56 protein-coding genes (2 of these 56 running past the window's edge) are annotated in these 55205 nt (G+C 70.5%); 22 read left to right on the top strand and 34 right to left on the bottom strand.

Annotated elements, in window-relative coordinates:
- Window positions 1-12, bottom strand: partial view of a hypothetical protein gene (locus tag AC0IY1_RS03160; protein WP_471767685.1) — the 5' end (the start) only. Its footprint begins 1173 nt before the window's first position; 12 of the gene's 1185 nt are visible here — the first part of the coding sequence; its start codon is at window positions 10-12; the stop codon falls past the left edge of the window.
- A gap of 119 nt (window positions 13-131) precedes the next feature.
- Here AC0IY1_RS03160 and AC0IY1_RS03155 point away from each other — a divergent pair, with 119 nt between their 5' ends.
- The 3 genes from AC0IY1_RS03155 to der all read left to right on the top strand — a co-directional run bounded on the left by AC0IY1_RS03155 (window position 132) and on the right by der (window position 3039).
- Window positions 132-740, top strand: coding sequence for an NnrU family protein (locus tag AC0IY1_RS03155; RefSeq protein WP_055956218.1), 609 nt, complete (start codon window positions 132-134; stop codon window positions 738-740).
- 180 nt (window positions 741-920) lie between these two features.
- Window positions 921-1634 carry a tetratricopeptide repeat protein gene (locus AC0IY1_RS03150; protein WP_471767682.1) on the top strand — a complete coding sequence of 238 codons (714 nt, stop codon included), beginning with the start codon at window positions 921-923 and terminating at the stop codon, window positions 1632-1634.
- 46 nt (window positions 1635-1680) lie between these two features.
- Window positions 1681-3039, top strand: a complete 1359-nt coding sequence (der, locus tag AC0IY1_RS03145; RefSeq protein WP_055956212.1) for a ribosome biogenesis GTPase Der — start codon at window positions 1681-1683, stop codon at window positions 3037-3039.
- A gap of 9 nt (window positions 3040-3048) precedes the next feature.
- Here der and AC0IY1_RS03140 read toward each other — a convergent pair whose 3' ends face one another.
- From AC0IY1_RS03140 to AC0IY1_RS03040, 21 genes are all read right to left on the bottom strand, one after another.
- On the bottom strand, window positions 3049-4176 hold the full coding sequence (locus AC0IY1_RS03140; protein WP_471767679.1) for a carboxylate-amine ligase: 1128 nt from the start codon (window positions 4174-4176) through the stop codon (window positions 3049-3051).
- Window positions 4177-4232: 56 nt separating this feature from the next.
- A complete protein-coding gene (locus AC0IY1_RS03135; RefSeq protein ID WP_471767677.1) occupies window positions 4233-4640 on the bottom strand; it encodes a dihydrofolate reductase in 408 nt (135 codons plus the stop codon).
- 42 nt (window positions 4641-4682) lie between these two features.
- Entirely contained in the window at window positions 4683-5432 is a 750-nt protein-coding gene (locus tag AC0IY1_RS03130) for an SDR family NAD(P)-dependent oxidoreductase (RefSeq protein ID WP_471767675.1), read from the bottom strand.
- A gap of 7 nt (window positions 5433-5439) precedes the next feature.
- Complete coding sequence (gene purF, locus AC0IY1_RS03125) at window positions 5440-6930, bottom strand: amidophosphoribosyltransferase (protein ID WP_471767672.1); 1491 nt, start codon at window positions 6928-6930, stop codon at window positions 5440-5442.
- Window positions 6931-7037: 107 nt separating this feature from the next.
- Complete coding sequence (locus tag AC0IY1_RS03120; protein ID WP_055956198.1) at window positions 7038-7643, bottom strand: CvpA family protein; 606 nt, start codon at window positions 7641-7643, stop codon at window positions 7038-7040.
- A gap of 395 nt (window positions 7644-8038) precedes the next feature.
- A complete protein-coding gene (gene radA / locus AC0IY1_RS03115) occupies window positions 8039-9475 on the bottom strand; it encodes a DNA repair protein RadA (protein ID WP_471767670.1) in 1437 nt (478 codons plus the stop codon).
- 49 nt (window positions 9476-9524) lie between these two features.
- Window positions 9525-10622, bottom strand: coding sequence for an alanine racemase (gene alr, locus AC0IY1_RS03110; RefSeq protein WP_471767669.1), 1098 nt, complete (start codon window positions 10620-10622; stop codon window positions 9525-9527).
- 26 nt (window positions 10623-10648) lie between these two features.
- A complete protein-coding gene (locus tag AC0IY1_RS03105; RefSeq protein ID WP_471767667.1) occupies window positions 10649-11149 on the bottom strand; it encodes a DUF29 family protein in 501 nt (166 codons plus the stop codon).
- Between the two features lie 117 nt (window positions 11150-11266).
- A complete protein-coding gene (locus tag AC0IY1_RS03100) occupies window positions 11267-12754 on the bottom strand; it encodes a replicative DNA helicase (RefSeq protein WP_055956187.1) in 1488 nt (495 codons plus the stop codon).
- Window positions 12755-13045: 291 nt separating this feature from the next.
- The gene (gene rplI, locus AC0IY1_RS03095) at window positions 13046-13609 is read right to left on the bottom strand and encodes a 50S ribosomal protein L9 (protein WP_055956184.1); all 564 of its coding nucleotides are present in this window, start codon (window positions 13607-13609) and stop codon (window positions 13046-13048) included.
- Between the two features lie 28 nt (window positions 13610-13637).
- Window positions 13638-14684 (bottom strand): DUF2232 domain-containing protein, encoded by a 1047-nt coding sequence (locus AC0IY1_RS03090; protein ID WP_471767665.1) that lies wholly within the window; start codon window positions 14682-14684, stop codon window positions 13638-13640.
- Between the two features lie 164 nt (window positions 14685-14848).
- Window positions 14849-15139, bottom strand: coding sequence for a 30S ribosomal protein S18 (gene rpsR, locus AC0IY1_RS03085; protein ID WP_471767662.1), 291 nt, complete (start codon window positions 15137-15139; stop codon window positions 14849-14851).
- A 3-nt stretch (window positions 15140-15142) separates the two neighbouring features.
- Window positions 15143-15619 (bottom strand): 30S ribosomal protein S6, encoded by a 477-nt coding sequence (gene rpsF, locus AC0IY1_RS03080; protein WP_055956175.1) that lies wholly within the window; start codon window positions 15617-15619, stop codon window positions 15143-15145.
- 71 nt (window positions 15620-15690) lie between these two features.
- Window positions 15691-16305 (bottom strand): PepSY domain-containing protein, encoded by a 615-nt coding sequence (locus tag AC0IY1_RS03075; protein WP_471767661.1) that lies wholly within the window; start codon window positions 16303-16305, stop codon window positions 15691-15693.
- Window positions 16306-16362: 57 nt separating this feature from the next.
- Complete coding sequence (locus AC0IY1_RS03070) at window positions 16363-17100, bottom strand: pseudouridine synthase (RefSeq protein ID WP_471767950.1); 738 nt, start codon at window positions 17098-17100, stop codon at window positions 16363-16365.
- Between the two features lie 14 nt (window positions 17101-17114).
- Window positions 17115-18035 carry a class I SAM-dependent methyltransferase gene (locus AC0IY1_RS03065; RefSeq protein ID WP_471767659.1) on the bottom strand — a complete coding sequence of 307 codons (921 nt, stop codon included), beginning with the start codon at window positions 18033-18035 and terminating at the stop codon, window positions 17115-17117.
- A gap of 127 nt (window positions 18036-18162) precedes the next feature.
- Window positions 18163-19152: a GTPase Era gene (gene era / locus AC0IY1_RS03060; protein WP_103709800.1), complete on the bottom strand. Its 990-nt coding sequence runs from the start codon at window positions 19150-19152 to the stop codon at window positions 18163-18165.
- On the bottom strand, window positions 19145-19957 hold the full coding sequence (gene rnc / locus AC0IY1_RS03055) for a ribonuclease III (RefSeq protein WP_471767658.1): 813 nt from the start codon (window positions 19955-19957) through the stop codon (window positions 19145-19147). The genes era and rnc overlap by 8 nt, the downstream gene beginning before the upstream one ends.
- A gap of 13 nt (window positions 19958-19970) precedes the next feature.
- Window positions 19971-20771, bottom strand: a complete 801-nt coding sequence (gene lepB, locus AC0IY1_RS03050; RefSeq protein WP_055956165.1) for a signal peptidase I — start codon at window positions 20769-20771, stop codon at window positions 19971-19973.
- 117 nt (window positions 20772-20888) lie between these two features.
- Window positions 20889-21302, bottom strand: coding sequence for a holo-ACP synthase (acpS, locus tag AC0IY1_RS03045; protein ID WP_471767656.1), 414 nt, complete (start codon window positions 21300-21302; stop codon window positions 20889-20891).
- A complete protein-coding gene (locus AC0IY1_RS03040) occupies window positions 21299-22060 on the bottom strand; it encodes a pyridoxine 5'-phosphate synthase (protein ID WP_471767654.1) in 762 nt (253 codons plus the stop codon). The genes acpS and AC0IY1_RS03040 overlap by 4 nt, the downstream gene beginning before the upstream one ends.
- 108 nt (window positions 22061-22168) lie before the next feature.
- Between AC0IY1_RS03040 and AC0IY1_RS03035 the strand changes: the two genes are divergently transcribed.
- From AC0IY1_RS03035 to pyrH, 4 genes are all read left to right on the top strand, one after another.
- Window positions 22169-22543, top strand: a complete 375-nt coding sequence (locus AC0IY1_RS03035; protein WP_055956155.1) for a PH domain-containing protein — start codon at window positions 22169-22171, stop codon at window positions 22541-22543.
- A 167-nt stretch (window positions 22544-22710) separates the two neighbouring features.
- Window positions 22711-23778 (top strand): 30S ribosomal protein S2, encoded by a 1068-nt coding sequence (locus AC0IY1_RS03030; protein WP_055956152.1) that lies wholly within the window; start codon window positions 22711-22713, stop codon window positions 23776-23778.
- Window positions 23779-23963: 185 nt separating this feature from the next.
- The gene (gene tsf / locus AC0IY1_RS03025; RefSeq protein ID WP_471767652.1) at window positions 23964-24884 is read left to right on the top strand and encodes a translation elongation factor Ts; all 921 of its coding nucleotides are present in this window, start codon (window positions 23964-23966) and stop codon (window positions 24882-24884) included.
- Between the two features lie 172 nt (window positions 24885-25056).
- Window positions 25057-25779: a UMP kinase gene (pyrH, locus tag AC0IY1_RS03020; protein ID WP_055956146.1), complete on the top strand. Its 723-nt coding sequence runs from the start codon at window positions 25057-25059 to the stop codon at window positions 25777-25779.
- On the opposite strand, the gene AC0IY1_RS03015 is transcribed toward pyrH, so the two are convergent.
- On the bottom strand, window positions 25776-25946 hold the full coding sequence (locus AC0IY1_RS03015; RefSeq protein ID WP_471767650.1) for a hypothetical protein: 171 nt from the start codon (window positions 25944-25946) through the stop codon (window positions 25776-25778). The two genes, pyrH and AC0IY1_RS03015, sit on opposite strands and share 4 nt — an antisense overlap.
- Here AC0IY1_RS03015 and AC0IY1_RS03010 point away from each other — a divergent pair.
- From AC0IY1_RS03010 to dxr, 5 genes are all read left to right on the top strand, one after another.
- On the top strand, window positions 25945-26421 hold the full coding sequence (locus AC0IY1_RS03010) for a BLUF domain-containing protein (RefSeq protein WP_471767649.1): 477 nt from the start codon (window positions 25945-25947) through the stop codon (window positions 26419-26421). The two genes, AC0IY1_RS03015 and AC0IY1_RS03010, sit on opposite strands and share 2 nt — an antisense overlap.
- Window positions 26422-26570: 149 nt before the next feature.
- Window positions 26571-27137, top strand: coding sequence for a ribosome recycling factor (gene frr, locus AC0IY1_RS03005; protein ID WP_055956140.1), 567 nt, complete (start codon window positions 26571-26573; stop codon window positions 27135-27137).
- 63 nt (window positions 27138-27200) lie between these two features.
- Window positions 27201-28034 carry an isoprenyl transferase gene (locus AC0IY1_RS03000; RefSeq protein WP_082513183.1) on the top strand — a complete coding sequence of 278 codons (834 nt, stop codon included), beginning with the start codon at window positions 27201-27203 and terminating at the stop codon, window positions 28032-28034.
- Window positions 28035-28036: 2 nt separating this feature from the next.
- Window positions 28037-28900 carry a phosphatidate cytidylyltransferase gene (locus AC0IY1_RS02995; RefSeq protein ID WP_471767647.1) on the top strand — a complete coding sequence of 288 codons (864 nt, stop codon included), beginning with the start codon at window positions 28037-28039 and terminating at the stop codon, window positions 28898-28900.
- 12 nt (window positions 28901-28912) lie between these two features.
- Window positions 28913-30076: a 1-deoxy-D-xylulose-5-phosphate reductoisomerase gene (gene dxr / locus AC0IY1_RS02990; RefSeq protein WP_471767646.1), complete on the top strand. Its 1164-nt coding sequence runs from the start codon at window positions 28913-28915 to the stop codon at window positions 30074-30076.
- Between the two features lie 8 nt (window positions 30077-30084).
- On the opposite strand, the gene AC0IY1_RS02985 is transcribed toward dxr, so the two are convergent.
- Window positions 30085-30729, bottom strand: a complete 645-nt coding sequence (locus tag AC0IY1_RS02985) for a TetR/AcrR family transcriptional regulator (protein WP_471767644.1) — start codon at window positions 30727-30729, stop codon at window positions 30085-30087.
- Between the two features lie 186 nt (window positions 30730-30915).
- Here AC0IY1_RS02985 and AC0IY1_RS02980 point away from each other — a divergent pair, with 186 nt between their 5' ends.
- From AC0IY1_RS02980 to lpxD, 5 genes are all read left to right on the top strand, one after another.
- Complete coding sequence (locus AC0IY1_RS02980; protein ID WP_471767643.1) at window positions 30916-32151, top strand: HlyD family secretion protein; 1236 nt, start codon at window positions 30916-30918, stop codon at window positions 32149-32151.
- A gap of 9 nt (window positions 32152-32160) precedes the next feature.
- The gene (locus tag AC0IY1_RS02975) at window positions 32161-33741 is read left to right on the top strand and encodes a DHA2 family efflux MFS transporter permease subunit (RefSeq protein WP_471767641.1); all 1581 of its coding nucleotides are present in this window, start codon (window positions 32161-32163) and stop codon (window positions 33739-33741) included.
- A 185-nt stretch (window positions 33742-33926) separates the two neighbouring features.
- A complete protein-coding gene (rseP, locus tag AC0IY1_RS02970; protein ID WP_055956121.1) occupies window positions 33927-35087 on the top strand; it encodes an RIP metalloprotease RseP in 1161 nt (386 codons plus the stop codon).
- Between the two features lie 335 nt (window positions 35088-35422).
- Window positions 35423-37984, top strand: a complete 2562-nt coding sequence (gene bamA / locus AC0IY1_RS02965) for an outer membrane protein assembly factor BamA (protein WP_055956118.1) — start codon at window positions 35423-35425, stop codon at window positions 37982-37984.
- 45 nt (window positions 37985-38029) lie between these two features.
- Window positions 38030-39088 carry a UDP-3-O-(3-hydroxymyristoyl)glucosamine N-acyltransferase gene (lpxD, locus tag AC0IY1_RS02960; RefSeq protein WP_471767638.1) on the top strand — a complete coding sequence of 353 codons (1059 nt, stop codon included), beginning with the start codon at window positions 38030-38032 and terminating at the stop codon, window positions 39086-39088.
- 3 nt (window positions 39089-39091) lie between these two features.
- Here lpxD and AC0IY1_RS02955 read toward each other — a convergent pair whose 3' ends face one another.
- Window positions 39092-40378 (bottom strand): helix-turn-helix domain-containing protein, encoded by a 1287-nt coding sequence (locus tag AC0IY1_RS02955; protein ID WP_471767635.1) that lies wholly within the window; start codon window positions 40376-40378, stop codon window positions 39092-39094.
- A 447-nt stretch (window positions 40379-40825) separates the two neighbouring features.
- Between AC0IY1_RS02955 and fabZ the strand changes: the two genes are divergently transcribed.
- The 4 genes from fabZ to lpxB are packed head-to-tail and all read left to right on the top strand — an operon-like array spanning window position 40826 to window position 44170.
- Entirely contained in the window at window positions 40826-41281 is a 456-nt protein-coding gene (gene fabZ, locus AC0IY1_RS02950; protein WP_471767948.1) for a 3-hydroxyacyl-ACP dehydratase FabZ, read from the top strand.
- Complete coding sequence (lpxA, locus tag AC0IY1_RS02945) at window positions 41278-42090, top strand: acyl-ACP--UDP-N-acetylglucosamine O-acyltransferase (RefSeq protein WP_471767632.1); 813 nt, start codon at window positions 41278-41280, stop codon at window positions 42088-42090. Before fabZ ends, lpxA begins: the two co-directional genes overlap by 4 nt.
- Window positions 42087-43001, top strand: coding sequence for an LpxI family protein (locus AC0IY1_RS02940; protein WP_471767629.1), 915 nt, complete (start codon window positions 42087-42089; stop codon window positions 42999-43001). The genes lpxA and AC0IY1_RS02940 overlap by 4 nt, the downstream gene beginning before the upstream one ends.
- Entirely contained in the window at window positions 42998-44170 is a 1173-nt protein-coding gene (gene lpxB, locus AC0IY1_RS02935) for a lipid-A-disaccharide synthase (protein WP_055956107.1), read from the top strand. The genes AC0IY1_RS02940 and lpxB overlap by 4 nt, the downstream gene beginning before the upstream one ends.
- Window positions 44171-44174: 4 nt before the next feature.
- On the opposite strand, the gene AC0IY1_RS02930 is transcribed toward lpxB, so the two are convergent.
- Entirely contained in the window at window positions 44175-44618 is a 444-nt protein-coding gene (locus AC0IY1_RS02930; protein WP_471767626.1) for a DUF805 domain-containing protein, read from the bottom strand.
- Window positions 44615-47119 carry an ATP-dependent helicase HrpB gene (gene hrpB, locus AC0IY1_RS02925; protein ID WP_471767946.1) on the bottom strand — a complete coding sequence of 835 codons (2505 nt, stop codon included), beginning with the start codon at window positions 47117-47119 and terminating at the stop codon, window positions 44615-44617. The genes AC0IY1_RS02930 and hrpB overlap by 4 nt, the downstream gene beginning before the upstream one ends.
- A gap of 177 nt (window positions 47120-47296) precedes the next feature.
- Here hrpB and map point away from each other — a divergent pair, with 177 nt between their 5' ends.
- Window positions 47297-48046 (top strand): type I methionyl aminopeptidase, encoded by a 750-nt coding sequence (gene map, locus AC0IY1_RS02920; protein WP_471767623.1) that lies wholly within the window; start codon window positions 47297-47299, stop codon window positions 48044-48046.
- Between the two features lie 104 nt (window positions 48047-48150).
- Here the strand turns inward: map and AC0IY1_RS02915 are convergent, their stop codons facing one another.
- The 7 genes from AC0IY1_RS02915 to ppsR form a co-directional block, all read right to left on the bottom strand.
- The gene (locus tag AC0IY1_RS02915; protein WP_471767620.1) at window positions 48151-49716 is read right to left on the bottom strand and encodes a c-type cytochrome; all 1566 of its coding nucleotides are present in this window, start codon (window positions 49714-49716) and stop codon (window positions 48151-48153) included.
- Between the two features lie 34 nt (window positions 49717-49750).
- Entirely contained in the window at window positions 49751-50059 is a 309-nt protein-coding gene (locus AC0IY1_RS02910) for a hypothetical protein (protein WP_471767616.1), read from the bottom strand.
- Window positions 50060-50062: 3 nt separating this feature from the next.
- Window positions 50063-50584, bottom strand: coding sequence for a TspO/MBR family protein (locus tag AC0IY1_RS02905; protein ID WP_471767614.1), 522 nt, complete (start codon window positions 50582-50584; stop codon window positions 50063-50065).
- Window positions 50581-51777 carry a geranylgeranyl diphosphate reductase gene (locus AC0IY1_RS02900; RefSeq protein ID WP_471767611.1) on the bottom strand — a complete coding sequence of 399 codons (1197 nt, stop codon included), beginning with the start codon at window positions 51775-51777 and terminating at the stop codon, window positions 50581-50583. The genes AC0IY1_RS02905 and AC0IY1_RS02900 overlap by 4 nt, the downstream gene beginning before the upstream one ends.
- Before the next feature lie 4 nt (window positions 51778-51781).
- Window positions 51782-53125 (bottom strand): BCD family MFS transporter, encoded by a 1344-nt coding sequence (locus AC0IY1_RS02895; RefSeq protein WP_471767608.1) that lies wholly within the window; start codon window positions 53123-53125, stop codon window positions 51782-51784.
- Window positions 53125-54009: a chlorophyll synthase ChlG gene (gene chlG, locus AC0IY1_RS02890; RefSeq protein ID WP_055956091.1), complete on the bottom strand. Its 885-nt coding sequence runs from the start codon at window positions 54007-54009 to the stop codon at window positions 53125-53127. The genes AC0IY1_RS02895 and chlG overlap by 1 nt, the downstream gene beginning before the upstream one ends.
- A 132-nt stretch (window positions 54010-54141) precedes the next feature.
- A protein-coding gene (gene ppsR / locus AC0IY1_RS02885) for a transcriptional regulator PpsR (protein ID WP_471767605.1) crosses the window boundary here: on the bottom strand, window positions 54142-55205 show its 3' portion. 382 nt of this gene lie beyond the right edge of the window; only the last 1064 of its 1446 coding nucleotides appear in the window; the start codon falls outside the window, past its right edge; it ends in the stop codon at window positions 54142-54144.

Raw genomic sequence — 55205 nt, 5'->3', positions numbered from 1 at the left:
GGGGCGCGTCATCGGGTGTGCCTGGACATCGGCCGCAGTTTGCGTTTTGAACCGTTACAGTTGGATTGTGCGCACGCGTCCGATTCCGGCCTTGTCCACATGTCCCCGTCGACCGTCCGCGAAGGCCTTTCATGCTCCTCCTCATCCTCGGGCTCGTGCTCTTCCTCGGCACGCATGCCTTCTCCATGGCACGGGCGCGGCGGGCGCGGATGATCGACCAGGTCGGGGAGGGCCGCTACAAGCTCGCCTACACCCTGTCCTCCCTCCTGGGCCTCGTGCTCATCGCCTACGGTTTCCACCTCTATCGACAGTCCGGCTACATCGCCGTGTGGGACCCGCCGGTCTGGACCCGCCACCTGGCCCTGCTCCTGACCGCCCTGGCCTTCGTCGCCCTGGCCTCCGCCTACCTGCCGGGGCACATCCGCGCCCGGGCCAAGCACCCGATGCTGCTGGCCGTGAAGATCTGGGCCACCGCGCACCTGCTGGCCAACGGCGACCTCGGCTCCATCCTGCTGTTCGGCAGCTTCCTGGCCTGGGCGGTCATGGCCCGGATCAGCGCGAAGCGCCGGGCACTCGCCCCCGGGGCTGTGGTCGCGCAGCATGCCGGCCCGGCCGCCGCGCCGGCCGGCTGGCGCAACGACGCCCTGGCGGTGGTGATCGGGCTCGCGGTCTGGTTCACGTTCGCCCGCTACCTGCATCCGCTCCTGATCGGCGTCGCCGCCTGGCCGGGCCAGGCCTGAGGCGCATCCGCACCGGAGGCTCCGCGTCGAGGCGGGGCGCACCGCGTCGCAAGCCGGTCGCGCCGCGTCGAAGCCGGTCGCGCCGCGTCGAAGCCGGTCGCCAACGGCCCGCGCCTGTGATAGGCGCAGGCCTTCCTCTTCACGCAGCGGCCGCTCGGTTCCCGATCGGCGTGAGACGACATGGCCGAAAACAACGAGTTCATCCGCGAGGTCAACGAGGACTATCGCCGCGATCAGGTCGCCGAGATCTGGCGCCGCTACAGCGGCGTGATCATCGCCCTGGCGATCCTCGTGGTGGCCGCCGTCGGTGGCTGGCGCTACTGGCAGCATGACCAGCAGGTGCGCGCCGAGGCCGCCTCCGAGCGCTTCGAGGTCGCCAGCCGCCTGGCCCGCGAGGGCAAGTCGGCGGAGGCCGACAAGGCCTTCGAGGCGATCGAGAGCGACGCGCCGTCCGGCTACGCCCTCCTGGCCCGCTTCCGGTCCGCCACCGAGACCGCCAAGCGCGATCCGAAGGCGGGCGCCGCCGAGTACGACGCGCTGGCCAACGACACCAAGGTGAGCACAGGCCTGCGCGACCTCGCCCGCCTGCGCTCGGCCCTGCTGCGCGTCGACGGCACGGAGCCCGACGCCGCCCTGGCGACGCTCCAGGGCCTCGCCGCGCCGAACGGCCCCTTCCGCCACACCGCCCGCGAGATGCTCGGCCTCGTCGCCCTGAAGCGCGGCGACTACGACGGCGCCGGCCGCTGGTTCGACCAGATCAACGCCGATGCGCAGACGCCGCAGAACCTGCGCCAGCGCATCGAGGTCTACGCGGCCCTGGTGGCCGGCGGACCCATCACCGTGACCGCTGCGGCCCCCGCCGCCCCGGCCGCTCCCCCACCCGTCACGCGCTGAGCCCTCGACCCGCTTCTCACGGACGCCTGATCGAAACGAGCACACCATGGATATGCCGACCGTCGCGATCGTCGGACGGCCGAACGTCGGCAAGTCGACCCTGTTCAACCGCCTCGTGGGCAAGAAGCTCGCCCTGGTGGATGACCGCCCCGGCGTGACCCGCGATCGGCGCGAGGGCGACGTCAATTTCGGTGGTCTCGTCTTCCGCATCATCGACACCGCCGGTCTCGAGGAGGCCGATCCCGGCTCCCTCCTCGGCCGCATGCGGGCCCAGACCGAGGCCGCGATCCTCGAGGCCGACGTGGTGCTGTTCGTCATCGACGCCCGTGCGGGCGTACTGCCGGCCGACCAGCCCTTCGCCGAGATGGTGCGGCGCGCCGGCTGCCCGGTGATCCTCATCGCCAACAAGGCGGAGGGGGGCGCCGGCATGTCGGGTGCCTACGAGGCGTTCTCCCTCGGCCTCGGCGATCCCATCCCGTTCTCGGCCGAGCACGGCGAGGGCATCGGCGAGTTGCACGATGCGCTGATCGAGTCGCTGCCGAAGCCGGACGACGAGGACGAAGACTATGACGACGATCCGTCGAATCGCTCGCTGAAGGTCGCCATTGTCGGCCGCCCCAATGCGGGCAAGTCCACGCTGATCAACCGGATGCTCGGGGAGGAGCGCCTTCTCGTCGGCCCCGAGGCGGGCATCACCCGGGACTCGATCTCCCTCGACTGGGAATGGCGCGGCCGCCGGATCAAGCTGCACGACACCGCCGGCATGCGCCGCAAGGCGCGCATCGACGACAAGCTCGAGAAGCTCGCGGTCTCGGACGGCCTGCGCGCCGTGCGCTTCGCCGAGGTGGTGGTGGTGCTCCTCGACGCCACGATTCCGTTCGAGAAGCAGGACCTGACCATCGTCGACCTGATCGAGAGCGAGGGCCGCGCCCTCGTCATCGGCCTCAACAAGTGGGATCTGGTCGCCGACCAGAACGGTCTCCTGAAGAAGCTGCGCGAGGATTGCACCCGCCTGCTGCCCCAGGTCCGCGGCGTCGCCGTGGTGCCGCTCTCCGGCCTCGCCGGCGAGGGCATCGACAAGCTCATGCAGGCGGTGACCAACGCCGAGTCGATCTGGAGCACCCGCGTCTCGACCTCGCGGATCAACGACTGGCTCAGCGAGGCGACCCAGCGCAACCCGCCGCCGGCGGTTTCCGGCCGGCGCATCAAGATCCGCTACGCCACCCAGGTGAAGAGCCGACCGCCGCACTTCGCCCTGTTCGGCAACCAGCTCGACGCCCTGCCGAAATCCTACACCCGCTACCTCGTCAACGGCCTGCGCGAGTCGTTCGAGCTGCCCGGCACGCCGATCCGGCTGTCGCTGCGGACCTCGAAGAACCCGTTCGACCGCGAGAACAAGGGCTGAGGCCTGGGATCAGGCCGCGCCGCAGGTCGTCTGCGCCAGCCAGTCCACCACCGCGTCCAGGGCCTGGCGGTTCGAGGTGTCGCCGTCGCGGGCGCCCTCGAACGTCGCGGCCTGGCGCTCGGCGCTGGTGCCGTTCGCGAGGATGCTGCGGGCCCGGGCGACCTCCGCTTCGCAGCCCAGGGCGGCGGCGTCCTCGGCGATGAGCGCGAGGACGTTGTCGAGAGCCTGGGCAAAGGGCAGGGCCTCCTCGCTCGCCTCGTCGATCAGCTCCGCCTCGGTGCCGCTGCGCTGGGCGCGCCAGAGATTCTCCTGGGCGAGCGCCCGCGAGACGCCGTCGAGGTCGGCGTTGAGGTCCGGCCGGCGCACTGCGAGGCGGACGAGGCAGCGGTAGAGGGCCGCGATGGTGAGCGCGTCCTCCAGCCGGGTGCAGGAATCGGCGATCCGCAATTCGAGGGTCGGGAACTTGATCGACGGCCGGAGCGACCACCACAGAAAGCTCGCATCCTGGATCGAGCCCGCCCGGGTCATGATGCGGACGTAGCGTTCGTAGGCGGCATTGTCGGCGAAGAGGTCGGGCAGGCCGGTGCGGGGCAGCTCGCCGAAGGCGCTGAGGCGATAGGCGCTGAGGCCCGTCGGCTTGCCCTGCCAGAACGGCGACGAGGCCGAGAGGGCGAGCAGCAGCGGCTGGTAGGGCAGGAGCCGGTTCATCAGGTCAACGCGCCTGTCGGGCTCCGGCACCTCCACGTGGACGTGCATGCCGCAGATCAGGCTGCGCCGCCCGGCGAGGCCGACATCGCGCAGGATGCCGCGGTAGCGGTCGCCCTTGGTGGGGAGCTGGCGGGCCCAGTCCGCCACGGGATGAGTGCCGGCCGCGAAGACCAGCAGACCGTGCTCGCCACCGAGTTTGCCCAGGGCCGAGCGCTGTCGGGTCAGGACGTCGCGCGCCTGGGCGAAGTGCGTGGAGGGCGGGGTGCAGACCTCGACCTGGCACTGGAGCAATTCGCGCCCGATCTCGGGCAGTTCCTCGCCGGCCTGGACATGGAAGGGCTTCACCGAGCGACGCGGCGTACCGCGCGTCTCGGCATCCGCCAGGAAATACTCTTCCTCGATGCCGAAGCGGAAGGGGGCGGACGTCATCGGGAGCCTTGTCGTTGGGTTGCTCCCCTCAACCCCCCAGCGGAGGGTTTGTGCCCTCAGGCGCGCAGGGCGCCGCCCACCAGCCAGGCCGGGTCGAACCAGCGATCGGCCTCGCCGTCATAGGGCAGGCGGGTGATGTCCCAGTGCTGGATATACCGGGCGTAGACGTTCCAGACCGCGATGCCGCCGCCCACGAAGATGCGTCGCCCGGGATAGCGCGCCAGCACGGCCTTCGGGTCCTCGTGGCTGCGGATGACGTCGATGGTCCGGTCCTTGAAGGCGAATTCGGGCACCGACGCGATGGTCTTCGGGCCGGCGATCAGGACGTGGCCCATGGTGATGGCGAAGAACCGCGTCACGTCCTCGACGAAGAGCGGATCGGTGTTGCCCTCCCAGGGCAGGTGCCCGTTCAGGCCGAGCTGTCCGCGAAGGCCGATGGCGCAGATGCAGCGAACGTCGATCATGGGCGTCTCGGGAAACGGGAGGAGGGAGGGCGGCGTCCGGCGTCAGCGCGCCATCTGCGGCGTCAGGATCCGGTCGCTCGGAAAGTCGTAGATCTTGCCGGATTCGTCGAAGTCCGGATGCGCGAGGCGCACGAAGTGCGGCGCGAGGTCGTCCGGGGTCTTCAGGGTCATCTCGTCCTCGCCCGGCATCGCGGCCCTGCGCATCGCGGTCCGCAGCGGGCCGGGATTGAGCAGCATCGCCCGCACCGGGGTGGTCGCGGTCTCGGCCGCGTAGGTGCGCACCAGGGCGTCGAGGGCGGCCTTGGAGACCGAGTAGGGTCCCCAATAGGCCCGGCACTTCTGCGCGGCGCCCGAGGTCACGAAGATGGCCCGGCCCGCATCGGAGGCCCGCAGCAGCGGATCGAGCGAGCGGATCAGGCGGTAATTCGCCGTGACGTTGATATCCATCACCTGCGCCCAGGTCTTCGGCGTCACGTGCCCGATCGGCGTGAGGTTGCCGAGGATGCCGGCATTGCCCACCAGGATGTCGAGGCGCTGCCAGCGTTCGTGGATGCCGGCGCCGAGGCGGTCGAGGGCGTCGTAGTCGGTGAGGTCGAGGGGCACCAGGGTGGCGCTGCCGCCGACGCCCCGGATGGCGTCGTCGAGCTCCTCGAGGCCCCCCTGCGTGCGCGCGACGGCGATGATGTGGGCGCCGGCCTGCGCCAACGCGAGGGCGGCGGCGCGGCCGATTCCCCGCGAGGCGCCGGTGACGACGGCGAGGCGGCCGGCGAGCGGCTGGGTCGGGCTGCTCATCGTGCGCTCAATCGGCTTCGGCGAGCATGGCGAGGCGGCGCGGTCCGGCGATGGCGAGGTCGGTCAGGCCGGTCGGATAGTCGCCGGTGAAGCAATGGTCGGTGTATTGCGGGCAGGCCTCGTTGCGCCGCTCCTCGCCCATGGCCTTGTAGAGGCCGTCGATGGACAGGAAGGCCAGCGAATCGGCGCCGATGTAGCGGCGCATGCCCTCGAGGTCGTGGGTGGCGGCGAGCAGCTTCTCCCGCTCCGGCGTGTCGATGCCGTAGAAGTCCGGGTAGGTGATCGGCGGCGAGGCGATCCGGAAATGCACCTCGCGGGCGCCGGCCTCGCGCATCATGCGCACGATCTTCACCGAGGTGGTGCCGCGCACGAGGCTGTCGTCGACGAGGACGATGCGCTTGCCCTCCACCACCGCGCGGTTGGCCGAGTGCTTCATGCGCACGCCGAGCTCGCGCACCGACTGGGTCGGCTGGATGAAGGTGCGCCCGACGTAGTGGTTGCGGATGATGCCCATCTCGAAGGGCAGGCCGGTCTCCTGGGCGAAGCCCAGGGCGGCCGGAACGCCGGAATCCGGCACCGGGATGACCACGTCGGCCGCCGTCGCGGATTCGCGGGCGAGCTCGTGGCCGATGTTCTTGCGCACGGCGTAGACGCTCTTGCCGTTCACCACCGAATCCGGCCGGGCGAAGTAGATGTACTCGAAGATGCACGGCCGCATGGGCTGCGCCGGGGCGAAGCGGATCGACTCGATGCCTTCTTCCGAGATCACCACGATCTCGCCGTTGTCGATGTCGCGGATGAACTTGGCGCCGATGATGTCGAGGGCGCAGGTCTCGGAGGCCAGGATGTAGCGGCCGTCGAGCTCGCCCAGCACCAGGGGGCGGATGCCCATGGGATCGCGGGCGCCGATGAGCTTCTTGTTGGTCAGGGCCACGATGGCGTAGGCGCCCTCGATCTGGCGCAGGGCCTCGGTGAAGCGCTCGACGATGCGCGGCGCCCGGGAGCGCGCGGCCAGGTGCAGGATCACCTCGGTGTCGGAGGTCGACTGGGTGATGGCGCCGTCGCGCACGAGGTCGCGGCGGATCGACAGGGCGTTGGTCAGGTTGCCGTTATGGGCGACGGCGAGGCCGCCGCTGGCGAGCTCGGCGAAGAGCGGCTGCACGTTGCGCAGGATGGTGCCGCCGGTGGTGGAGTAGCGGACGTGGCCGATGGCGGCCGGGCCTTCGAGATGCTCGATGGTCGAGCGGTCCGAGAAGGAATCGCCGACGAGGCCGGGCCGGCGCTCGGAGTGGAAGACCGCCCCGTCGAAGGAGACGATGCCGGCCGCCTCCTGGCCGCGATGCTGCAGGGCGTGCAGGCCGAGGGCGACGATGGCGGAGGCATCCGGATGGCCGAAGATGCCGAAGACGCCGCATTCCTCGCGCAGCGTGTCGCCGTCGCGGTCGAGCCCGTCCACGACCTCGACAGGGGGGCGGGCGCTCGACTTGGCTAAAGACATGATGATGTCGATCCCTGCTTGGTCCCGCGCGAATCCCGAGCGGGCACCGTCAAGAAGCCGTCATGTAGTCGGCCTTCGCGCTGCAACCAAGCGCGCAGAGACGCAGATCAGCGTCGCGGAGCGGGCGTGGCTGGTGCTTCGGTCCGGCGCTGGGCCGGGATTTCTCCTTCCGGCGGCTCGACGGGATCGGCCGGCGCGTCGGTCTTGGGCTTCTTGAACTGCTTCAACAAGCCTTCCGGATTCTCGGGCAGCTGGGCCACCAGGGCCTCGCCGGACTTCTCGAGCATCGGGCGGCTGCGCGCCTCGGACGCCCAGGGGGGCATCTTGCCCTGGACGAGCCAGGCCAGGAACACCCAGCCGATGACGCAGATCAGGAAGCCGCGGCCGGCGCCGAACAGGAAACCCAGCGACCGATCGATCGCGCCGATGCGCGAATCGAGGATCATATCCGACACCTTCACGGTGATGATCGACACGACGATCAGCGTCACCAGGAAGATCGCCGCGATCGAGGCCACCAGGGCGACGGTGGCGTTCGACACGTGCTGGCTGACCGTGGGCAGCAGGTAAGGATGGAATTTCCACGCAATGGCGGCGGCGGCGACCCAGGCGATGATGGCGAGCACTTCGCGAGTCGCGCCGCGCACGGCCGCCAACAGCGCCGAGACGACAACGATACCCAGCACAACGAGATCGAGAACGGAGAACGGCATCTCTGACGATTGTCACTTCATGGGGCGGAGCGGCGACGATGACCGGATCGTGCGGCTTCCCCCGGCCGCGGCCCTGTATATCGCGCGGAAACTCGGCCGTCACCCTGGCGTGGAGGCCCATTCCCGCCCGGTGCTCGCGCGGGTCCGGCGTGACGCGGGCGCGGCCTCACGCCGTCGTCCGCCCGTTTCGGACGGCCATCCGGCCTCTCACCCGTCGGACTGTTCAGCGGCGTGCCGGCCGACGACTTGTTTCGTGCCGTAATAGTCGTCCCGGGGGCGGGCCAGACCTTCGACGCGGGCGGGATCGACTGTCGATCCTCCACCATGGCCGGCCCTGTTTCCAGAGGGGGACCACGCCGGGCCCGGGGCGGGCTCCACCGGTCCGGGCCGACGCCCTAATCGTCGTCGCTGTAATCGGGTGGATTGTGCCCGCGGCGCTGGGCGACCCGGCGGGGCCCGTTGCTGGCGATGCCCGCCACCATGTCGGCGATGTGGCGCAGGGCCTCCGTCGAGAGGGCGCTGTCGCCGCCCTCGCCGCGCCCCTGCGGCGTCACGGCCTTGGCGAAGCCGAGCTTCAGCGCTTCCTTGAGCCGCGCCGGCGCCTGCGCCACCGGGCGGACCGCACCGGAGAGGCCGATCTCGCCGAAATACACCGTCTCGGGCGGCAGCGTCGCCCCGGACAGGGACGAGACCAGGGCGGCGGCCACGGCGAGATCGGCGGCGGGCTCCGAGATGCGCAGGCCCCCCGCCACGTTCAGGTAGACGTCGTGCGTGCCCAGGCGGATGCCGCCATGGGCCTCCAGCACCGCCAGCACCATCGACAGGCGGTTCGGGTCCCAGCCGACCACCGCCCGCCGGGGCATCCCGAGGGAGGAGGGCGCCACGAGGGCCTGGATCTCGACGAGGAGCGGGCGCGTGCCCTCCATGCCGGCGAACACCGCGGTGCCGGGCGCCGCGTGGTCGCGGCCGGCGAGGAACAGCGCGGAGGGGTTCGGCACCTCGGCGAGGCCGCCATCGGTCATCTCGAACACGCCGATCTCGTCGGTGGGTCCGAAGCGGTTCTTCACCGCCCGCAGGATGCGGAAATGGTGGCCCTGGTCGCCCTCGAAGGAGGCGACGGCATCGACCATGTGCTCGACCACCCGGGGTCCGGCGATCTGCCCGTCCTTGGTGACGTGCCCGACGAGGATCACCGCCGTGCCGGTGGTCTTGGCGAAGCGGATCAGGGTCTGGGCCGAACCGCGGACCTGCGTGACGGTGCCGGGGGCCGATTCCACGGTCTCGGTCCACATGGTCTGGATCGAGTCGATGATCGCCAGGGCCGGGGGGCGCCCCTGCGACAGGGTCTCGACGATGTCCTCCACGTTGGTCTCGGCCGCGAGCTCCACCGCGGCCGAGGACAGGCCGAGGCGCTCGGCGCGCAGGCGCACCTGCGCCACCGCCTCCTCGCCCGAGATGTAGACGACGCGCTCGCCCGTGCGGGCCATGGCGGCGGAGGCCTGCATCAGCAGGGTCGACTTGCCGATGCCGGGATCGCCGCCGAGGAGGATCACCGAGCCGCGCACGAAGCCGCCGCCGGTGACGCGATCGAGCTCGTTGATCCCGGACGGGATGCGCGGCGCCTCCTTCACCTCGCCGGTGAGGCCCTCCAGGGCGAAGACCCGGCCGCGGGCCCGGCTCGGCCGTGTCTTGACCGGGCCGGATTGCGGGCCGGTGGCGCCGGTCTCCTCGACGATGGTGTTCCAGCCGTTGCAGGCCTCGCAGCGCCCGCGCCAGCGATTGTAGACCGCCCCGCAGGACTGGCAGACGAAGGTCTGTTGGATCTTGGCCATCGCAATTCCGCTGGGAGGGGCGCCCGGGCGCCCATTCGTCCGGCGGGCTTCAGGCCTCGTGTCCTGTCACATAATGGCGAACATAGCGAGAACCTAGCCCCGTCAGGATCTCGTACCCGATGGTGCCGGCGGCGCGTCCGACCGCGTCGACGTCGAGCCCGTCGCCGATCAGGGTCGCGGTCGCGCCGCGCCGGGTCGCGGGTGCCTCGGTCACGTCGAGGATGATGAGGTCCATCGAGATCAGCCCGAGGATGGGGCAGCGCACGCCATCGACCAGGGCGATGCCGCGGCCGCTCGCGGACCGCGGATAGCCGTCGGCATAGCCCATCGAGAGGGTCGCGAGGCGCCGCGGCTCGGTGGCCCGCCAGCGTCCGTTGTAGCCGCAGGTCTCGCCGGGAGAGACGTCGCGGATCTGCGCGACCTGCGCCTCCAGGCGCACCACCGGCCGCATCGGGTTGGGCTTCCACGGGGTCGGGTTGCCGCCGAACAGGGCATAGCCGGGCCGCAGCAGGTCGTGATGGGCTTCGGCTCCGAGGAAGATCCCGGAGGAGTTGGCGAAGGAGCCCGGCAGTCCGGGATGCGCGGCCCGGACCCGCGCGAAATCCGCCATCTGGCGCGCATTGATCGGGTCGCTCGCCAGTTCGGCGCTGACGAGGTGGGTCATCAGCAGCGCGATGCCGGCGCGCGCGATCAGGGGATCGCCCGAGAGCCCCAGGGCCTCGGGCACGGAGAGGCCGAGCCGGTTCATGCCGGTATCGACATGCAGGGCGGCCGGGCGGGGACGACCGGCGGTCTCTGCCAGGGCGGCCCATTCGGCGAGTTCCTCCCGGCTGCCGAGCACCGGGCGGAGATCGTGCGCGACGAGGGTCGGGCCGAGGCCGGGCAGGAGACCGTTCAGGACGTAGATCGTCGCCTCGGGCAGGACGGCCCGGGCCTCCACCGCCTCGCTCAGATGCGCGACGAAGAACGTCCGGCACCCGGCCGCCCACAGCGCGGGCGCCACCTGGGACAGGCCGCAGCCATAGGCATCCGCCTTGACCACGGCCGCACAGCCCGCCTCCGGCGCCTGGGCATCGAGCCGCCGCCAGTTCTCCGCGAGGGCCGCGAGGTCGATGGTGAGGTGGGCGCCGTGGGTCGCTTCGCGCATCGGGCGCCGTTCCGGATCAGTCAGGCCTAGGATGGGTCGCGCGCCTTCTCAACGGCCGCCGGGGGCCAGGAAACCTCGCGGTTCAGAACCGCGTCGATGCCGCAGGGAGATGCTTCCGGGACGGTCGCCTCCGCAAGGTTGGTTTCGGCCGCCGCCTCGATACGGGCACGACGATCGGCGCGTTCGCAAAGCGCTTCCATCCGGCTCCCGAGGCTCGGGCTGTCCTCGACCCGCTCCCGGACGGCGAGACGCTGCACGCGGATGGATGGTGCCCCGTTCCGGGTCCGCAGGTCGGGCTGATGATCCCGTTTCAGCACCTGGAACAGGCTGATTCGCAGCGCGCTGGTCACGGCATTCCGTTCCGCGCGCGCCGCCGCTTCCACCGCGTCGATCGGATGGGGAAGGTCGAGCTTCGCCCGGGCCCGCCGGCGCAGGTGTGCGGCCTGCTCGGTGAACCGGGCTGCGCGGCCGGCGTCAGAGGCAGTGCCGGGGCGCGGACCGGCCTCGACGCGCTGGGGATGTGCCACGGTCGCTCCTTCTCGCGTCCGGGTGCGACGGTTCGCGGATCCCGTCGACCATACGGGATTTCGCACTCGTTCGCGAGGCGCGTCCGCGCCAAGCGAGCCTGTCCAGGGGCGGCCCGCCTACATCTGCTCCGGCAGGCGGTCGGACTGCGCGAGGTTCGAGAAGCGCGTGATGTTGGCGTCGAACTGCAGCTCGACCGTGCCGGTGGGGCCGTGGCGCTGCTTGCCCAGGATGACCTCGGCCTTGCCGTGAACGCGGTTCATCTCGGCTTCCCAGGCGAAGAATTCCTCGGTGCCTTCGCGGGGCTTCTTGTTGTTGACGTAGTATTCCTCGCGGAAGACGAACATCACCACGTCGGCGTCCTGCTCGATCGAGCCCGATTCGCGGAGATCTGCCAGCTGCGGACGCTTGTCGTCGCGGTTCTCGACCTGACGGGAGAGCTGCGACAGGGCGATGATCGGCACCGCCAGTTCCTTGGCGAGCGCCTTCATGCCGGTGGTGATCTCGGTCATTTCCTGCACGCGGTTGTCGCTGCGCTTGCCCGAACCGGAGAGCAGCTGCAGGTAGTCGACGATCAGGAGATCGAGGCCCTTCTGACGCTTGAGGCGGCGGGCGCGGGCGGCGAGCTGCGCGATGGAGATGCCGCCGGTCTGGTCGATGTAGAACGGGATCGTCTGCATGTCCCGGGCGGCATCGGTGATCTTGTAGAACTCCGCCGGCTGAATGTCGCCGCGACGGATCTTGTAGGACGGCACGCCCGACTGCTCGGCGATGATACGGGTCGCCAGCTGCTCGGCCGACATTTCGAGCGAGAAGAAGCCGACGATGCCGCCGTTCTTCGTTTCGGTCCGGCCATCCGGCAGCTTCTCGGCCTGGTAGGCCTTGGCGACGTTGAAGGCGATGTTGGTGACGAGCGAGGTCTTGCCCATGGCCGGGCGGCCCGCGAGGATGATCAGATCCGAGCGCTGCAGGCCACCCATCTTGGCGTCGAGGTCCGACAGGCCGGTGGCGATGCCCGAGAGCTTGCCCTCGCGCTGGTAGGCCTTGGCCGCCATGTCCACCGCGGCCGTGAGGGCGTCGGAGAACTTCTGGAAGCCGCCGTCGTACTTGCCCGATTCGGCGAGCTCGTAGAGCCGCCGCTCCGTGCCCTCGATCTGGTCGCGGGGGGAGGATTCCACCGGGGCCTCGTAGGCGCCGTTCACCAGGTCCTCGCCGATGGTGATGAGCCGGCGGCGGATGGCGAGGTCGTAGATGGTGCGGCCGTAATCGCCCGCATTGATGACGGTGGTGGCCTCGGCCGCGAGGCGGGCGAGGTACTGCATCACCGTCTGGCCGCCGAGATCGGCATCGCCCAGGTAGGTCTTCAGGGTGATCGGCGTGGCGAGCTTGCCGGCCTTGATCAGCTGGGAGGCCACCTCGAAGATCTTGCGGTGGACGTCCTCCATGAAGTGCTCGGGCAGGAGGAAGTCCGAGATCCGGTAGAAGGCGTCGTTGTTCACCAGAACCGCGCCGAGCAGCGCCTGCTCGGCATCGATGTTGTGGGGCGCGACGCGGAATTCCTGCGCGACGGGCTGAAGGTTGGCCGTCAGGGCGTTGGGCAGGGCCATGGGCTGATTCGAGGCTCCGACTCGTCGATTCAATCGTCCGCGCGGGGGTCCGCCGCCGCACGTCGCTATCGCCCGACCATGGCGCCGGCATGGTTAGCCGAACCTTAGCCGATTCGCGCTTTGCGGCCTTCCGTCCCGTCCGGTCCGCACTTCGGGGAAGAGCGGGCGAGGGGACCGGTCGCAGAAACGCCCGCCATCCGGGGGGATGACGGGCGTCCATGCTGGAACAAATGCGGAACTAGTCAACCGTTAAGGCCGGTCATCCCCATTGTTCACCGTCCTGTGGCGCGATTACTCGCGGTCGTCGCCGGCCTCGGCGAGGGCGGCACCGACCTCGAGGCCGAGGTCGTCGAGGTTGAACGCCTCACGCTCGGTGGTCGACTCGCCGCGGGCCTGACGCTCGGCCTCTTCCGGCGAACGGGCGACGTTCACCGTGATGCTGACCTCGACCTCGGGGTGCAGCACGATCGGAACGGTGTGCAGGCCGAGGGTCTTGATCGGCTGGTTGAGGGCGAACTGGTCGCGGCCCACGGTGAAGCCGTCCGCGGTGACGACCTCGGCCAGGTCGCGGGTCGAGACCGAGCCGTAGAGCACGCCGGTCTCACCCGACTGGCGGATGAGCACGAAGCTCTTGCCCTCGAGGGTCTCGGCGACGGCCTGCGCCTCGGACTTGCGCTCGAGGTTGCGGGCCTCGAGCTGGGCGCGCTGGGTCTCGAAGTGCTTCTTGTTGCCCTCGGTGGCGCGCAGGGCCTTGCCGCGGGCGAGGAGGAAGTTGCGGGCGTAGCCCGGCTTCACGTTCACGGTCTCGCCCATCTGGCCGAGCTTGGCGACGCGCTCGAGGAGAATGACTTCCATGGTGTTGGTCCTTCGGTTGGGGGGAGGATCAGGGTCGTCCGGCCGCGTCGCGGGGACGGCGGCGGTCGAGGGCGGTATCGGCCATGCCGAACAGGGTCAGGGCGAGGAGCGCGACGCCCTGGGTGAAGAAGAGGATCAGGTAGAGGCCGAGCAGGAGGGCGAGGCGCCCGGGCCGGCCGCGGCTGCGGTCGTGGAAGGCGGCGAGGCCCTGGATCGCGAAGGCGGCGCTGAGCGCCCCCGCCACGGCGACGCCTAGCGTGCCCGGATAGCCCGGCACCAGGGCGAGCACCACGGCGCCCACGAGCACGGCCAGCACGCGGCGCGGCATCATCGTGGCCGCGAGGTCCGGCCAGGGACGCAGCAGGCGCCCGGAGATCCGTACGATGCGGGCGGCGGCCCAGAGATAGAAGGTCAGCAGGACCGTGAGGCCGTGGGTGGCGAGCCCCGGCGCGATGGCCGCGAGGGCGTTGGCGACCTCGGTCCGCGTCGCCTCAGCGGGATCCTGCGACCCGGACTCGGCCGCAGACCCGGCCGGAGCTTCGGCGCCGGCCTCGGGGGCGTCCGGCTTCGGCGCGGGCGCCGCAGGGCCGGGAACGGGAGCCGCCGGGTTGACGGCGCGGTCGGCCCGGACCTGGATCAGCGTCCGGGTCATGCCCCGGAGCTGGGACTGGAAGGTCTCGTAGTTCGGGGCGGCGATCACCGCGATGGCCACGAAGGCGAGGCCGGCCGTGCCGGCGGTCCAGGCGAGGAGGCGCCCGGTCGGATACCACTCCATCGTGCCGTCGGCGCCCGGTCGTCCGAGCAGGGCCAGGTAGGCGAGCCACCAGGCCGGCAGGGCGAGATAGGCGAAGAAGCCGAGGCCGAGGAAGGGCTGGACCACGAGGGCGAGGGCAAGCGCGCCGGTGACGGCCGCGACCAGGGCGGCCCGGTGGCTCCAGCCGAGCCCCACGATCAGGATCGGGAGCGGGGCGAGCAGGTAGAGCAGGATCGCGAGCGCCGTCGCCTTCAGCAGGACGCCGAAGAGGAGGGCGGAGACGAGACCCGCGCCGATACCGATGCCGAGAAACTGTGTCATCAATCCCGCTGTCCCACTGTCCCGTCCTGGGCAGGGTTAGAGGCGCCTGGTGCCCCAACGACTCCCGGCCCTCCTGTCGGATCGGCCGGTACGAACCCGTGTGCCGCGCGAGCGGCGTGGTGCCCCGGCCCGTGGAGGACGGGCCGGGGCGCGCGCCGGGGCGCTTACTTGATCACGTAGGGGAGGAAGCCCAGGAAGCGGGCGCGCTTGATCGCCTGGGCGAGCTCGCGCTGCTTCTTGGCGGAGACCGCCGTGATGCGCGACGGCACGATCTTGCCGCGCTCGGAGACGTAGCGCGACAGGAGCTTGACGTCCTTGTAGTCGATCTTGGGCGCGTTCGCGCCCGAGAAGGGGCAGGTCTTCCGACGACGGAAGAAGGGGCGGCGTCCGCCACCTGCACCACCACCACCACCGCCGCCAGCGGCGGGTGCACCGGGTCCAGCACCAAATGCCATGACTTAAGCCTCCCCGCCGAAGCTGCGCTCGGGGCGGTCGCCCCGGTCGCCGCGATCACCACGGTCGCCGCGATCGCGGTCGCCGCCGAATCCACCACCGCCGAAGCCTTCGTCGTCACGACGACGGCCGCGCTCACGATCCTTGCGGTCGTCGCGGTCGCGCTTCTGCATCATCGCCGACGGCTCGGACTCGAGCTCCTCGACGCGGACGGTCATGAAGCGGAGGACGTCCTCGGAGATCTGCATCTGACGCTCCATCTCGGCGAGGGCCGCCGGGGGGGCGTCGACGTTGAGGAGCGTGAAATGCGCCTTGCGGTTCTTCTTGATGCGGTAGGCGAGGGACTTCACGCCCCACATCTCGATCTTCTCGACCTTGCCGCCATTGGCTTCGATGACGCCCTTGTAGGTCTCGACCATGGTCTCGACCTGCTGGGCCGTCACGTCCTGGCGCGCCAGGAAGACGTGTTCGTAGAGAGGCATTAACGGGCCCTTCATATTCAAAGGGACCCGACGGCACGAAGAACGTGCGGGAAAGGAAGCGTCGGGCCGGTTCATACGCAGTCGCCCGGCGCCAAGCCCTTCGAGCCGTTTGAAGGCCCGAGCGGTTGATCGAAGGCGGAGACACGGGACGACGGGATCGGCCCTTCGCAAGGCTTGACCCTGTGCCGAACGAATCGACACCGTCCGTTCAGCCCCCAGCCGGAGCGAACGCGAGGGGTGGCGCATAAACGAGTCGGCCGGGATTGGCAAGGCAGCTGGGGCGCGAGGACCCTGTGCAAGACGTCGTCCGCAGCCTCGTCGGCGCCGGACGGACGGGGTTCGCCGCTGCGATCGTCGACGCGGTCCGCCGCAGGGCACAGGGACGCGTCCCGGACGCGGCGGGGAGGGCCGACTGACTTGTCGGGCTTCTCCGTGAGGATCGCGCCGGTCTTCGGGTCGGCATGGAACGGCATCTTGACGCCGTTCTTCAGGCCCTCGCCCTCCCAGTGGCCGTCATCGGCCTCGAACGCGGTGATGCGGGTGTATCCGGCGGCCATCAGCTTCTGCTTGACCTGATCGGCCGGCATCCAGTCGGCGCCCGGAATGTCCGCCAGGGCGAGGCTGGCCGGGCCCGTGCCGAGGGCCAGCGCCAGGAGCCGCGTCGGGAGTCGGTTCAGGGGAATCACCGGTCGGGCTGGCGTTTGCCGATCCAACCGGTTGCGCAGGGTCCGGTTCCGGACCGATCAGGGCGCGTCGCCGGCGAAGATTGCGGCGATTTCCGCTTCGCCGAGAACGCGATGATCGCCGGGCGCCAGGTCGTCCGGCAGATCGAGACCCCCGACGCGGTCGCGGTGCAGGGCGGTGACGTGGTTGCCCAGGGCGGCGAACATGCGGCGGACCTGATGGTAGCGCCCCTCGTGCAGGGTCACCACCGCGCCGGTCTCGCCCTCGGCCTCGAACCCGACCGGCAGCAGCGGCTTCTCCTCGCCGTCCAGCATCAGCGTGCCGGAGGCGAGGGCCGAGCCCTCGGTGCCGGTCAGCGGACGATCCAGGGTGACGCGGTAGCGCTTGGCCACGTTCGCCTTCGGGGCGATGATCCGATGCAGGAGGGCGCCGTCATCGGTGAGGAGCAGGAGGCCGGAGGTCTCCTTGTCGAGGCGCCCGACCGTGGAGAGGGCAGGGTCGCGCCGGCGCCAGCGCTCGGGCAGGAGAGCGTAGACGAGAGGGCCGGCTTCCTTGTGCGAGCAGGTGACGCCGAGCGGCTTGTGCAGCATCAGGGTCAGGCCCGGCGGCGGGTCGAGGGGGTCGCCGTCGACGGTCATCCGCTGGGCGAGGTCCGGCGTGACCGGGATGCGCTGATCCGCGTCCCGCAGGGGCGCGCCGTCGAGGACCACGAGGCCGGCGCGGGTGAGGAGCGCGATCTCGCGCCGCGAGCCGTAGCCCATATTGGCGAGGAGCCGGTCGAGGCGCAGCTGCGCGATCTTGGCCGGCCGCGTCATCGGCGCGCCTCGTAGATCTTGTAGCCCCCGGCCGAGGCCTTCAGCGCCACGCTCTTGAAGGCGGCCTTGAGAGGCGCCTCGTAGGGCAGGTGGGTGTTGGCGGTGAGCCAGAGGCTGCCCCCTGGGCGCAGGGCTTCGGCCGCCCGGGCGATGAAGGCCTGGCCGAGGGCCTGGTCCTCGGTGCCGCCGTCGTGGAAGGGCGGGTTCATCACCACGAAGTCGAGGCGCGTCAGGCCGAGGCCGCCGGCGCGGATATCGGCCCAGCGCAGGGTGGTGCGCGGATCGCTGACGTTGCGCGTCGCCATCTCGATGGCGCGCCGGTCCAGGTCGATGAGGGTCAGGGCCGTGACCTTGGCCGAGCCGAGCACGGCGCGGGCGAGGATCCCGAGGCCGCAGCCGAAATCGGCGCCCGTCCCGGCGAGCGTCGGCAGGTTGGCCAGGAGCAGGGCACTGCCGGGGTCGAGGCGGTCGTAGGAGAAGATCCCGGCCTGCGTGCAGAGGGCGAGATTGTCGATGTGGCGCGGACCGCCCTCGTGGATCGCCTCCTCGAGATCGCCGACCGCCTCCGGGCGCGTGCCGACGCAGATCCGGTGGTGGCGCCGCGCCTCCTCATGCACCGGGCAGCCGAACCCGGTGAGTTCCTTGGCGAGGCGGCTTCCGCCGCGATCCTTGGGCGCCAGTGCGGTGAGGCGCCCGCCGGGCCGCAGGGCCTTCAGGCCCAGCGCCAGCACGTAGCGCCGCTCGATCGTCCCGGCCGGCGCCAGGATGTCGAGCCGCTCCAGGCTCCCGGGCTCGAGATCCTCGAGGCGGGCCGCCCCGGGGCTCAGGGGCGAGACCTGGACCGCGTGCGGGGGCACCTCCACCAGTTCCAGGGGCGGCGCGCCGTAGACGGCTTCCGAGACAGGCATGGTGGACATCGTAACGGGATCCGGCGCGACGACGCGCGCGCCTCGACGGCTCAGGGCGTGACAGGAAATCGGGAGGCTCGGCCAGCACGCGACAAGAATCGCCGCGGCGTCGATCTCCCGTTCTCATAGCCCATGCTCAGCCGCGCGGGAACTCCAGACCCATCTCCCGGTAGCGCGCCGGATCGTCCGCCCAGTTCTCGCGGACCTTGACGTGCAGGAAGAGATGCACCGTCTGCTCGGCCGCTTCCGCGATCTCGTGGCGGGCCGCCTGGCCGATGGCCTTGATGGTCTGGCCGCCCTTGCCGAGCACGATGGAGCGCTGGCTCTCGCGCTCCACGAAGATGGTCTGCTCGATGCGGACCGAACCATCCGGACGCACCTGCCACTGGTCCGTCTCGACGGTGGAGCGGTAGGGCAATTCCTCGTGCAGGCGGTCGTAGAGCTTCTCGCGGGTGATCTCGGCGGCCAGCATCCGGATCGGTGCGTCCGAGACCTGGTCCTCCGGGTAGAGCCACGGGCTCTTCGGCATCATGCCGGCCAGCGTCGTCTTCAGCGTCTCGATCCCGTCGCCGTTCAGGGCCGAGACCATGAAGGTGTGCACGAACGCGATGCGCTCGTTCAACGCGGCCGCGAGCGCCAGCAGGCGGTCGCGCGGGATCAGGTCGATCTTGTTGAGGATCAGCACCTTGGGGCGCTTCACGTCCGGCAGCTTGGCCAGGATCGCCTCGACCTCCTCGGTCACGCCCTTGCGGGCATCGATCAGCAGACAGACGGCATCGGCATCCGAGGCGCCGCTCCAGGCCGAATGCACCATCGCCCGGTCGAGGCGGCGCTTCGGGGCGAAGATCCCCGGCGTGTCGACGAGGATGATCTGCGCGGTCTCGTGCATGACGATTCCGCGCACCAGGGCGCGGGTGGTCTGCACCTTGCGGGAGACGATCGAAACCTTGGTGCCCACGAGGCTGTTCAGCAGCGTCGACTTGCCGGCATTGGGGATGCCGATCAGCGCGACGAACCCCGCAGTGGTGTTTTCCGGCATCCGCACCGCGGGCAGCGGCTGCAGCGGCGGTGGCGCGAAGTCGTCGTCGCCGTCGAAATCGTCGTCCGGCACATCGTCGTCAGGCATCTGGGGTATGTCCTTCAGCGACGTCCGCCGACGTCTCCTTGGTTTGCGAGGGATCTTGGATTCGCGCGGGATCGGGGCCGGTGATCTCGCGCTCCAGCACGAGGCGGGCGGCCTCCTGCTCGGCGAGGCGCTTCGAGGGGCCGACGCCGATACCGGCCTCCAGTCCCTCGACGCGGACCGCGATGTGGAACACCGGCGCATGGTCGGGCCCCGAGCGGTCGACCACTTCGTAGAACGGGATCGGCAGGGCACGGGCCATGGCCCATTCCTGCAGGGCCGACTTGGCGTCGCGGCCGCGGGGGGCCGCCGTGTCGGTGTCGGGGGTGAAGGCCGCGTTGACGATGCCCTTGGCGACGTCGTAGCCGGCATCGAGGAAGACCGCCCCGAGGATCGACTCGCACACGTCCGCCAGGATTGTCTGGTTGCGCCGACCGCCGCTCTGGACCTCGCCGGGGCCGAGGGCGAGGTGCGGGCCGACGTCCCAGGTGGTCGCGACGGCGGCGCAGGTCTCGCGCCGGACGAGCCCGGCCAGACGCCGCGACAGCTCACCCTCGTCGGCCTGCGGAAAGGCCTCGTAGAGCAGGTCGCCGATGGCGAGGCCGAGGACCCGATCGCCCAGGAATTCCAGGCGCTGGTAGCTGCCGAGCCGGCCGTTCCCGCCGGCCTTGCTCACGTGGGTGAGCGCCTGGACCAGCAGCTTCGGGTCGGCGAAGACGTGGCCGATTCGCGCCTCGAGCACCGCGAGGTTGGGCTTCGGACGGGTCGCACGCCGCGCCCGGTTCGAGGGACGCGCCTCTTCGGTCACGATGGATAACGTCCTAGTGGATGGTCGTGAACAGCCGGTTCCAGCGTACCTTCGCCGGCCAGTTCCAGATCTGCCATGCCGGCGTGCCTTCGTCGATGGAGAAGAAGATCATCTCCGCGCGGCCGACGAAGTTCTCGAACGGCACGAAGCCGACATTGGCGAGATCGCGCGAATCCGTCGAGTTGTCGCGGTTGTCGCCCATCATGAAGAAACGGCCCTGCGGCACGGTGTAGGGCTCGGTGTTGTCCCAGTAGCCGTTGTCGCCGTCGCGCTCGATCACCCGGTGGGTGACGCCGTTGGGCAGGGTCTCGAGGTACTGCTCGGCCTTGGCCTGCTCGCCGTACGGCCCGGTGGTCTCGAAGGGCGCGATCTTCTCGCGCTTCACCGGCACGTCGTTGATGTAGAGCAGCCCGGCCTTCATCTGGATCTTGTCGCCGGGCAGGCCGATGACGCGCTTGATGTAGTCGGTGGAATTGTCCTTGGGCAGCTTGAACACGGCGATGTCGCCGCGCTTGGGCTCGGCGCCCCAGACCCGGCCGTCGGCCGTGAAGGGCAGGTACTCGCTCAGCGGCAGGGAGTACTTCGAGTAGCCGTAGGAATATTTCGAGACGAACAGGTAATCGCCGATCAGGAGCGTGGGAACGAGCGAGCCCGAGGGGATGTTGAACGGCTGGAACAGCAGCGTGCGCACCACCAGCGCGATCAGCAGCGCCTGGCCGCCGACCTTGAGCGTCTCCTTGATGCTCGCCCAGGTGCCGGTGTCAGCAGCCTTCAGGTCACGCTTCGTCTGCTGGTCCACGCGGGCACGTTCCATCTGGCTGCCATCTCCGGTCCGACGCTCGCACCCGGAATCCGGGCGGCTTCCGTCGTTGACGGTCGACCGGCGGCATAGACCATGCGGAAAGGCGCCGCAACGCAGGGGGGCTGTCGGCTAAGTCCCGGGCGTGCTGTCCGGCACCGCTTCGATGATCACGAAGGCCTGCGCCATGGGCGGGTCGTCCGTGAGGGTGATGTGCAGCTTCGGCACGTGGCCGGCCGGCACCATCGCGGCGAGGTGTTCCGCCGCCGCCCCGGTGAGGCGGAGGGTCGGGCGGCCGCCGGGCAGGTTCACCACCTCCATGTCGCGCCAGAAGACGCCCCGGGCGATGCCGGTGCCGAGGGCCTTGGCGCAGGCCTCCTTGGCGGCGAAGCGGCGGGCATAGGAGGGCGCCCGCGCCGCGCGGGCCTCGCACTTGGCGCGCTCGCCGTCGGTGAAGACCCGATGGGTGAAGCGCTCGCCGTAGCGCTCCAGCGATTTCGCGATCCGGCGGATGTCGCAGAGGTCGGAGCCGATGCCGAGAATCATTCCCGGGCCGCGTCCATGGCGGCGCGCATGTCGCGGATCGCCTGGGGCAGGCCGACGAAGATCGCCTCGCCGATCAGCGCGTGGCCGATGTTCAGCTCGGCGATCTCCGGCAGGGCCGCCACCGGACCGACGCTGTCGAGGGCCAGGCCGTGCCCGGCATGGACCTCGAGGCCGAGACCCGCCCCGTACGCCGCCGCCCGGGTGATCCGGTCGAGCTCGTGGGCCGTCCGTCCCGCATCGCCCTCGGCCACCGCCTCGCAGTAGCTGCCGGTGTGAAGCTCGACCACCGGTGCCCCGAGGCGCCGGGCCGCGTCCATCACGGCCTCGTCCGGCTCGACGAAGAGCGAGACCCGGATGCCGGCCTCGGACAGGCGGGCGATGCGGGGCAAGAGCGAATCGTGCCCCCCGACGATGTCGAGGCCGCCCTCGGTGGTGCGCTCCTCGCGCTTCTCCGGCACCAAGCAGGCGGCGTGCGGCTTCAGCCGGATCGCCATCCCGATCATCATGTCGGTGGCGGCCATCTCGAAATTGAGCGGCACCGTCAGGATGCGGGCCAGCGTCTCCATGTCGGCGTCGCGGATGTGCCGGCGATCCTCCCGCAGATGCGCCGTGATGCCGTCCGCCCCGGCCGCGACCGCCTCGCGGGCGGCGCGAATCGGGTCGGGCGCGGCGCCGCCGCGGGCGTTCCGCACGGTCGCGACGTGATCGATGTTGACGCCGAGCCGGAGGCGGCGCGATCGAGAGGCGGGGGAAGACATCGAGGCGGACTCCGGGCGCGGGCATCAGGCGCCGGCATGGCGCCCTGACGGAACGGCGGACGCGCCCCTACATAGGTGATGCGGGGCTTCAGGGGGATACGGCGCGCGATGGGTTTTCTCGATGGACTGCTCGGCCACGGCAGCGATCTCTCGCCGGCGGAGGTCAACGAGCAGATGGCCGGCATCCTCACCGAGGGCGAACCGGTCCAAGTCGCCTTCCGGATCCTGCGCGACCTCATCGTGTTCACGGACCGGCGCCTGATCCTGGTGGACAAGCAGGGTATCACCGGCCGGAAGGTCTCCTACCTGACCGTGCCCTACCGCGCGATCACGTCGTTCTCGGTGGAGACGGCGGGCAGCTTCGACCTCGATTCCGAGCTCGCGATCTGGGTTTCGGGCCGGGCCGAGCCGATCCGCAAGACCTTGAAGCGCGGCGCCAACATCCTGGCGATCCAGCAGGCGATCGCGGCCTCGATCCGCTGAAGGCGACAGCGCCGGCAAACCTTGCCTCGGCGGCCGGGCTCTGTTAAGGCCCCGCCCATTCCACACGCGGAGCCGGCCTCATGCCTGAATGAGGCGTTTCCGGTGGTCGTCGTCCCTCGGACGCGATCGCTTCCTCCGCGGCGGTACCAACCGGAGAGTACAAAGACATGGCCGTCGATTTCACCATGCGTCAGCTTCTCGAGGCCGGCGCCCACTTCGGACACCAGGCCCACCGCTGGAACCCGAAGATGCAGTCCTACATCTTCGGGACGCGCAACAACATCCACATCATCGACCTCGCCCAGACCGTGCCGGCGCTCCACCAGGCCCTGCAGGCGGTGAGCGACACCGTCGCCAAGGGCGGCCGCGTGCTGTTCGTCGGCACCAAGCGTCAGGCTGCCGACACCATCGCGGAAGCCGCCAAGCGCTCGGCCCAGTACTACGTCAACTCCCGCTGGCTCGGCGGCATGCTGACCAACTGGAAGACCATCTCGGGCTCGATCCAGCGCCTGCGCAAGGTCGACGAGACCCTCGACGGCGGGGCCCAGGGCCTCACCAAGAAGGAGCGCCTGATGCTGGGCCGCGAGAAGGACAAGCTCGAGAAGGCCCTCGGCGGCATCAAGGACATGGGCGGCGTGCCGGACCTACTGTTCGTGATCGACACCAACAAGGAGCAGCTGGCGATCAAGGAGGCCCAGCGCCTCGGGATCCCGGTGGCGGCCATCGTCGACACCAACTGCAACCCGGACGGCATCACCTACGTCGTCCCCGCCAACGATGACGCCGGCCGCGCCATCGCCCTGTACTGCGACCTGATCGCCCGCGCCGCCATCGACGGCATCTCGCGCGGCCAGGGCTCGATGGGCGTCGATCTCGGCGCCTCCGAGGAGCCGGTCGCCGAGGAGCTGCCGGCCAACGACGATGCGGCGACCTCCGTCGAGTCGGGCTCGGTCAACCAGGCCGACGTCGCCGCCCTCGTCGAGTCCACCGAGCACTTCGAGCTGCTCTCGGCTCCCCGCGGCGCACCCGACGACCTGTCGAAGCTCCACGGCGCCGGCCCGCAGATCGTGCAGAAGCTCAACGAAGCCGGCATCTACCACTACTGGCAGCTGGCCTCCATGAGCGCCGACGACATCGCCAAGGTCGATGCCGACCTGAAGCTGAACGGCCGCATCGGTCGCGACGGCTGGGTCGACCAGGCCCGCGGCTTCGTCGAGGCTGCCGCTGCCGCCTGATCCCGCTTCGGCGGCCCGTCATCGGGCCGCCATCGCCAGATCGGACACTGCTTCCTGAAGCCCGGTGCTTTCCATGAGCGCCGGGCTCAGTCGCTTCAAAAGACTTCGCTTCACTCGAAACGTCCGCTTCAGAAGACTTCCCCCGGGAAGGCTTCGCATCTGACAAGACACGGAAAGGACCCGCCATGGCCAACATCACCGCCGCACTGGTGAAAGAGCTCCGCGAGAAGACCGGCGCGGGCATGATGGACTGCAAGGGCGCGCTCAACGAGACCGATGGTGACATCGAAGCCGCCGTCGACTGGCTGCGCAAGAAGGGTCTTGCCAAGGCCGCCAAGAAGGCCGGCCGCGTGGCCGCCGAGGGTCTGGTCGCCGTCGAGTCCGCCGGCCATCATGCCGCGATCGTCGAGGTGAACTCCGAGACCGACTTCGTCGCCCGCAACGACAGCTTCCAGGCCTTCGTCCGCGAGGCCGCCAAGCTCGCGCTCAACACCGACGGCACGCTGGACGGCCTCGAGGCCACCACGTTCCCCGGTGCCTCGACCACGGTCAAGGAAAGCCTCGCCAACCTCATCGCCACCATCGGCGAGAACATGACCCTGCGCCGCGTCGCCAAGCTCGACGTGACCAAGGGCGTGATCGCCTCCTACGTCCACGGCCAGGTGGTCGAGGGCCTCGGCAAGATCGGCGTGCTCGTGGCGCTGGAATCCGAGGGCGACGTCGAGGTGCTCTCCACCCTCGGCCGCCAGATCGCCATGCACGTCGCCGCCACCAACCCGGTGGCCCTCGACGCGGCCGGCGTCGACCAGGTGACCCTCGACCGCGAGATCAACATCCTGCGCGAGAAGAACGCCGGCAAGCCCGAGAACGTGCTCGCCAAGATCGTCGAGAGCGGCCTGAAGAGCTACTACAAGGAGGTCACCCTCCTCGAGCAGCCCTTCGTGCATGACGGCTCCAAGACCATCAGCCAGGTGCTGAAGGAGGCCGAGGGCAAGGCCGGCGCGCCGGTCAAGCTCAGCGCCTTCGTGCGCTACGCCCTCGGCGAGGGCATCGAGAAGGACGAGGCGCCGGACTTCGCGGCCGAAGTCGCGAGCCTTTCGCGCTGACACGTCACCGGCGCCGATCGTCGAATCGGCGTCGATCCCTACGAAAACACCGGGGGGCGGTGCCAGGGATGGCGCCGCCCCTCGACGTTCCGGCCTCCCTTGGGCTAGACACCCCTCCGCTTCCGATTGGCTCCCCGACCTGATCCAGGCCGGGTTAGAGGGGACTGGCTCGATGCCGGAGACCACACCGTTTCGCCGCGTCCTCGTGAAACTCTCCGGCGAGGCGCTGGCCGCTCCCGACGGGTACTGGCTGCATCCCCCGACCCTGGCGGGCATCGCCGACGACATCGCCCGCACCCGCGAGGCCGGCGTGCAGATCGCGCTGGTGGTCGGCGGCGGCAACATGATCCGCGGCGCCCGCATCTCGGCGGCCGGCTGGATCGACCGGGCCACCGGCGATTCCCTCGGGATGATGGCGACGGTCATGAACTCCCTGGCCCTGGAAACCGCCCTGAACGCCGCGGGCGTCCCGGCGCGCACGATGTCGGCGGTCTCGATGCCGACGATCTGCGAGACCTATGCGCGCCAGCCCGCGCTGCATCATCTCGACAAGGGCCAGGTGGTCGTCCTCGCCGGCGGCACCGGAAACCCGTTCTTCACGACGGACACCGCCGCCGTCCTGCGGGCGGCCGAGCTGCGCTGCGACGCCGTGCTGAAGGCCACGCAGGTCGACGGGGTCTACTCCGCCGATCCGAACCGCGACCCCACCGCCACGCGCTACGACCGGCTGACCCATGACGAGGCCATCTCACGCGATCTCAAGGTGATGGACACCGCCGCCTTCGCGCTCGCCCGCGAGAGCCGCCTGTCGATCGTCGTCGGGTCCGTTCACGCGCCGAGTTCGATCCTGGCGATCCTGACGGGTGGGGCGCCGGCGACCCAGGTCGTCCCCTAGGCGATGTCGCGGGCCCCGTCCCGGACGGCGCCTGCGCCACCGGTCACGACGGCGGATGTCGCGCCTGGACGTCCGCCGATCGCCCTCAATGTTTGTTGAGAGTTTTCGGATCTGTTGCCGTAACGAGCCGCCAGCAACTGGGTCGAGCGGTCGTCGAGCGCGGCCATGTCCCTTTCGCAGATTGTTTTCTACAGTCACAACCTCCTGACGTTGCACGGCGGGACCATGCGCGAGCTGGTCAGGGACATCCTGGCTTCCTGCAATCGCTACGATCGGGCATCCGGATTCACGGGTGCGTTGGTCTTCAACGAAAAGTTTTTCCTGCAGGCCATGGAGGGGTACCCGGTCGCCCTGTCCGATCAGCTCTGGACTCTTGCGGCGGATAGCCGCCACAGCGGCATGGTGTTGGTCGCGGCGCGCGCGATCGAGCAGCGCGACTTTCGCGGCTGGACGGTGGGGTATGCCGGTCACACCGAACCCCTCGAGACGCTCTATCTGCGGTACGGCCCGAAGCCGCGGCTCGATCCGACGCAGATGACCGCCGCCGGCGCGGTCGCGCTCCTCCGGGCCTTCACCGAGGTCGAGGGAAACCACTGCGTGCAGCGCTCCGGGCCCGCCGCGGCGAGTGCCGCGAAGGCCTAGGCGCGCAGCGCGCGCGCCCGGCTCGGGGGTTTCCTGCCGAAACGACGCGAACGCCATTTGCGACCCACTGGATTTTGGTTCATTGAGGCCCACGAACGGGCCCCGGCGGCCCGACCCACTCCCTCAAGTTCGCGTCGGGATAGTCCAGCATGGCAGCCATTCCAGAATTCGACCTGAACGACATCAAGCGTCGCATGCAGGGCGCCGTGGCGTCGTTGAAGGGTGATCTCGGATCGCTCCGGACCGGCCGCGCGACCCCGAGCATCCTCGATCCGATCCAGGTCGATGCCTACGGAGCGATGATGCCCATGGCCCAGGTGGCGACGGTGAGCGTGCCCGAGCCCCGTCTGCTCAGCATCTCGGTCTGGGACCGCGGCATGATCGCCGCCGTCGAGAAGGCGATCCGCGAATCCGACCTCGGCATGAACCCGCAGACCGAGGGCCAGACCATCCGCCTGCGCGTGCCCGAGATGAACGAGCAGCGCCGCAAGGAGATGGTCAAGGTCGCCCACAAGTACACCGAGGAAGCGCGCGTCGCCGTTCGCCACGTCCGCCGTGACGGTCTGGACCATCTCAAGAAGCTGGAGAAGGACGGCGCGATCAGCGAAGATGACGAGAAGCGTCAGGCCGGCGATGTCCAGAAGGCCACCGACCAGTTCATTGCCGAGATCGACGGCGTGCTCGCCGCCAAGGAGAAGGAGATCATGCAGGTCTAGGATCCAGGATCGGGATCGGGACCACGTGTGATCGGCACGAGAGACGGTTGGGGGAGAAGCGCGTTGGGTCGCTCAGAAGGCGCGCGTCAGATCGAGACGGCGAGGGTGCACGGCACGGACGTCGCGCTGGGCGCGGCGGAGAACGCTGCGGCGGTCTATCCGGGCTCCCCCGTGCCCGCCCTCGCGGCGCCCCCGACGCACGTCGCCATCATCATGGATGGGAACGGCCGCTGGGCCTCCGATCGCGGGCTCCCGCGGGTCGAGGGGCATCGGCGTGGCGTCGAGGCGGTCCGGCGCGCCGTGCGCTCCGCCATCGAACTCGGTGTGCGCTACCTGACGATCTACAGCTTCTCGTCCGAGAACTGGCGTCGGCCGCCGGCCGAAGTCGCGGACCTCATGGGCCTGATGAAGCTCTTCGTCCGCCGCGACCTGGCGGATCTCCACGGCAACAACGTCCGCATCCGCATCATCGGTGAGCGCGAGGGATTGCCGGCGGACATTGCCGGATTGCTCGACGAGGCCGAGCAGCGCACCCGGGCCAATACCGGCCTGACCCTGATCGTGGCCTTCAACTACGGCGGCCGGCAGGAGATCCTGCGGGCGGTCCGCAGCCTCGCCCGGGACGTGGCGGCGGGACGGCTGTCGCCCGAAGCCATCGATCTCGACGTGCTCACGGGCGCCCTCGACACCACCGGCATCCCGGACCCGGATCTCGTGATCCGCACCTCCGGCGAGCAGCGCCTGTCGAACTTCCTCACCTGGCAGACCGCCTACGCGGAATACGTGATCGTGCCGGAGTTCTGGCCGGATTTCGACCACGCCGCCTTCCGCGCCGCCGTCGACGAGTACCACCGCCGCGACCGTCGCTTCGGCGGCCTCAGTGGCAAGGCCGGCTGACCATGGCACCCGGAGAGGCGGCACCCGCCTCGCAGCGCGGCCTCCTCGCCAGCCGTGAGTTCCAGACCCGCCTGGTCTCGGCCGTCCTGCTCGGCGCGATCGTGCTGTCCGCCCTGGTCCTCGGCGGCTGGCCCTTCGCGGCGATCTGGCTCGCCGCCGGGATCGTCTTCGCCGCCGAGTGGATCGGCATGAGCGCGGTCGTCCCCCGGCGCCTCGTCCTGGCGCTCACGGCCGCCACCCTGTTCGGCCTCGTCCTCTGCCTGCACGGGGACGCGGCGCCCGGGATGACCCTCGGGGTCGGTGCCCTCGGGGCCGTGCTCGTGACGGCCGTGGCCCGTGGCGGGGCGGGACGGGGGCGGGCCCTCGCGGGCCTCCTGAGCTCGGCGGTGATCGCCCTGGTCCCGACCGCCCTGCGCGACGATCCCGCCATCGGCATCCTGGGACCGGCCTGGATGTTCGCCGTGGTCTGGTCCACCGACATCATCGCCTACTTCACCGGCCGGACCTTCGGCGGTCCGAAGTTGATGCCGAAGGTCAGCCCGAAGAAGACCTGGTCCGGAGCGCTCGGCGGCCTCGCGGCCGGCACCCTGGCCGGCGTCGCCCTGGTGGTGGTCGCGCGTGACCATGGCTGGAGCGATCTCGCGACCACCTCGCTCGCCCTCGTCGCCCTCATCAGCGCCACCGCCTCCGTCCTGAGCCAGGCCGGGGATCTCGTCGAATCCGCCCTCAAGCGCCGCTACGGCGTGAAGGATTCGGGCCGCGCCATTCCCGGCCATGGCGGGGTCATGGATCGCCTCGACGGCTTCTTCGCCGTGGCCGTCCTGGCCGGCTTCTATCTCATCGCCCGCCGCTTCGTGGCGGCCTGAAGGACCCTTCCGTTGCTGACCGTCACCATTCTCGGCGCCACCGGCTCCATCGGCCAATCGACCATCGACCTGCTGCTGCAGCATCCCGATCGCTTCCGCATCGGCGGTCTGGTGGCGGGGCGCGATGTCGAGGCCATCACCCGGCTGGCCGGCAATCTGCAGCCCGATTTCGTGGCCCTGGCCGACGAGTCCACCGGTCCGGCCCTGCGCGACGCCCTGGCCCATACCGGTATCCGGAACGGGGCCGGGGAGGGCGCCGTCCTCGAGGCGGTCGCCCGAGATGCCGACATCGTGGTGGCGGCGGTCAGCGGCGCCGCCGGCCTGCGCCCGACCCACGCGGCGCTGAAGCTCGGCCGCACCGTCGCGCTCGCCAACAAGGAGAGCCTGGTCTGCGCCGGCGACGCCTTCATGCGCGACGCCAAGCGCTACGGCGCCACCCTTCTGCCGGTCGATTCCGAGCACAACGCCCTCGCGCAGGCCCTCGGGGACGGCCGCCTCGACGACGTCGCGAAGATGACCATCACCGCCTCGGGCGGTCCGTTCCGCACCTGGACCCGCGAGCGCATCGCCGCCGCTTCGCCCACGGAAGCGGCCGCCCACCCGACCTGGTCGATGGGCATGAAGATCAACATCGATTCGGCCTCCCTGATGAACAAGGGGCTGGAGCTGATCGAGGCGCACCACCTGTTCGCCCTCGAACCCGAGCGCCTCGACGTCATCGTCCATCCGCAATCGATCGTGCACGGCCTCGTCTACTGGCGTGACGGCGCGGTGACGGCGGGCCTCGCCATGCCGGACATGCGGGTGCCGATCGCGCATTGCCTGGGTCTCGGCGAGCGCCTGACGATCGCCCGTGGCCGCCACCTCGACCTCGCCGCTGCCGGAAGCCTGACCTTCGAGGCCGCCGACGAGGCGCGCTTCCCCTGCCTGCGCATCGCCCGGGCGGCGCTCGCCGCCGGAGGCGCCGCGCCCACGGTGATGAACGCGGCCAACGAGATCGCGGTCGCGGCCTTCATCAAGGGGGCGATCGGCTTCTACGGCATCGCCGACCTGGTCGAGCGCGCCTGTGCGTACTTCGCCGGCCCGTACCGGACCGCGCCCGCGGATGTCGACGAGGCCCTGGCCATCGATGCCGAGGTTCGTCGCTGGAGCAGCCAGGCCCTCACGGCGGCCTGACCCGAGCCTCAAGCGTCGGGGCTGTAGCCGGCCAGAAACACGCGCACGGCCTCGCTGACGTTGTGCTCGATCTCCGCCTGGGAGACGCCGTCGCCGGCGTTGAAGAGCAGGCGCGTCAGCAATCCGGCCTGGCAGATCTGCAGGAACTGGCGCGCGGCGAGATTCGTATCGGCCGAGCGCAGGCGCGACGCCGCCACCTGCGCGTCGAGATAGGCGGCCAGCCGCGTCGTGCCCTGCACCGGCCCGGCCTCGAAGAAGGCTTGGCCCAGGCGCGGGAACTTCTCGCAGGCGCCGATGACCATGCGAATCACCGTGACGTGCTCCGGCCGGATCATCTCGGCGAGGTAGCTCCGCCCGAGCCGGGTGAGGACACTGCGCACGTCGGGATCGTCGGCGTCGAGGCGGAACAGCACCTCGGCGAGACCCCGCTTCTCGGACAGCGCCAGATCCTCGAACAAGGCTTCCTTGCTGTCGAAGTAGACGTAGAGCGTCCCCTTCGAGACGCCTGCCGCCTTGGCGATCTCGCCCATGCTCGCGCCGTCGAAGCCGGAGGCCATGAAGACCGCGCGCGCGCCGTCGAGGATCTGGCGACGCTTGTCGGTCTCGCCCGATGTGCGTTCCCGCGCATCGAGCGCGGCATCTGCGGTCGCCATGGTGTGGATCCTCATTGACCGAACGGTTCGGTCATAATATCTGAATGCCCCGGGCCGCGCCAGCGCACACGGCCCTGAAAATGACCGAACGGTTCGGTCAACTCCTTCGAAGAACCGGATCGATGCCATGAGATCGAAGTCCATGAGATCGAAGTCCGTGAGAACGTCGTCCATGAGATCGAAATCATGAGCTTGCGCGAGGACGACGGGGTTCGAGCCGAGCCGGTTCCGGTCGACGCTGGCGAGACACGGACGGTGGCGGCGCCTCCGGCGGCCGTCCCGGCCCAGGCGATGGCGCCGGCGGTCATCGTGCCGCCGCTGGGCGAGGCGCGCGTCAAACCCCGGCGGACGCGCAAGTTCGTCCTGGCGACGCTGCTGCTCGCCGCCCTCGGCGGCGGCGCCTACAAGGCGCATGCCTGGTGGACCGTCGGACGCTTCTTCGTCAGCACCGACGACGCCTATGTCCAGGCCGACATCTCGGTCCTGGCCGCCAAGATCCCCGGCTATCTCGCGGCGGTTCCGGTCGTGAATGGGCAGACGATGCACAGGGGCGACGTGATCGCCCGGATTGACGACGGCGATTATCGCCTCGCCGCGCAGGCCGCCCACGACAAGCTGGAGACGCAGCAGGCGGCCATCGCCCGCATCGCCCGGCAGGTCGAGGCCGCGCAGGCGCAGATGCTGCAGGCCTCGGCCCAGATCGACGCCAGCCGGGCCGATGCGGTCCGCGCCGCGGCCGATTATGCCCGCCAGCAGCAACTCGAGAAGGTCGATTTCGTCGCCAAGGCGCGCATCGAGCAGGCGCGGGCGGACCGCGACCGGACGGAGGCCGCGGTGAAGGGGGCCGAGGCCTCCCTCGTGGCCATGCGGGCCAATGTCGAGGTGCTGCGGGCGCAGGGCAAGGAGGCGGAGGGCCTCGCCGCCGAACTGCGCACCGCCGAGGCCAGGGCCGCGCGCGACCTGGACTTCACCACGATCCGGGCGCCCTTCGACGGCGTGATCGGCAACAAGGCCGCGGAGGCCGGCGCCTATGTCTCCCCGGGTTCGCGCATCGCCGCCCTGGTCCCCCTGGAGAGCGTCCGCATCGACGCGAACTTCAAGGAGACCCAGGTCGAGCGCATGCATCCGGGCCAGCGCGTGCATATCGCGGTGGACGCCTACCCGGACCGCGACATCGTCGGCGAGGTCGAGTCGCTCTCCCCCGCGTCCGGCTCGGTCTTCAGCCTGCTGCCGCCCGACAACGCCACCGGCAACTTCACCAAGATCGTCCAGCGCCTGCCGGTGCGGGTCCACGTGCCGGCCGATGTCGCCCGCGAGGGCATCCTGCGGCCCGGCCTTTCGGTGACCGTCCGGGTGGACACGCGCGATAGCGCCGAGACTGCGGCCGGGGACGACCGCCTCCGCACGGCCTCCCGGCACTAGGCGCCGCCGATGGCCGCGACAGCCACCCTGGCACCGGCCCCACCGGCCGCCGAGCCGCCGCTCGACCGCCGCCGCATGGTGGCGTTCGTCTGCATGGTGTTCGGGATGTTCATGGCGATCCTGGACATCCAGATCGTCTCGGCCTCGTTGGCCGAGATCCAGGCCGGCCTCTCGGCCTCGGGCGACGAGATCCCCTGGGTGCAGACCAGCTACCTCATCGCCGAGGTGATCTCGATCCCGCTGTCCGGCTTCCTGTCGCGGGTCGTCTCGACGCGCTGGATGTTCGTGATCTCGGCCGGCGGCTTCACGCTGATGAGCCTGATGTGCGCCACCTCCACCTCGATCAACGAGATGATCCTCTGGCGGGCGGCGCAGGGCTTCATCGGCGGCGGCATGATCCCGACGGTCTTCGCCTCCGCCTTCACGATCTTCCCGCCCTCGAAGCGCTCCATCGTCTCGCCGATGATCGGCCTCGTGGCGACGCTCGCGCCCACCATCGGGCCCACCGTCGGCGGATACCTCACCGACCTGTTCGACTGGCACTGGCTGTTCCTCGTCAACGTCGTGCCGGGCATCTTCGTGACGGTGTCTACCTACCTGCTGGTCGATTTCGACGAGCCGAACCTGGCCCTGTTCAAGCGCTTCGACTGGTTCGGCCTCGTGTTCATGGCCCTGATGCTTGGCTGCCTCGAATACGTGCTGGAGGAAGGGCCGAACCACGATTGGCTCGCCGACGAGGCCGTCTTCGCCTGCGCGATCGTCTGCCTAACCGCCGGACCCGCCTTCTTCTGGCGGGCCTTCACGGCCGCCGAGCCCATCGTCGACCTGCGCGCCTTCTCCGACCGCAACTTCACGGCCGGCTGCATCTTCAGTTTCGTCCTCGGCATCGGCCTCTACGGTCTGACCTACCTCTACCCGGTCTATCTCGGGCGCGTGCGCGGCTACTCGGCGCTCCAGATCGGCGAGACGATGTTCGTTTCCGGCCTCTGCATGTTCGCCACCGCGCCGATCGCCGGGCGCTTCTCGGGCAGGGTCGATCCGCGCCTGATGATGGGGCTCGGCTTCCTCGGGTTCGCCACCGGCACCTGGATGGTCACCGGTCTGACCAAGGACTGGGACTTCTGGGAACTCCTGGTGCCGCAGATCCTGCGTGGCTGTTCGCTGATGCTGTGCATGATCCCGATCAACAACATCGCCCTCGGCACCTTGCCGCCGGCGCGCATGAAGAACGCCTCCGGCCTCTACAACCTCACCCGCAACCTCGGCGGTGCCGTCGGGCTCGCGCTGATCAACACCGTCCTGAACGACCGCTGGGACCTGCACCTCGCCCGCCTGCACGAGCGCTTCACCTGGACCAACACCGCCGTCCTCGAGCGCCTGGAGATGACCCGCCGGCAGTTCGAGCTGCTCGGCGGCAACGCCGACGCGATGGCGCTGAAGGCCCTGATGAACACCGTGCGCCTCCAGGGCTTGGTGATGGGTTTCACCGACGTGTTCCTGGTCCTGACCTTTTTGTTCGTGGCCATGGCCTGCGCCGTGCCCTTCATCCGGCGGCCCCGGGCCGCGGCCGGCGCCGGTGGCGGTCACTGAGGACTTTGCTGGCTGCTTCGAAGCCGCCGTGGTTCTTTACCGTGACCTCGGGAATGCGGGGATAGTCCGGCCCGCCGACCCCCCTGCGACCGCAAAACCCGGTCGAAAGGTTTGCGTTCGCGTTCAACACATCCGATCTGCTACAGCGGAGCGACGGCCCCGGGGGAGGCCGAGAGGATCGACCAATGGACTTCCTGAACGCCATGGGCGGTACGGCGAGCGGATTCTTCGGCGCCGTGATCCCCTTCCTGATCGTGCTGAGCATCGTCGTGTTCGTGCACGAGATGGGGCACTTCCTGGTGGGGCGTTGGTGCGGCGTCGGCGTGCACGCCTTCTCCCTCGGTTTCGGACCGGAACTCTTCGGCTTCAACGACCGGCACGGAACGCGCTGGAAGCTCTCGGCGATCCCCCTCGGCGGCTACGTGAAGTTCCACGGCGACGCCAACGGCGCCAGCGTTCCGGACCCCGAGGCCGTCGCCCGGATGTCCCCGCAGGAGCGGGCCACGAGCTTCCCGACGCAGTCCCTCCCGAAGCGCGCCGCCATCGTGGCCGCCGGGCCGATCGCCAACTTCATCCTCGCCATCGCGCTGTTCTCAGGCGCCATCTATGTCGGCGGCCGTTACGAGACGCCGGCCCGCGTCGAGGCCGTGATGCCCGACAGCGCCGCGGCCCGCGCCGGCTTCGAGCCCGGCGACGTGATCCGCGCCATCGGCGGGTCGCGGGTCAACAGCTTTACCGACATGCAGCGGACGGTGTCGGGGGCGGCCGGCTCCAGCCTCACCTTCACGGTCGAGCGCGGCGGCGAGACCCGCGAGCTCGTGGCCGTGCCGGAGCGCAAGGAGGATGTGACCCCCTTCGGGCGTCACCGCTTCGGCCGTTTGGGAATCCAGGGTCCGAAGGCGAGCGAGGCCAAGCTCGTGCATTACGGCCCGCTCCAGTCCCTCGGCCTGGGGACTTACGAGACCTACTTCGTGGTCGACCGGACGATCGACTACATCGGCAAGCTGGCCACCGGCCGGGAATCCCCCGATCAGCTGTCTGGACCGATCGGCATCGCCCGCGTCTCCGGTGCCGTGGCCCAGAGCGGCGGCCTTGCCGGCCTGGTCGGGCTGATCGCGTTGCTTTCGGTCTCGATCGGCCTCCTCAACCTCTTCCCCGTGCCCCTGCTGGATGGGGGCCACCTGTTGTTCTACGCCTTCGAGGCCGTTCGCGGCCGGCCCCTGAGCGAGCGGGCACAGGAGATCGGCTTCCGCATCGGGCTCGCCCTGGTCTTGTTCCTCATGCTGTTCGCCGCCTGGAACGATATTCTCAATCTCGGCGCCTCCTGGGGCGCCCGCGGAACCTGACCGGGCGTGAGCGGGGCCGGTCGGCACGCACCGTCCGGTCCCGTTCCGAGACATGCAAACGCCTCGATCTTAACCACAATCCCCCTCGCGCGCGGAACCTCCGGGTTTCGCGCGCAACCGTTTGTTGACCCTGTTCGACGATCGGCCCGGGGCGTTAAGTGACCGGAAGGCCACGTCTCCCCAAAATCCCCAGTGAGCGGGACCCCCCGGCGTTTGCTTAACGCCGGAATCCCGATAGAAGCTGAGCTTGGGACCAGGTGTCAGGACGCCCGGAAAACGGGCGCCTGATTGCGGGTGCAAACTCGCGCTGAAGATATAAAGAGACGGGCGATTACATGATGTCGATGACGGGGAAGCGCCGGCGTAAGTCGGCGGAACAGACCATCGTCCTAGTCGCCGCGGCGGCCGCTGGCCTCGTTCTCGGTGGAGCCGCTCAGGCGCAGCAGATCGTCGTCCAGGGTAACAAGCGTGTCGATGCCGACACCATCCGGTCCTACGTGACCGGCACCGCCTCCGGATCGCCCGAGGAAGCCCGCCGCAACCTGCTGGCGAGCGGCATGTTCTCCGACGTCAAGGTCTCCCGCAGCGGTGCCAGCACCGTCGTCAGCGTCCGCGAGAACAACCTGATCAACCGGGTGGTGTTCGAGGGCAACAAGAAGATCGAGAAGGCCACCCTCGAGGGCGAGGTCGAGGCCAAGGCGCGCGGCGCCTTCAGCGAGGCCGTGGTTCAGGCCGACATCCAGCGCATCAAGGAAGTCTACCGCCGCGCCGGCCGCGGAACGGCCAAGGTCACCTTCCGGACGGTGGACCTGCCGAACGGCCGCCTGGACGTCATCTACGTGATCGAGGAAGGCGACAAGACCGGCATCAAGGCGATCAACTTCGTAGGCAACAATGCCTACTCGTCGTCCAAGCTGCGCGAGCTGATGTCCTCTTCGGAGATGAACTTCCTCAGCTTCATCAAGACTTCCGATGTCTACGATCCGGATCGCATCACCAACGACCTCGACATCGTCCGGCGCTACTACCTCAAGAACGGCTACGCCGACTTCCGCGTGATCAATGCGGATGCCCGCTACGTCGAGGGCGAGGGCGATGCCGGCTGGGTCGTCACCGTCACCGTTGAAGAGGGCGAGCAGTACCGCGTCGGCGCGGTCGCGATCGATTCCCGCCTGCCGGGCCTGGACACCCAGGTCCTCGACGGCGAGATCCGCGCGCAGGTCGGCGACGTCTACAATGCCGAGGACGTGGAGCGCACCCTCAACGGCGTCACCAACCAGGTCGGTCGCCAGGGCTACCCCTTCGCCCAGGTGCGTCCCACCGGCCAGCGCGACCGCGCCACCCACACCGTGGCCCTGGGCTTCGTGGTCGAGGACGGCCCGCGCGTCTACGTCGAGCGCATCAACATCCGCGGCAACACCCGCACCCGCGACTACGTCATCCGGCGCGAGCTCGATATCACCGAGGGCGACGCCTACAACCGGGTGCTGACCGACCGGGCCGAGCGGCGCCTGAACGGCCTCGGCTTCTTCAAGAAGGTGCGCTTCTCCAACGAGCCGGGCTCCTCGGCCGACCGCGTCATCATCAACATCGATGTCGAGGATCAGCCCACGGGTTCGTTCTCGGTGGCGGGCGGCTACTCCACCCAGGACGGCATCATCGGCGAAGTCTCGATCTCGGAGTCGAACTTCCTCGGTCGCGGCCAGTACGTCCGCGTGGCGGGCACCGGCGGCCAGTACTCCCGTGGCCTCGACTTCTCGTTCACCGAGCCGTACTTCCTCGGCTACCGTCTCGCCGCCGGCTTCGATGCCTTCTACAAGTACAGCGACCAGACCCGCTACTCGCGCTACGAGACCACGGTCTATGGCGGCCAGCTCCGCGTCGGCCTGCCGATCACCGAAGAGTTCGGCATCACGATGCGGTACTCGCTCTACAACACCGAGTTGAAGGTTCCGAACACGATCAAGCGCCCGTACAACGACTGTTCGAACCCGATCCCGGGTTACACTGTGTTGACGGGTGGAACGGTTGCGACCGGTGCACCGGGTGAGCAGGCTGCCTACCCCGCCTGTGCCCTCGACGGCGAAGCCTCGATCGCGCTCAAGGGGTCGCAGGGCAACACGCTGACCTCGCTCGCCGGCCTGACGCTCGCCTACTCGACCCTCGACAACCTCGGCTCGCCCCGCAACGGCCTCTACGCCGAGCTGAAGCCGGACGTCGCCGGCCTCGGCGGCGACTCGAAGTTCTTCCGCGTGACCGGCGATGCCCGGTACTACAAGGAGCTCTACGAGGACGTGGTCGGCTTCGTCCGCTTCCAGGGCGGTCACATCACGGCCCTGAACGATCAGCCCCTGCGCATCACCGATCAGTTCTTCCTCGGCCCATCGCTGGTCCGCGGCTTCGCGCCCAACGGTATCGGTCCGCGCGACGTCGGCATCAGCGACAGCCGTTCGAACGCCATCGGCGGCTCGACCTACTTCGGCGGAACGGTCGAAGTTCAGTTCCCGCTCCCCGGCGTGCCGCGGGATCTGGGCCTGAAGGGCGCGGTGTTCGCCGATGCCGGTACGCTGTTCGGCTATAACGGCCGGACGCAGTTCAACGTGAACGGCGATGCCTTCATCAACGGTATCGCACCGGGCGGCGCCTGTAACTTCAACCAGAACACCATCGGCGTCGAACCCGAGTGCGTGAACGTGCGCGACAAGATGACGATCCGGTCCTCGGTCGGTGCGTCGATCCTCTGGAACTCGCCGCTGGGCCCGATCCGCTTCGACTACGCCTACGCCCTCTCGAAGGATGAAGGCGTGAAGGCCTACGATGCGACCGGCAATTACCTCGGCCGCGTCGGCAAGGATCAGCTGCAGGCCTTCCGGTTCTCCGGCGGCTCGCGGTTCTGACCCGGAGCGCTGCCTCCTTTCGGGGAGGCAACGCGTTGTGACGGCATGTCAGATCCGATCTTCTTCTCCGCGACCACCACCCTCAGCCTCGGCGCCATCGCCGAGGCTGCTGGCGTTTCGCTGCCCGAGGGCACGAACCCGGACGGCGTGATCACCGGCGCCGCGCCGCTGGAATCCGCCACGCCGACCGACGTCGCCTACATGGACAACGCCCGCTACGGCGACGCGCTCGCAGCGACCCAGGCAGGGCTCTGCCTCGTCTCGCCCCGCTTCGCCCCACGGGTGCCGGCCGAGACCGTGGCCCTCGTCCTGCGGGATCCCTACCGGCTCTACGCCGGCCTGCTGGCGCGGCTCCATCCGGAGGCGATGCGGCCCGCCTCGCTCTTCGGCTCGGCCGGCATCGCCCCGGGGGCCCATATCCATCCCGAGGCGCGCCTCGAACCCGGCGTGCAGGTCGATCCGGGCGCCGTCATCGGCCCGGGTGCCGAGATCGGCTCCGGCACGGTCATCGGCCCGAATGCCAGCATCGGCCCCCGGGTCCGGATCGGGCGCGACTGCGCGATCGGAGCCGGGGCCACCCTGACTCATGCGCTTCTCGGCAACCGGGTCATCATCCATCCGGGCGCGCGCCTCGGCCAGGACGGTTTCGGCTTCGCCATGGGGCCGGGGGGTCACCTGAAGGTACCGCAGATCGGCCGGGTCATCGTTCAGGACGATGTCGAGATCGGCGCCAACACCACGATCGATCGCGGCGCCAGCCGCGACACGATCATCGGTGAGGGCACCAAGATCGATAACCTCGTGCAGATCGCCCACAACGTGGTCATCGGGCGCCACTGCGTGATCGTTTCAGGAGTAGGAATCTCCGGGTCGACCACCCTCGAGGACTACGTCGTCCTGGGTGGTCAGGTCGGCGTCGTCGGCCACCTGCGCATCGGCATGGGATCGCAGATCGCCGGCTCGTCGAACGTGAACCGCGACGTGCCACCCGGCAGCCGATGGGGCGGGACGCCGGCCAAGCCCGTGAGGGCTTGGTTCCGCGAGTTGACCACGCTCGCGCGCCTGGCCGAGCGTTCCAGCGGCGGGGACGAGCCGAAGGCCTGAGCCTCAGCCGCGCGGGTGCCGATCCTCCAGGTGGAGGTAGTCGCCGCCGAATCCGGCGAGCGCCTTCAAGCCACCGGGATCGCGGATGAGGAGCATCCCGTCGGCCTGGGCGACGAGACCGCGGCCCGTGAGGTCCTGGATCGCCCGGGTCACGTGCACGCCGGAGAGGGCGGTCGCGTCCGCGAGGTCCGACTGCGACTGGGGCAGCGGGAAACCCCGTGGACCCGCCAGCCCGACGACCTCGAACCGGGCCTGCAACTCGCAGAAGAGATGGGCGACCCGCTGGATCGGCCCGCGCGACCCGAGACCGACCAGCCATTCGCGCAGGGTCGCCTCGTCGACGAGGGTGGTCTTGCGCAGGGCCGCCGCGATGTTGGGATGGCTGCGGATGAGGTCGAGCACGGTCGTCCGGTCGAGCCGGGCCACCCGACTGTCCGTCAGGGTCATGATGGTGTGATCCATCCGGCTCAACAGGGCGACGTCGAGGTCGCAGACATCGCCCGGGAGCAGGTAGGCGGTGATCTGGCGCCGATCCGGACCGACCCGCCTGTAGCGACAGGCCATTCCCTCCAGCATCAGGAAGACGCCTCCGGGGCGATCGCCCTCGCGGATCAGATCGATCCGGGCCGGCACGGCGACGGCCTCGTCCGTGAGGCGCTGCAGGCGCTCCCGATCCGCCGACGTGAGCGGAACGAAGCCGTGCAGCTTACGAATGAACGGGTTCGCGTCGGCCAGCGCCGGCGGGGTGCGGTGGGCCGCGCGAGCGGGCTTCGCCCCGGGCTCCGGCGCCGCGTTGCCGGACCCCTTCAGGGCCAGCACGAACAGCCCTGCGAATTGCTGCAGGATCCGGGCGTCTTCCGCATCGAACCGCGCGGTCACGTCGTGGTGGATGGCCCAAAGCACGCCGAGCACCCGCCCGGCGGTGTCCCGCACGGGCGTGAACAGGCCCTCGAGCAAGGGCGCGCCCGCCTCGTCGGCGAGGCCGGCGAACGGGCGACTGACGAGGATGGTCTCTCCCGTCTCCACACAGTGACGCTGCGCATCGCCATCGGGCGGAAACCGCAGGCCGGCCTGGTCGGCGAGCCGGCCGGCGACGCGGCTCCAGACCAGCGTGTCCTCCTCGACGTCGCGCAGGGCGAGCCCTGCCGAGCCGCATCCGCAGAGCCGGAGGATCGCGTCGAGGATCGCCTGGCCGGCGGCGGCCGGGTCCGGCACCAAGTGCGCGGCGACCGCGCCGAGGGCTGCGGCCGTGCCGGCGAGATCCATCGCCCGCACGGGGCGATGCGCCAAGTCCGCGGAGATGACGACATCTCCAGGACGGAGCGCCTGAACGTTGTTGCTCGCTGAAACTTCGATGTTCCCTGGTCTCACGGTCCCGCTTTGAGGGGACCGATCCTTATCGGGTGAAACCATCAGGTCTTGTCCTCGGAAAGGGAGGTCTTCGGACAGCCGCCGTTTCTGGGTCGGCCCTCATGGATTCTGGGGCTCGCGAAGGCGACGTCAAGATCGGGAAACTTCTACTCAAACGTTAGCCTCCGCCCTGGAATGACAACGTGGCGATCGGTCGCCCCGATCGTTGCTCCGCTGGCCGGGCGACCGCAGCTTTCAGCCCTGAGGGCTTGCATCCGCGGTCCATCTGCCGAATGAAGGCGCTTCCTCCAGATCTGGCGGCGAACGGGAACGAGGCGGGACGGCGGGGCGCCGACGCGCAGTAGGATCAGACAATCGATGAGCGACATGCCGCGTGAACTCGGCTCGGCTGATATCCAGAAGGTTCTGGAACTCCTGCCGCACCGCTATCCCTTCCTGATGATCGACCGGATCGTCGAGATCGACGGCGACCGAAGCTGTGTCGGGATCAAGAACGTCACGATCAACGAGCCGCAATTCACCGGGCATTTCCCCGGCCTGCCGGTGTTTCCCGGCGTCCTGCTGATCGAGGGCATGGCACAGACCGCGGGGGCCATCTGCTGCCGCCACATCATGAGTGACGAGCTGCGCACCAAGCAGGTGTTCTTCATGACCATCGACAAGTGCAAGTTCCGCAAGCCCGTCGTCCCCGGCGACACCGTGCGCTACCACATGACCAAGACCAACCACCGCCGGACCATGTGGTGGTTCCGCGGCGAGGCGCGGGTCGACGGCGTCCTGGTCGCCGAGGCCGAGATCGGCGCCATGCTGGTGACCGAGTGAGCGCCGCCGCGGAGATCCACCCGAGCGCGGTGGTCGAGGACGGCGCGACCCTGGGCGAGGGCGTCCGGGTCGGTCCGTTCTGCCATGTCGGTCCGTCCGTGACCCTCGGCGCGGGCTGCGAGCTGGTCAGCCACGTGGTGGTGGCCGGCCAGACCACGATCGGCCCCCGGACCCGGATCTTTCCCTTCGCCTCCATCGGCCATCCGCCGCAGGACCTGAAGTTCAGGGGCGAGACCTCGACCCTCACAGTGGGCGCCGACTGCCTGATCCGCGAGGGCGTGACCATGAATCCCGGTACGGCCGGGGGCGGCCTCGAGACGACGGTCGGCGACAACTGCACCTTCCTCGCCAACGCGCATGTCGGCCACGATTGCCGGGTCGGCGACGGCGTGGTGTTCTCGAACAACGTCATGCTCGCCGGCCATTGCAGCGTCGGCGACTACGTCATCATCGGGGGCGGCGCGGCCGTGATCCAGTTCGCGCGCGTCGGGGCGCACGCCTTCGTCGGCGGCCTGTCCGGCCTCGAGAACGACTGCATCCCGTACGGGATGGCCCTCGGCAACCGCGCCTACCTGTCCGGCCTGAACATCATCGGCCTGCAGCGGCGGGGCTTTGCCCGGGAGGACATCCACACCCTGCGGCGGGCCTATCGGCTGCTCTTCGCCAACGAGGGCACGCTGATGGAGCGCCTCGAAGACGTCGCCGCCGAGTTCGAGACCCATCGCGCCGTGGCCGAGATCGTCGCCTTCATCCGCGCCGGCGGCAAGCGTTCGCTCTGCACACCGCGCGAGACGCCGAGCGCCGCTTGAGCGCGAACCCGGCGCCGGCCGCGCGCATCGCGCCCGCACCGGCGGCGCTGGTCCTGGTGGCGGGCGCCGGCCGCCTGCCGGAACTCGTGGCCGCCTCCCTCGACCGGGCGGGGCGTCCGTTCCGGGTCCTGGCCATCCGGGGGTTCGCCGAGCGGGCGATGCGCGCCCGCGCCGCCGCCACCGTCGACCTCCTCGACATTGCCGGCATCCTGGCGATCCTCAAGGCCTGGGGGCCGGTCACCGTGGTGCCGGCCGGCGGCGTGTCCCGGCCGAACCCGGCCGCGATCCTCAACGCCGCCGCGGCCCTGCGCAACCGAGACGCCCTGAAGGCCATCTCCGACGGGGGCGACGACCGCCTGCTGCGCGGCGCCCTGGCGCTCCTGGAGGAGCACGGCCACGGCGTGGTCGGCGTCCACGAGGTCGCCCCGGATCTGCTCAGTCCCGAGGGCCTGCTCGGCCGGCACGCCCCCGATGCCGCGGCGCGGGACTCCATCGCCACCGGCCGCGCCCTGCTGGCGGCCCTGTCGGATTTCGACGTCGGCCAGGCCACCGTCGTCGTCGGACAGCGGGCCCTGACCGTCGAGGGTCCGGAGGGGACCGACCGGATGCTGGCCCGGGCCCGGATGCTCGGACGCCGGCCCTTCGGCTACGGCAGCGCACAGCCCGGCACCGTGCTGGTGAAATGCGCCAAGACCGGCCAGGACCTGCGCGTCGACCTGCCGGCGATCGGCCCCCGCACGGTGGCGAACGCGGCGGCGGCGGGCTGCGCCGGTTTGGCCGTCCAGGCGGGCTTCACCCTGATCATCGACCGTCCGGCGACGATCGCGGCGGCGGACCGGGCGGGCCTCTTTCTCCTCGGCCTGGGCGCCGACGCGGGCGGTCCGGAGGCCAGAACGGGATCTGGATCATGAGCGAACCGCGCAGCGAGCGGACGATCTGGCTGGTGGCCGGCGAGGATTCCGGGGATCAACTCGGGGCCAAGCTGATGCGCGGCCTGCGCGAGCTTTCGGATCGCCCGATCCGCTTCGGCGGGGTCGGCGGCGAGGCCATGGCGGCGGAGGGCTTCGCCTCGCTGTTTCCCATCGACGACGTGGCGGTGATGGGCTACCTGCCCGTCGCTGCCCGGCTGCGCACCCTGCTGCGGCGCATCCGCCAGACCGTGCGCGACGTGGTCGAGGCCCGGCCGGACGTCCTCGTCATCATCGACAGCCCCGGCTTCACCCACGCGGTCGCCGCGCGGGTGCGCAAGCGGATGCCGGACCTGCCCATCGTCGACTACGTCTCCCCCAGCGTCTGGGCCTGGCGCCCCTGGCGGGCGGCGAAGATGCGCCCCTTCATCGATCACGTCCTCGCCCTCCTGCCGTTCGAGCCGGAGGCCCATCGGCGCCTGAACGGCCCGGCCTGCACCTATGTCGGACACCCGCTGATCGAGCGGCTCGGGGAGCTGCGGCCCGGGGCCGCCGAGGCCGAAGCCCGCATGACGGGGCGGCCGGTCCTGGCGATCCTGCCGGGTTCGCGCCGCTCGGAGATCGAGCGGCTAATGCCGGTCTTCGGCGCCACCCTGGCGCGGCTCACGGCGCGCTTCGGACCGATCGAGGCGGTGCTGCCGGCGGTGACCCGGCACAGGGCCCTGATCGAGCGTCTGGCGCTGGCCTGGGACAGTCCGGTCACCCTCGTTCACGGCGAGGCGGCCAAGCACGCCACCTTCCGCCGGGCCCGGGCGGCGCTCGCGGCCTCGGGCACCGTCACCCTGGAACTGGCCCTGGCCGGCGTGCCGATGGTGGTCGCCTACAAGGTCTCGCGGATCGAGGAGGCGGTGGCCCGCCGCCTCATCCAGGTGCCCACGATCGTGCTGCCGAACCTGATCCTCGGACAGAATGCGATGCCGGAATTCATCCAGGCCGAATGCACAGCTCCGCGCCTCGCCGACGCGGTGGCACCGCTCCTGGCGGGAGAGCCGGCACGGGATGCGCAGGTGGACGCGCTCGCCCGCATCGACAGCCTGATGCGCCTACCGGACGACGACCCGCCGAGCCGGAGCGCCGCCCGCATCGTCCTCGCCGCCCGCCGGGCGGCCTGACCGCTCACGCGTCTGCGGGGACCGGACCGTAGCGGTTGGCCCCCGGGCTCCCCGCCCGGAACACCGTCTCGACGAAGAACCAGAGGAAGAAGCCGGTCATCGCCAGAACCAGGGCGATGACCGGGAGCGGATGGGCGTCGACGGCCCGCTCCAGGGGCAGGACGCCGACCGTTTCGGCCAGGACATACAGGCCGAACCAGCCGCCGCTGCGGTTGCGGTCGTGCAGGCGCCGGACCGTCTGGATCGCCGTCGCCCCGATCACCGGCAGGATGCCGGCGACCGTCAGGACCCCGACCCAGCGCAGGCCTAGGCTGGCGAGCCAGATCCCGAGGCAGAGCAGCCCGAAACCGAGGAGCAGCGTGCGGATCAGCAGGTGCCGGTAGGCCGGGGCCGCGAGCCGCCCGCGCGGATCGTAGAGGGCGAGGGTGGCGCGAAGGCGTTCGGTCACGTGCCCCTCGGCTTCACCCGCCGGGTCGGCGGTTCCGCGACCGGGTCCTCGGGCCAGGGATGGCGCGGATAGCGCCCGCGCATCTCCGAACGCACGGCGCTCCACGACCCGCGCCAGAAACCCGGCAGATCGCGCGTGATCTGGATCGGCCGCGAGGCCGGTGAGAGCAGGTGCAGGACCAGGGGAATACGGCCCCCGGCGATGCTCGGATGGCGCTCGAGCCCGAACAGCTCCTGCACCCGGACGGCGAGCACCGGCCCGCCCTCGGCCTCATAATCGAGGGCGATGCGCGAGCCGGTGGGCACCTCGACATGGGTCGGGGCCTCGGCGTCGAGGCGCGCGCGCAGGGTCCAGGGCAGCAACGCCTGCAGGGCGCGCGCGAGATCGTCGGCGCCGACCGCGTCGAGGCTGGTGCGCCCGACGATCTCGGGCGCCAGCCAGGCCTCGATCGTGTCCAGGAGGTGGGCGTCGGACAGGTCGGGCCAGGTCTCGGGATCGGCCGCCCGCAGGAACTGCAGTCGGGCCCGCCACTGCGTCAGCGCCGGCGTCCACGGCAGGGCCGGGAGGCCGATCTCGGCAACGCCCCGCGCCAGGATCTCCGCCGCGGCGAGGTCGGCCGGGACCGGCAGGGTGCGCTCGCCCAGCGTGAGCGCTCCGAGGCGCCGCAGGGAGCGGGCCCGCAACGCGCGGGCACTCCGATCGAAGGTAACCTGTGTCGTCGCCGCGATGGTCGATCCGAACAGGGCCTCGATCGCCTCCAGGGTGATCGGCGCTGCCGCGAGGATGCGCCCCTGGGCGGCGGTGCCGGTCAGCTCGGCCACCACGAGGAACGGCGCGCGGGCCAGGGCGGAGGCCGCATCGACGCGGCCGGCCCGGCCGTTGGCCATCACGAACTCGCCGTCGCGGCCGCGGGCGCGTGCGACGCGATCGGGATAGGCCAGGGCGAGGAGCGGCCCGGCCTCGCTCATGTCGAGGCCCCCGGCTGCGCCGGCCCGGGCCCCGGCGAAGCTCTCCGCCTGCCGGGCCCAGCCCTGGGCGAGGCGGCGCATGTCCGCGGCCCGCTGGGCGCGGTCGCGGGCGAAGCGCTCGGCCCGATGGGTCACGTCGGTGTCGTCCCCGCCGAGGCCGCGCTCGACCAGCACCGCCGCGAGATCCGCCGCCGCGCGGGCCGTGCCGTACCCTGCCGCGCCGACCACCATGCGGGCGAGGCGCGGCGGCAGCGGCAGGGCGCGCAGGGCCCGGCCGGTCTCGGTGAGACGGCCTTCGGCCTCGATCGCCCCGAGGTCCCGCAGCATCGCCCGCGCCTCGGCCAGGGCGGGGGCGGGTGGCGGGTCGAGGAAGGCGAGGGTCGCGGGATCGGCGACGCCCCAGGCGGCGCAGTCGAGCACCAGGCCCGCGAGGTCGGCGGCGAGGATCTCCGGGCGGGTGAAGGGCTCCAGGGCGTTGGTGGCGGCTTCCGCCCAGAGACGGTGGCAGATGCCCGGCTCGGTGCGGCCCGCACGCCCCCGGCGCTGGTCGACGGAGGCGCGCGACGCCCGCGCGGTGACGAGCCGGGTCAGCCCGAGGCCGGGCTCGTAGACGGGCACGCGCGACAGGCCGGAATCGACGACGATGCGCACGCCCTGGATGGTCAGCGAGGTCTCGGCGATGCTGGTGGCGAGCACCACCTTGCGCCGGCCCGGCGGCGCGGGCGCCACGGCGCGGTCCTGCTCGGCGGGCGTCAGCGCCCCGTAGAGGGGCGCGATCTCCGTGACGGCGTCGACCTTGTCGGCCAGCAGCGTCGCGACCCGGCGGATCTCGCCCTGGCCCGGCAGGAAGGCCAGGACCGAGCCCGGATCGGCCCGCAGGGCCCGCAGGATGGCCTCGGCCACGACGTCCTCGATCCGGCGATTCGGGTCGCGGTCCCAGTACCGCGTCTCGACCGGGTAGGCGCGCCCCTCCGATTCGATCACCGGCGCAGTGCCGAGCAGCCCGGCGACCCTGGCGCCGTCGAGGGTCGCCGACATGACCAGGATTCGCAGGTCCTCGCGCAGGGCGCCCTGGGTGTCGAGGGCCAGGGCGAGGCCGAGATCCGCGTCGAGGGAGCGCTCGTGGAACTCGTCGAAGAGGACCGCACCGATTCCGGTGAGTTCCGGATCGTCGAGGATCATGCGGGTGAAGACGCCCTCGGTGACGACCTCGATCCGGGTGCGGCCGGAGATCTTCGAGCCGAGGCGGACCCGGAGGCCGACCGTGTCGCCGACGCGCTCGCCGAGGGTGGCGGCCATGCGCTCGGCCGCTCCGCGGGCGGCCAGGCGGCGCGGCTCCAGCAGGATGATCTTGTCGGAGGGGCGCAGCCAGGGCGCGTCGAGAAGGGCCAGCGGCACCCGGGTGGTCTTGCCCGCGCCGGGCGGCGCAACCAGGACCGCGGCCGACCCCCCGGCGAGGGCGTCGCGCAGGGCCGGAAGGGCGTCCTCGATCGGCAGGTCCGATACGGCGTTGGCGGAGCTTGGGTGGGCCATCCCGGTGCTGGTGACGCGATCCGGCGCGATCCGCAAGCCGGGGGATCGCCCTGTGCGGGCTGAGGGCCGCCATGCCGAACCGGCCGTCGTCCCGGAGCCGGAGGTCCGCTATGGGTATGCCCCGACGGGCGGCGATGCGAGCGGCCAGCCATCCGGGTGGCCCCGAGGGACAGCGACATGACGGTATCGAGCGACGACGATCTGGCGGCGTTGAAGCGGATCGGGCGCATCGTCGCCCAGACGTTGGAAGCGATGGGGAAGGCAATCGAACCCGGGATGACGACGGCGGAGCTCGACCTCGTCGGACGCCGTCTGCTGGAGGCGGCCGGTGCCCAGCCGGCGCCGGAGCTGGCCTACGGCTTTCCCGGCGCCACCTGCATCAGCGTCAACGAGGAGGTCGCGCACGGCATTCCGGGGGCGCGCCGGATCAACCCGGGCGACCTCGTCAATATCGACGTCTCCGCGGCGAAGGACGGCTACTTCGCCGATACCGGGGCCTCGTTTCCCGTGCCGCCCGTGACCCGCGCGGTGGAGCGGCTGTGCAAGGATGGCCGCCGGGCGATGTGGACCGGCCTGCGGCAGGTCGGGACCGGCAAGCCGATCGCCGCCATCGGCCAGGCGGTCGGGGCCTTCGCGCGCCGGAACGGCTACACCCTGGTGCGCAACCTCGCCAGCCACGGCGTCGGCCACTCCCTCCACGAGGAGCCCACCGAGATCGCCACCTGGCCCGACGCCTCCGAGCGCCGGGTCGCCACGGACGGCCTGGTGTTCACCGTCGAACCCTTCCTGTCCCTCGGGGCCGAGTTCGCCGAGGATGGCGACGATCCCTGGACCCTCTACAGCCGGCCGCAGGCGCCCACGGTGCAGTACGAACACACGGTGGTCGCCACCCGCAACGGCCCGCTCATCATCACCATGGCGAACTGAGGGCCACGCCGGCGGCGCAACGGCGGGGTCCCGTGCGGGCTGATCCGTCGCGTCAGGCTCCGCAGCCCACGGCCCCACGACCCGCCCCGCTCGCGGCGATTGCGTCAGGGCGTGGGCGTCGTGCCCATGGTCGAGGCCTTCAGCTCGGGATTCTTCAGCTGGGCATAGGTGACGCTGGCGAAGCTGCCGATCACCGCGTGCCACCCGGCCTTGTCGTAGCGCGCGTCGTTCCGCCCGGCCTTGCAGAAGGCCGTCGTCAGGCCGTTGACGATGTCGTCGCCCTTGGCGTCGGGAACCGCCGCCTTGATCTTCGGCAGGAGCGCGTTGACGATCGGGATGAAGTTCTCGGGCTCGAGCCCGGCGAGGCTCTGGGCCGCACCCGACTCGGCCACGGCCTTGGCGATGTCGGGCTGGGCGATCTCCGCGCAGGGCGCGGTGCCCGCCAGCATCGTCTCCGTGGCTTTGCGCGCGGTGGCGACGACGCCGCGCTCGCTGATCACCGGAGCGGCATTGCCCCAGGCGTTGCGGACGTAGTCGGTGACGTCGGCCACCTCCTGGTCGGTCATGCCGGCGCCGATGGCCGGCATCGGCGCGTAGCCGTTCTGGGCCGAGAGGCCGCCGAGGATCACGCGGATCACCGTCTCGGGGCCCTGCGCCTGCACCGAGGTGTTGCCGGCGAGCGCCGGGATCGCGCCCTCGACGCCCTTGCCGTCCGGCTTGTGACAGGAGGAGCAGTAGCTGAGATAGGTCGCCGCGCCGGGGGCGTCGGCCTGGTTGAAGGCCTGGATGTCCTTGACCTTGTAGCTCTCCTTGGCCTTCTGCGTGCGCAGGTAGGCCACCATCGCCTTGAGGTCGGCGTCGGTCATCTTCGACAGGGATTCCTGGATGGTCTGGCGCATCGGGCCCGCCGCGACGCCGGGCTGGTTCCCCGGGGCGGCGCCGGTCTTCAGGTAGGTCACGACCTGATCGTCGCTCCAGCCACCGATGCCGGTATGGTCGTCGGGGGTGATGTTGGGGGCGTACCAGCCGTCGATGACGCCGCCGCCGAGCTTGCCGGCCAGGCCGCTGTTGCCCACGATCTTGTTGGCGTTGTGACACATGCCGCAATGGCCGAGCCCTTCGACGAGGTAGCCGCCGCGGTTGACCTCGGCGCTCGCCTGCGGGTCCGGCTGGAATTCACCGGCGGTGAAGAAGGCGGTGCGCCAGGTGATGAGCGCGGTGCGGATGTTGAACGGGAAGGGGATTTCGGAGGGCTTGCGCGGCTCGTGCACTGCCGGCAGCGACTTCAGATAGGCGAAGATCGCGTCGGAATCGGCGCGGGTGACCTTCGTGTACCAGGCGAAGGGAAAGGCCGGGTAGAGGTAGGAGCCGTCCTTGGTGATGCCCTCGTGGAAGGCGCGGTAGAAGTCGTCCGCGCTCCACGTGCCGAGGCCGGTCTCCGGGTCCGGGGTCAGGTTCGGCGTGCGGATCTTCCCGATCGGCGTGTTGAGCACGTAGTTGCCGGCGAAGGGCTTGCCGTCCGGCGCCGTGTGGCAGGCCACGCAGTCCCCGGCGGTCGCCAGGTACTCGCCCCGCTTGATCAGCTCGGCATCCTGCGCCGAGGCGCCCTGGGCGGCCAAACCCACGACGAGGCCGGTCCCCAGTCGGAGAGCGGTGCGGCGGTAATCCATGGCGTCTCTCCGGAGCTGTGGTGTCGGGGGGTGGTCAGGCGCGCCCGTCGTGGGGATCGCGAAGGCGGACGGGCGGAGGGAGGAGGCCGAGGCGCAGCACCATCTCGACGAGGTGCGCCAGGCCGGCCAAAGCGAGGCATCCGGCGATCACGGGCCAGCCGGTACCGGTCAGGGCGCCGCGCAGCGCCAGCATCAGGGCCGCGCCGGAGGTCAGGTTGCACAGGAGCGCGAGCGGCCAGGCGCCCTGCGTCCGACGACTCCACAGGATCAGGCCCAGCGCCTCGCCGGCGACGAGGAGCAGGATCGCGTCCACGAGGTGACCGCTGGCGAGAAGTGCCTCCATCGCTCACGCGCTCCGGAATGGACCGTTGAGGCGAACGATCGCCCGGTTCAGGCAGGCGGCGACCCCGACCCAGAGGAGGTAGGGCAGCAGGAGAAGGGCAGCCATCCCGTGCACGCGCCCCGTGACGACGATGAGCACGCCGATGGAGAGCCAGAGGAACAGCACCTCGACGAAGGCCCAGTCCGGCCGGCGCAGGCGGAAGAACAGGCCGCTCCAGGCGATGTTCAGCACGGCGTTCACGGCGTAGGCGGCGACCAGCGACGCGCGGGCGGCGGGGCTTGCATCGGCGTTCCAGGCGAGGACGGCCGAGATCGCCGTCAGCGTGAAGATCGTGGTCCAGACCGGGCCGAAGGCCCAGTCCGGCGGCTTCCACGCGGGACGCCGGAGGGCCTGGTACCAGGGCCCCGTCGTGGTCAGGAGGCCGCCCGCCAGCGCCACCAGGATCGCCGCGCCCGCGGCGATTCCAGCCGGCCCCCAGCCGCCCGCCCCGTCGAGACCTGTCGCGAGATCCCCGGCGAGACTCACGGCGAGACCCAGCGGAACAGGTGCGCGAGGTCCTTGAAGAAGATTCGCGCATGGGCCGCGGGCTTGGCCCGGACCAGCTCCTTGTTCATGTAGGAATCCCAGGTCAGCTGCTGCACGTCGCGATCCCGGCAGATCGACACGAAGCTCTCGCGCAGTCCGTCGTTGCGGTACCAGACCGCCTGCATGATCCGCAGGATCAGGAAGACGCGCCCGTGCAGCCGCATGAAGTTGCGTCGCGCCCCGGCCAGTGCCCGGACCTGCCCGGTGGCAAGGAAGGCCTGCGCGGCCTCGGCGGCGAGGCGCCCGCCGAGCATGGCGTAGTAGATGCCCTCGCCGGAGGCCGGTGCGACGATGCCGGCCGCGTCCCCGGTCAGGAGGACGTCGCGGCCGTTGTCCCAGCGGCGCAGGGGCTTCAGGGGCAGGGGGGCGCCCTCGCGCCGGACGGTCTCGCCCGCCGCGAGGCCGGTGGAGGCGCGCAGGGACCGGATGGCTCCGCGCAGGGAGAAGCCCTTGCGGGCGCTTCCGGTGCCGATGCTCACCGTGTCGCCGTGCGGGAAGACCCAGGCGTAAAAGTCCGGCGAGAGCTTGCCCTGGTAATAGACGTCGCAGCGGGTGGCCTCGACGTCGTGCGCACCGCCCTCGGGCAGGCGGACGATCTCGTGATAGGCGAAGACCTGGCGCATGGCGGCGTGGCCGGGGATCTCGGCCCGGCCGACGGCGGAACTCGCGCCGTCGGCGCCGATGACGAGGCGGGCCCGGGCGGCACGGGGAAAGCCGTCCTCGAGATAGTGGACGGCGGCCCCCTCCGCGTCGCGCTCGATGTGCCGGAAGGTGGCGGGCCGGAGCACCGCGCCCGCGGCCGCGGCGCGCTCCCGCAGCCAGGGATCGAAGTCGGCCCGGTCGACCATGCCGACGAAGCCGTCGCCGATGGGCATGTCCACGCGCTTGTCCCGGGGCGAGACCATCCGGGCCGAGCGGATGCGGGCGACGAGGAGATGGTCGGGAATGGCGAAATCGCGGATCAGGCGCGGGGGAATGGCGCCGCCGCAGGGCTTGATCCGTCCGGGCTTGTCGAGGAGCAGCACGCGCCGCCCGCTGCGGGCCAGGTCGGTGGCCGCGGTCGTACCCGCCGGGCCACCGCCCACCACCACCACATCGTAGGTTTCGAGGTCGGTGTCCCGCACGGCAGCCATAATCTCACCTCGTGGAAAGCGTTGCCTCGAACGGTGTTCGACGACGCAGGCCCCGCGGCACGGGGGTCGCTGGCGCGTGCGCGATGCGCAGCGCAAGGGCGGCGGCGAGGACGAAGAGCAGCGCCTCGGCGGCGAAGACGCCGGCATAGGCGTCGACCACCCGCGGCGTGACCAGGCGGGCCAGGTCCACCGCGACGGTGCCGAGGAAGCCGCCGGCTCCGAAGGCCAGGCCCTGAGCCGCGCCCCAGACGCCCATCCGCGTGCCCCGTTCGGCCTCGCCGCCGGCCCCGGCCAGCGCCATCATCGAACCGATCGCCGCCACCGCGAAGATGCCGTTGAACAGGCCGAGGGCGAAGACCGGCACCCGCAGGGGGAAGTCGGCGCCCGCGAGGCCAGCGGCCGCGATGGCGAGGAGGGCCAGGGCCGAGCCGAGGCAGCCCAGCGTGGTCCAGACTTTCAGGGAGCCCAGCACCGGGCCGCCGATGCCCATGGTGAGGCCGGCCACGGTCAGCATGCCGGCGAGGACGCCGCCGTGCTGCAGGCCCGCGAGCTTGGTGGTCCCCCCGGGCGTCATCGCGAAGACGAGGCCGGCGAAGGGTTCGAGGATGAGTTCCTGCGCGCTGTAGGCCAGCATCGCCATGAAGATGAAGACCGTGAAGCGCCGGGATTCCGGCTCGGCCCAGACCCGCGCCAGCACCACGCGGAACGGACGCTTCTCCGCCGCCTCGGCGCCGGCGGACGGCCCGGCCGCCGGCTCGACACCGCGCAGAGCCAGGAACGCCATCGTGAAAGCGACGAGCGAGACCGTGCCGGAGACGGCGATCAACCGTGCGCCCGAGAAGGGATCGAGGAAGTGCCCGGCCAGCGGCGCGGTGATGGCGAAGCCCGCGATCATCATGACCCAGACCACCGTGGCGGCGGCGCCGCGGCGGCGGGCGTCCACGCCGGTGGCAAGGAGCACGAGGAGCGAGGTTCCGGCGGCCCCCGCGCCCATGCCGACCGTGAGGAACGAGACCACCGCCAGCGCGAGGCCGGCGGCCTGGTGCGTCTCGGCGAGGGCGGTGGCCACGGCCGCGCCGAATCCGCCCAGGGCCAGGGCCGCCATGCCGCCGATGATCCAGGGCGTGCGCCGGCCGGTGCGATCCGAGCCGTAGCCCCAGCGCGGGCGCAGGACCTGAACGGCGTAGTGCAGGGCGATGAGTCCGCCGGGCACGATCGCCGGGAGGGCGAGCTCCACCACCATCACGCGGTTGATGGTCGAGGTCATCAGCACCACGACGGCGCCGAGGGCGGTCTGCACGAGGCCGAGCCGGACGATGGCGCGCCAGCCGAAGGTCGGGTTCGCCATCACGGACCTCCCTGGACCAGGGGCCGCAGGGCGAAGGCGGCCACCAGCATGCCGAGCACGTAGAGGGTGGTGCCGGTGCCGTTGTACCAGGCCGCCCGCTCGCGGGGCGCGGCCAGGAGCCGGCGCATCAGGACGAACTGACCGAGCAGCAGGACGCCGATGACCGTTCCGTGCCAGGGCCGGTTCCAGGCGAACAGGCCGAGGATGACGGCCACCTGGGGGACGGCCATGACGAGGCAGGCGAGGCGGGCGGCCCCGAGGGTTCCGAGCTGCACGGGCAGGGACCGGATCCCGGTGCGGCCGTCGCCCTCCACCGACTTGAAGTCGTTCAGGGTCATGATGCCGTGCGCGCCGATGGAATACAGCAGGGCGACCAGCAGCACGCGCCCGTCCGGTACGGCCGCCGCCATCACCGCCGCGCCGGTGAACCAGGGCAGCCCTTCGTAGCAGATCGCCACCGCCGAATTGCCCCACCATCCGTTGCGCTTCAGGCGCAGGGGCGGGGCGCTGTAGATCCAGGCCAGGACCAGGCCGAACAGGGCGGCGCCGAGAATCCAGGGGCCGAGGGCGGCGGCGACGAGGAGCGACAGCACGGTCCAGCCGGCGGCGACGTAGAGGCCCCAGCGCCCGGGCATCCGGCCCGAGGGGATCGGCCGGTGCGGCTCGTTGATGGCGTCGACGTGGCGATCGTACCAGTCGTTCACCGCCTGCGAGGTGGCGCAGACCAGGGGACCCGCCAGGATCACGCCCGCGGCGATCACCGGCCATTGCCCGGTGGGCGAGGCGCCGGAGGAGACCACGCCGCAGGTGAAGGCCCACATTGGCGCGAACCATGTGATCGGCTTCAGGAGCTCGATGAGGGCGCTGGGTGCCGGCGTTGCCATGGGGATGACGCTAGATTTTAACGCCCACGAGTGTCAAGTTTGATTTACAACATTGTCGTGAGTTTGGGCCGGTACGACGTGGTCTCGGACCGCCCGAAAGCACCGGTGCCTGGGCGTAAATCCGAAGGGGCGTCAGGCTTCGTCGGGGGCGTCGCGGCCTTCGAGATCGCCGATGCCGTAACGGTGCATCTTGGCGTAGAGGCCCTGGCGACTGAGGCCCAGCATCTCGGCGGCGGAGGCCCGGTTGTCGCGGGTGATGCGCAGGGCGGCCTCGATGCACAGCCGCTCGATGAGATCGGTCGATTCGCGCACCAGGTTCTTCATCGAGACACGCCCGACGAGCTCCGTCATCTGCTCGACGGAGCGGGGCAGCTCGCGCCCGCCCGCGACCGCCGCCGCGCGCCGGGGCGTCGCGCGGAGGGTGAAGCCGATGCAGGGCTGGCTGCCCCCGGCGACCGAGACGGCGGCGACCTCCACGTCCTCGACGCTGCCGTAGGCGCCGCGGATCTGCGTCGGGAAGTGGCGGACGGAGCCGTGCTGCGCCAGCGTCGCGAACAGGGCCGCGGCCTCGGATTCCTCCCGCCCGATCCAGTTGTCGAGGGGCTGTCCGCGAACCTGCTCCTCCGTGGCGAGCTGGACGAGGTCCAGGAAGGCGGGATTCGCCGTCAGCACCCGCCGGGCCGGGTCGGTGACCACGAAGCCCTCGGGCATATTCCTCACGACGTCGAGGGCGCCGGCACCGGTCCGGGCCGCGCCCGTCTCAACGGGCTCGGGGGAAGCCAGCCGCAGCAGGATGCTGGTGGCGTTCTCCTGGCGGAACAGCGAGGCGGCGACCCGCACGGCACCGCGGCCATGCCCGAGCCGGGCCTCCAGGTCGGCCGCCTGTCCGGTCATCCGGAGGCCGGCGAAGAGTGATTCGAGGTCGCGGGCACAGGCGCCGTCGAACAGGTCGACCGCGTCCTGGCCGACGATACGCTTCTCGGCCCGGCCGATCAGCCGGGAGGCGGCGGGGTTCACCTCGGTCACCCGTCGGGTCGCGGCATCGACCACCAGGACGGGCTCGGAGCCGAGCTGGAACAGCAGGCGGTACCGGGTCTCGGCGCCGCGCATGCGCAGGTAGTCGCGTTCCAGGGCCTGCTGCGTCTCGGCGAGCGTCCGCTGCAGCGAGGCCATGGCGCGCAGGTTTCGCCCGAGGA

Source organism: Methylobacterium sp. AC690 (assembly GCF_979256535.1).
This window is presented reverse-complemented; position numbering and strand designations above follow the sequence as displayed.

What these genes read in the sequence shown, in the direction of transcription:
- AC0IY1_RS03155 (WP_055956218.1), top strand. Translation starts at nt 132, where the DNA reads ATGCTCCTCCTCATCCTCGGGCTCGTGCTCTTCCTCGGCACGCATGCC.
- AC0IY1_RS03150 (WP_471767682.1), top strand. Translation starts at nt 921, where the DNA reads ATGGCCGAAAACAACGAGTTCATCCGCGAGGTCAACGAGGACTATCGC.
- der (WP_055956212.1), top strand. Translation starts at nt 1,681, where the DNA reads ATGGATATGCCGACCGTCGCGATCGTCGGACGGCCGAACGTCGGCAAG.
- AC0IY1_RS03140 (WP_471767679.1), bottom strand. Translation starts at nt 4,176, where the DNA reads ATGACGTCCGCCCCCTTCCGCTTCGGCATCGAGGAAGAGTATTTCCTG.
- AC0IY1_RS03135 (WP_471767677.1), bottom strand. Translation starts at nt 4,640, where the DNA reads ATGATCGACGTTCGCTGCATCTGCGCCATCGGCCTTCGCGGACAGCTC.
- AC0IY1_RS03130 (WP_471767675.1), bottom strand. Translation starts at nt 5,432, where the DNA reads ATGAGCAGCCCGACCCAGCCGCTCGCCGGCCGCCTCGCCGTCGTCACC.
- purF (WP_471767672.1), bottom strand. Translation starts at nt 6,930, where the DNA reads ATGTCTTTAGCCAAGTCGAGCGCCCGCCCCCCTGTCGAGGTCGTGGAC.
- AC0IY1_RS03120 (WP_055956198.1), bottom strand. Translation starts at nt 7,643, where the DNA reads ATGCCGTTCTCCGTTCTCGATCTCGTTGTGCTGGGTATCGTTGTCGTC.
- radA (WP_471767670.1), bottom strand. Translation starts at nt 9,475, where the DNA reads ATGGCCAAGATCCAACAGACCTTCGTCTGCCAGTCCTGCGGGGCGGTC.
- alr (WP_471767669.1), bottom strand. Translation starts at nt 10,622, where the DNA reads ATGCGCGAAGCGACCCACGGCGCCCACCTCACCATCGACCTCGCGGCC.
- AC0IY1_RS03100 (WP_055956187.1), bottom strand. Translation starts at nt 12,754, where the DNA reads ATGGCCCTGCCCAACGCCCTGACGGCCAACCTTCAGCCCGTCGCGCAG.
- rplI (WP_055956184.1), bottom strand. Translation starts at nt 13,609, where the DNA reads ATGGAAGTCATTCTCCTCGAGCGCGTCGCCAAGCTCGGCCAGATGGGC.
- AC0IY1_RS03090 (WP_471767665.1), bottom strand. Translation starts at nt 14,684, where the DNA reads ATGACACAGTTTCTCGGCATCGGTATCGGCGCGGGTCTCGTCTCCGCC.
- rpsR (WP_471767662.1), bottom strand. Translation starts at nt 15,139, where the DNA reads ATGGCATTTGGTGCTGGACCCGGTGCACCCGCCGCTGGCGGCGGTGGT.
- rpsF (WP_055956175.1), bottom strand. Translation starts at nt 15,619, where the DNA reads ATGCCTCTCTACGAACACGTCTTCCTGGCGCGCCAGGACGTGACGGCC.
- AC0IY1_RS03065 (WP_471767659.1), bottom strand. Translation starts at nt 18,035, where the DNA reads ATGTCCACCATGCCTGTCTCGGAAGCCGTCTACGGCGCGCCGCCCCTG.
- era (WP_103709800.1), bottom strand. Translation starts at nt 19,152, where the DNA reads ATGCCTGACGACGATGTGCCGGACGACGATTTCGACGGCGACGACGAC.
- lepB (WP_055956165.1), bottom strand. Translation starts at nt 20,771, where the DNA reads ATGGAACGTGCCCGCGTGGACCAGCAGACGAAGCGTGACCTGAAGGCT.
- acpS (WP_471767656.1), bottom strand. Translation starts at nt 21,302, where the DNA reads ATGATTCTCGGCATCGGCTCCGACCTCTGCGACATCCGCCGGATCGCG.
- AC0IY1_RS03040 (WP_471767654.1), bottom strand. Translation starts at nt 22,060, where the DNA reads ATGTCTTCCCCCGCCTCTCGATCGCGCCGCCTCCGGCTCGGCGTCAAC.
- AC0IY1_RS03035 (WP_055956155.1), top strand. Translation starts at nt 22,169, where the DNA reads ATGGGTTTTCTCGATGGACTGCTCGGCCACGGCAGCGATCTCTCGCCG.
- AC0IY1_RS03030 (WP_055956152.1), top strand. Translation starts at nt 22,711, where the DNA reads ATGGCCGTCGATTTCACCATGCGTCAGCTTCTCGAGGCCGGCGCCCAC.
- tsf (WP_471767652.1), top strand. Translation starts at nt 23,964, where the DNA reads ATGGCCAACATCACCGCCGCACTGGTGAAAGAGCTCCGCGAGAAGACC.
- pyrH (WP_055956146.1), top strand. Translation starts at nt 25,057, where the DNA reads ATGCCGGAGACCACACCGTTTCGCCGCGTCCTCGTGAAACTCTCCGGC.
- AC0IY1_RS03010 (WP_471767649.1), top strand. Translation starts at nt 25,945, where the DNA reads ATGTCCCTTTCGCAGATTGTTTTCTACAGTCACAACCTCCTGACGTTG.
- AC0IY1_RS03015 (WP_471767650.1), bottom strand. Translation starts at nt 25,946, where the DNA reads ATGGCCGCGCTCGACGACCGCTCGACCCAGTTGCTGGCGGCTCGTTAC.
- frr (WP_055956140.1), top strand. Translation starts at nt 26,571, where the DNA reads ATGGCAGCCATTCCAGAATTCGACCTGAACGACATCAAGCGTCGCATG.
- AC0IY1_RS02995 (WP_471767647.1), top strand. Translation starts at nt 28,037, where the DNA reads ATGGCACCCGGAGAGGCGGCACCCGCCTCGCAGCGCGGCCTCCTCGCC.
- AC0IY1_RS02985 (WP_471767644.1), bottom strand. Translation starts at nt 30,729, where the DNA reads ATGGCGACCGCAGATGCCGCGCTCGATGCGCGGGAACGCACATCGGGC.
- AC0IY1_RS02980 (WP_471767643.1), top strand. Translation starts at nt 30,916, where the DNA reads ATGAGCTTGCGCGAGGACGACGGGGTTCGAGCCGAGCCGGTTCCGGTC.
- AC0IY1_RS02975 (WP_471767641.1), top strand. Translation starts at nt 32,161, where the DNA reads ATGGCCGCGACAGCCACCCTGGCACCGGCCCCACCGGCCGCCGAGCCG.
- rseP (WP_055956121.1), top strand. Translation starts at nt 33,927, where the DNA reads ATGGACTTCCTGAACGCCATGGGCGGTACGGCGAGCGGATTCTTCGGC.
- bamA (WP_055956118.1), top strand. Translation starts at nt 35,423, where the DNA reads ATGATGTCGATGACGGGGAAGCGCCGGCGTAAGTCGGCGGAACAGACC.
- lpxD (WP_471767638.1), top strand. Translation starts at nt 38,030, where the DNA reads ATGTCAGATCCGATCTTCTTCTCCGCGACCACCACCCTCAGCCTCGGC.
- fabZ (WP_471767948.1), top strand. Translation starts at nt 40,826, where the DNA reads ATGCCGCGTGAACTCGGCTCGGCTGATATCCAGAAGGTTCTGGAACTC.
- lpxB (WP_055956107.1), top strand. Translation starts at nt 42,998, where the DNA reads ATGAGCGAACCGCGCAGCGAGCGGACGATCTGGCTGGTGGCCGGCGAG.
- hrpB (WP_471767946.1), bottom strand. Translation starts at nt 47,119, where the DNA reads ATGGCCCACCCAAGCTCCGCCAACGCCGTATCGGACCTGCCGATCGAG.
- map (WP_471767623.1), top strand. Translation starts at nt 47,297, where the DNA reads ATGACGGTATCGAGCGACGACGATCTGGCGGCGTTGAAGCGGATCGGG.
- AC0IY1_RS02915 (WP_471767620.1), bottom strand. Translation starts at nt 49,716, where the DNA reads ATGGATTACCGCCGCACCGCTCTCCGACTGGGGACCGGCCTCGTCGTG.
- AC0IY1_RS02910 (WP_471767616.1), bottom strand. Translation starts at nt 50,059, where the DNA reads ATGGAGGCACTTCTCGCCAGCGGTCACCTCGTGGACGCGATCCTGCTC.
- AC0IY1_RS02900 (WP_471767611.1), bottom strand. Translation starts at nt 51,777, where the DNA reads ATGGCTGCCGTGCGGGACACCGACCTCGAAACCTACGATGTGGTGGTG.
- AC0IY1_RS02895 (WP_471767608.1), bottom strand. Translation starts at nt 53,125, where the DNA reads ATGGCGAACCCGACCTTCGGCTGGCGCGCCATCGTCCGGCTCGGCCTC.
- chlG (WP_055956091.1), bottom strand. Translation starts at nt 54,009, where the DNA reads ATGGCAACGCCGGCACCCAGCGCCCTCATCGAGCTCCTGAAGCCGATC.